Genomic DNA, 56,301 nt, shown 5'->3' on the forward strand with positions numbered 1-56,301 from the left:
GCCGCGTTCAACGGCCGTTGCTGTTTGTTGACGTTTTGCTGTTCAGTTTTCAAGGTTCAGTTTGTTGCCGCCGTTTCATTTATGTTGTTCGTTGTTGCTTGGCGACTTTTACTATATTAAAGCATGTTTATATTCCTGTCAACACTTTCTCGAAAGTTTTTCTTGAAACTCTTCTTTTCCTTCTGTATTCCTCATTTCTAAATCTTTTCCAGCCACGTTCTTCCTTACAGCCACCTGCATTCTCTAGCCACCTAGCTGTTTTTCTCACAAACATAAAAACCATTCATCCGCTGGAATGAAATCAGCGGATGAATGGTTTTATTTTTTGGAAGCTGTCTGCGCTTGCGCTTTTCTTGCAGTGCGCCGCTCTTCCAATTTCTGTCGGTCAACATCTGATTGGGCATTGTATTTCGGCAACACCAATAGCTGATAAGCATTCACTGCCAGGAATGGGAACAGCAATAAAGTAACCCAACTGTCGATATTCCCTTCTTCCACCATCAATGCAGGCAGCCATTCCACCGTCGTGATAACAATCATGAAGAACAACGCGGATATAAATGTCTCCTTATTGGTCCACTTCGCTTTGAAGTAAGCTGTTACAACTGCTGTAACGATCAGAATTGCCAAGAGTATTCCGTATAACCAAACCTGCTCGGTCGTTTCTGCATTTGGCGCAAATCGGAATAAAACCAAATCGGTAATGACCACCAAGATAATCAATAGTTGAACCCAGTTCCACAGGCGCAATGTACGGAAAATATTCATCCCTATTTGGTGTACTGTCAAATACGCAAAGAAACACAATTGGCTGATGATACTCATCGTCAGACCGATAATGACCAGCCATATAAATCCTGCCAGAAACTCGCCCCACTCGCCCGCATGAAACGGTTGTGAAAATACATCATCCCAGCGAACGAATAAACCGAGCACTCCGGTTACCGCTCCACCAAGTAAAAGTGCTTTCAAAAAAAACTTAACCCAATTTCTTATTGTCAATTGAATGCCTCCGTTATTTAAAGTCCTTCTAAGATTGTACCAACCGGCTATTGAAAAATCCATTCACCACGTGTAACAGATTGTGAACAAACCTTGAAAGTCGGATCTTTGTTACGGAATCGCCATATCCCATTGCCCATCTAACAAAATAAAAGCCCGAAAACCAGTTAAGGCTTCCAGGCAACTTGCGCTTTTATTTTTTATCGGCGAATTGCTTTAATACTTGCTTCGCGATGTCTTCGTAGATTTTTCCTGTTGGATGATCCTCCAGGTAGACAGACGGCGCGAAGTCTTCTTCGTTCCAGTCCGGCTGGCCCAGTGGAATCTGTCCAAGCAACGGAGTTTGCAGTTCTTCTGCAAGCTTCGGTCCGCCGCCTTGTCCGAACAAGTATTCTTTCTTGCCGGTCTCTTTACTTTCGAACCAGGACATGTTTTCGATGACACCCAATACTTCGTGGTCGGTTTGAAGTGCCATGGCTCCTGCCCGCGCCGCGACAAATGCTGCCGTCGGGTGAGGTGTCGTGATGACGATTTCCTTGGAAGCCGGAAGCATTTGATGGATGTCGAGTGCGACGTCCCCTGTGCCAGGCGGCAGATCCAATAGAAGGTAATCCAAATCTCCCCATTCTACATCGCGGAAGAATTGGTCAAGCACTTTGCCCAGCATAGGGCCGCGCCAAACGACTGGCATATTGTCTTCAACGAAAAAGCCCATGGAGATGACTTTCACGCCGAACCGCTCAACTGGAATGATCGTTTGGCCGCGAACGACCGGCGATTTGTCGATGCCCATCATATCCGGTACGCTAAATCCGTAAATATCCGCATCGATCAGGCCTACTTTTTTGCCAAGACGCGCCAATGCAATCGCCAGGTTGACAGACACTGTCGATTTTCCGACGCCGCCTTTACCGCTGGCGATTGAAATAAATTCAACTTTGTTCAATGGCGACAATAGATCCTGTGCTTCTGATTCGTTTGCCGTTCCACGGAACTGGGCCAACGCTTCTGGCGGAAGCTCTTCAAAACGGATGCCGACAGATCCCGCTCCCGCTCCTTTCAATACATCGACAACTTTCATCTGAAGCTGCATTTGTTCAGGCGTGTTGGTTTTAGCAATCGCCAATTTGACGCTGACATGTTTTTTTTCTTCTTTGATCGTTACGGACGTGATGCCGTTCGTTTCAGTAAACGATCTATGTAAAAACGGATCTTCTAACGCTCCGAGTAATTCGCGCACTTGTACTTCAGTTAACATATCGATACACTCCCCATCAATTTTGCTCACCATAAAGTATAGCACAGCAAATCTTATTTTTAATCTATTCGCTCTTACAAGAAAAATGAAAAAAACCACTTAGCTCCAGCAGGGATGAAAGAAACGGTAAAGCGGCTTTTCTTCAATAGAATAGTCGGAGTGACGAAGAATACCATTTACGAATTCAGTTTCAGCATATCGTTTTCATCGTACGCAAAATTCGGCCCCCACGCCACTTCCCAGTAGTAACCGTCGGGATCTGTGAAGTAACCTGAGTAGCCACCCCAGAAAACATCTCTCGGTTCTTTGACGACCTCTCCCCCAGCTGCCTTCGCTGAGGCTATTACCTGGTCCACTTCTTCTTTAGACTTCGCGTTGAATGCCAAAGTAATGCCAGAAAATCCGCTGCCGCTTGGCGGATTCTTTTCATCAATATCTTTTGCTAATTCGTTTAATGGATACAACTCCAGTTTTGTACCAGAAGAGTTAAAAAACACAATTTCAGGATTTTCTCTTTTTTCCTCTGTTTCAAAGCCGAGCCCCTCTCTGTAAAACTTCACCGATGTTTTCATGTCTTTGACACCCAAGCAAATTAAATTGATCCGGTTCATCTTACCTCGCCTCCTCTAGTTTCTTCTATTTTACTTGTTCAAGCTTCTAATTGAACATAAAAAAGCACTCTCCGAATTTCTTCGGAAAGTGCTTTGTAAACGAAAATCGAAATTAACGTTTTGAGAACTGAGGTGCACGACGTGCTGATTTAAGACCTGGTTTCTTACGTTCTTTCATACGTGGGTCACGTGTTAACAACCCAGCAGATTTCAACGCAGGACGGAATGCAGGGTCTACAGTAAGTAGAGCGCGAGCGATACCGTGACGGATTGCTCCGGCTTGGCCTGTGAATCCACCGCCGTTTACGTTTACAAGGATGTCATAGCTTCCTAGAGTATCCGTAGCAACTAGTGGCTGTTTGATGATTTGTTGTAATGTTTCGTAAGGAACGTAGTCTGCTACGTCACGTTTGTTGATAGTAATTGTGCCGTCACCCGGTACTAACCGTACGCGAGCTGTTGAGTTTTTACGACGACCTGTTCCAATATATTGAACTTGTGCCAAAGGTGTATCCTCCTCTTATTTACTAAATTATTATCCGCGAAGCTGGTAGATTTCTGGTGTTTGTGCTTGGTGGTTATGTTCTGGGCCAGCATAGACATGCAGCTTTCTGAACGTTTGACGACCTAAAGAGTTTTTTGGAAGCATCCCTTTGATAGCCAATTCAAGCATCTTAGTTGGGTATTTTGTGCGCATTTCAAGTGCAGTACGCTGTTTCAATCCACCGCTGTATTGTGTGTGGCGGTAGTAGATTTTGTCCGTAAGCTTTTTACCAGTAAGGTGAATCTTTTCAGCGTTGATGATGATCACGTGATCACCAGTGTCAACGTTTGGTGTGAATGTTGGTTTATATTTCCCACGTAAGATTGAAGCGACTTCAGAAGCTAAACGTCCAAGAGTTTGCCCTTCTGCATCGACAACTAACCATTTACGCTCTACTTCGTGACCCTTAGCCATGAATGTTGTACGCATGTATATTGTCCTCCTAATAAATCGTTTGTTTTTAAATTCTTTTACAGTGTTCCGCTGTTCCGTTTTTTCGTTATCCCTAAACACAAATAACCTTCCGGGGCATATCGTGGGGGTAATGAAAATACCATCCATTATGTTATAACGGAAACGCTAAAAAGTCAAGAGTATTTCTGAAAACACCAGGAAAAGTTGCTTCAGCTCCTGTAGATCACGCTTTCCAGATAGAGACCATGCGCCGCCGCTGTTTTTCCTGCAGCATCCCGATCAGCCAAAGTCACAATTCGGCCAAGCTCTTCAGCTTTTCTTTTGCCGATGCCGACTTCCGTTAAAGTCCCTGCAATGATGCGGACCATGTTATATAAAAATCCGGATCCTTCGATGACCATATGCAATTCATTGCCATGCTCTTCAAAATCCACGCGCCAAATCGTACGTACTTTGTCGACCACCGTTGTATTCGCTGCACAAAAGCTGGAGAAATCGTGAGTGCCGATCAAGGCCCGCGCAGCTGTTCTCATGGCTTCTACATCAAGTGGCTGCTTGACATGAACCATATAATTTCGCGTGAACGGGCTGATGATCGGACTGAGGTCCCATTTGTAGCGATAGGTCTTGCCTGACGTATGGTAGCGCGCATGAAAAGATGCATCCACCTCTTCGATCGAACTGACTCGGATGTCTTCCGGCAACAGCACGTTCAGGGCCTTTAGCCAGCCGCTCACAGGAATGGAAAATTCCGTATCAAAATGGATGACCTGCCCTGTGGCATGAACTTTGGCATCTGTTCGCCCGCTTGCCACTACTTGGATCACTTTTCCTTTATGGATGGTTTTCAGCACTTTCATTAATTCAAGCTGGACCGTACGGGAATCCGGCTGCACCTGATAACCTGCAAAACCGGAGCCGTCGTAGGCAATTGTCGCTTTTAATCGTTTCATAATTTCTCTCCTTATATCCGGAAATACCAAAGCATTCCCGCAAGCCCTGCCAGCACCAGCAGACTCAGGCTATCCACAAAACGCCAGTCCAACTGGCGGTAACGCGTTCTGCCTTCGCCTCCCCGGTAGCCTCTTACTTCCATCGCTGTAGCCAAATCCTCAGCCCGTTTAAAAGCGCTGACGAACAATGGAATGAGCAAGGGCACAACGGCCTTAATGCGCTCTTTTATCGGCCCTGAGCCGATATCCGAGCCTCTGGCCATCTGCGCTTTGAGGATCTTGCCTGTCTCGTCCATCAATGTCGGGATAAACCGCAGGGAAATGGACATCATCAATGCCAATTCGTGAACCGGCAGCTTGACGCGCTTGAATGGCCCGAGCAGCACTTCAATGCCATCAGTAATGGAAATTGGTGAAGTCGTCAACGTCAAGATGCTGGTGATGAACACCAGTACCAGAAAGCGGATGGAAATGAATATCCCTTGCCGCAATCCTTCTTCATAAATCTCAATAAAGCCGATATCCAACAGCAAATCGCCTTCCCGCGTAAAGAAAATATGCAGCAAAAAGGTGAAAATCAATAGAATAAAGACCGGTTTCAATCCGTTTATCAAAAAATACAACCGAATTTTAGACAGGAATACCACTGCTAAGGTAAACCCCAGAATAATCCCATAAGTCACGGCACTATTGGCAATAAAAACGATGGCAATAAAAACAAAAACAAATGAAATCTTCGCTCGCGGATCCATTCGGTGGATAATGGAATCCCCAGGAATAAAACGGCCAAATATCATTTTCTCCATCATTCGGAACCACGTCCTTCCGATAAAGCCAATGCGATGTTCTTGGCCAACGCTTCTTCCGTCAATGAAATAGCATCGAGTTTAATGCCTGCTTTATCTTCAAATTTCCGCTGCAGGCGGATGGTCCGCGGCGGCTCCAAGCGATAATCCCTCAGCTGCTCCTCATTCGAAAAGATCTCTTCAGGCTCTCCTGTGACTACACAACGCCCATTATGCATAATCGCAACACTGTCTGCGTAGCGCGCGGCATCTTCCATGCTGTGGGTCACCAGCACGGTCGTCAGGCCTTTTTGAATGTGCAGCTGATGGAACAGGTCCATAATCTCACGGCGGCCACGCGGATCGAGTCCGGCTGTAGGCTCATCCAGAACCAGCACATCCGGCTCCATTGCCAGCACACCAGCGATGGCCACACGGCGCATTTGGCCGCCGGACAAATCAAATGGCGACTTAGTCAACACCTCAGGAGGCAAACCAAGCTGTTCAACCAACTCATGCGCCCGTCGACTCGCTTCTTCTTCCGGAACACCATAATTGAGAGGACCAAACATAATATCCTTCAAGACCGTCTCATCAAACAGCTGCTGTTCGGGAAATTGAAAGACAATGCCGACCTGACGGCGGACATCGCGTAAATTCTTCGCTTTTACTCCCGCTTCGATTTTGCGCGCGCCAATCAAGACAGACCCTTCTGTCGGCTTCAACAAGGCATTGAGATGCTGAAGAACCGTCGATTTGCCGGATCCGGTATGTCCAATGATTGCCGTATAGGAACCGGAAGGAATATGCAGTGATACATCCGTCAACGCCCGCTTTTCAAATGGCGTGTCCTTTGCATAACTATATCCTACTTCCTGGAGTAAAATGTCCATAATTCATCCACCAATTCATCTTCTGTCATATGTTCCCCTTGCAACTCTACTCCGGCTTCCCGCAGCAAATGCGTCATGCGCATCGCAAACGGCAAGTCCAAGCCTAAAGTCATCAGTTCGTTTCCGGAAAGAAAAACAGCTTCCGGCGTGCCTTCTAATTGTTTATGCCCCGCATTCATCACAAGAATGCGGTCAGCCATCGCTGCTTCTTCCAGATCATGCGTAATCGATATGACCGTAAGGCCTGTCGCTTCCCTCAGTTCACGAATGGTTTCGATGACTTCCATGCGCCCTTGCGGATCGAGCATCGATGTCGCTTCATCCAGTATCAACAGACGTGGGCGGAGTGCAAGAGCACCAGCTATCGCCACACGCTGCTTTTGGCCACCGGACAAATGATGGGGTTCGTGGTCAAAATAAGCTTCCATCTTCACTTGATGCAGCGCTTCTTTTACACGTATCACCATTTCGTCATGCGGCACACCGTTGTTTTCCAATGCAAAAGCTACATCGTCCTGGACCGTCGCTCCAACAAACTGATTATCCGGGTTCTGGAACACCATACCCATCTGCGAACGGATGTCCCAGAGGGTTTCTTCCGCCATCAATTTGTCCATGGCATAAACTTTTCCGGTTTGTGGAAACAATAAGCCGTTCATCAATTTGGCGATGGTCGATTTTCCTGAGCCGTTATGGCCGACCAAGGCAATCCATTCCCCGTTCTGAATCGAGAATGACAAATCCTGTACGGCCGGTTTCACCGTCTCATCTTCTGGTGCATATGTAAATGTCACATTTTCAAATGACAATATGTTCGAATTCATCTCAGCTGACCTCCTCTAACACTTGCTTTTCTTCGCTCTGCTCTTCTCTACTCTACTGGGTTTCGACAGCTTTTGTAAAACGGTAAATAAATAAAAAAAGCGCGCACCTCATTCAGAGAAATGCGCTTTTCTGTCTCTATGGCTTCCCCGGTTGCTTAAGCCAGGGTTGAATGAGGTGCGTAGAGCTAGACGAGACGCCGCCTTTCGGCTCGCTCATCATAACACTCAGCTTTTCATATTGTCGTATAAATCATAATGCTAAAAGAAGAGGGCTATTAACCCCCTTCGATTGATTAAACCAGTTCGATAATAACGATAGGTGCTCCATCTCCGCGACGAGGCCCCATTTTCATAATACGAGTGTAACCGCCTTGACGGTCAGCGTAACGTGGTGCAACATCATCAAACAATTTCTGCAAAGCATAAGTTGTTGTTTCGTTGCCTTCAGCGTCTGCAGTTGTTACCAACTCACGGCGCATCCATGCTGCTGCTTTACGGCGAGCGTGAAGATCTCCACGTTTACCAAGCGTAATCATTTTTTCTACAGTCGAACGCACTTCTTTCGCACGAGCTTCAGTCGTTTGAATGCGTTCATGTACGATTAAGTCTGTTGTAAGGTCACGTAATAGTGCTTTACGTTGAGAACTTGTACGTTGAAGCTTTCTCATTGAAGTTTCCCTCCTTTGTTGAATAGTTCGGATCCGATCTCAACACTCAGTCTTCTTTACGAAGGCCAAGCCCTAAATCTTCCAACTTCACTTTAACTTCTTCAAGTGATTTGCGTCCGAGGTTGCGTACTTTCATCATGTCGTCTTCCGACTTGCTTGCCAATTCGTGTACCGTGTTGATACCCGCACGTTTTAAGCAGTTGTAAGAACGGACCGAAAGATCAAGTTCTTCGATAGTCATCTCTAATACTTTTTCTTTTTGGTCTTCTTCTTTTTCAACCATGATTTCAGCCGTTTGTGCCTCATCTGTTAATCCCACGAAGATATTTAAATGCTCAGTAAAAATCTTTGCGCCAAGCGCAATTGCCTCTTTAGGACCAATGCTGCCATCTGTCCAGACATCAAGAGATAATTTATCGAAATGAGCCAGTTGACCCACACGAGTGTTTTCCACTTGGAAATTAACGCGTGAAACTGGAGTGTAAATAGAGTCAATCGGGATAACGCCGATCGGAAGATCTTCACGTTTGTTCTGATCTGCACGGGCATATCCACGGCCTCTGTTCGCATACATGCGCATACGCAGGTGACCATTTTTAGCGATTGTTGCAATATATAGATCCGGATTCAGAATTTCCACGTCACTGTCGTGCGTGATATCTGCAGCCGTAACCGTTCCATCACCTTTTACATCAATTTCAATGACTTTTTCTTCGTCAGAGTAAATTTTCAAAGCCAGCTTTTTGATATTCAAAATAATAGTTGCTACATCTTCTTCTACACCTTCGACAGTGGAGAATTCGTGCAGAACGCCATCAATTTGAATTGAAGTAACAGCTGCGCCAGGTAAAGATGAAAGTAAGATTCGACGTAAGGAGTTTCCTAAAGTGGTTCCATATCCACGCTCAAGAGGTTCAACAACAAATTTACCAAACTTGGCATTGCTGTCGATCTCAACCGTTTCAATCTTTGGTTTTTCTATTTCGAGCATTCATTTTACCCTCCTTCAAAACGTCGGTTTTTTTCGCTTCATCAAGAATTCGATAGTCACAGACTTTCGCTACGATTCAGAACCCATTCAGTAAGTCGTGATGTTCAAAAATCCCATTCAGATTAACGATTATACGCGACGGCGTTTTGGCGGACGGCAACCGTTATGAGGTACTGGAGTTACATCTTTGATAGCTGTAACTTCGAGTCCGGCAGCTTGAAGTGCACGGATTGCAGCTTCACGACCTGAACCAGGACCTTTAACTGTAACTTCTAGAGTTTTAAGGCCATGTTCGATTGATGTTTTTGCAGCAGTTTCAGCAGCCATTTGAGCAGCGAAAGGAGTAGATTTACGTGAACCTCTAAATCCTAGAGCCCCTGCACTTGACCATGAAACAGCGTTACCCTGCATATCCGTGATAGTAACGATTGTGTTATTGAATGTTGAGCGGATGTGAGCAATACCAGATTCGATATTCTTTTTCACACGACGCTTACGAGTTTGTTGTTTACGTGCCATGTTAAGAAGAAACCTCCTTTACTGATTATTTTTTCTTGTTAGCTACAGTTTTACGAGGACCTTTACGCGTACGCGCATTGTTCTTCGTATTTTGACCGCGAACAGGTAGTCCACGACGATGGCGGATCCCTCGGAAGCTAGCAATTTCCATCAAGCGTTTGATGTTCATTGAAACTTCACGGCGAAGGTCACCTTCGATTTTGTACTTATCTAATTGTTCACGGATATTGTTCAACTCATCTTCTGTAAGATCACGAACTCGTGTCTCTTCAGAGATACCAGCAGCAGAAAGAACTTTCTGTGCAGTTGTTTTACCAACACCGAAAATGTATGTTAATGAAATAACAACGCGTTTGTCGCGCGGAATGTCAACACCAGCAATACGTGCCATGTGTGCGATGCACCTCCTTCAGAATTAGCCTTGTCTTTGTTTGTGTTTCGGATTTTCACAGATTACCATTACTTTACCGTTTCTGCGAATAACTTTACATTTTTCACAGATCGGTTTTACAGATGGTCTCACTTTCATCTAACCCAACCTCCTTATAGTCCGGAGTGCAAAAGATTATTTAAAACGGTATGTGATACGACCGCGTGTTAAATCATAAGGAGAAAGTTCAACTGTTACTTTATCTCCTGGCAGAATGCGGATGAAATGCATACGAATCTTGCCTGATACGTGCGCAAGAATCGTATGGCCGTTTTCCAATTCCACTTTAAACATCGCGTTAGGCAAAGTCTCAACGACAGTTCCTTCGATTTCAATTACATCGTCTTTCGCCATCGACCCAGTCTCCCTTCTGTATACAAATCAGGTTCTCATCTTCAAACAGTATTTGCTGATTGAATAGTAATAGTACATTCATTCACAAGAAATGCATGAGTGACATTCGAAAGACATTCTCCAAGTCCGCCAAACAGCGGGCCGTGGTTAATCCGGCAAAGCCAGTCTGTCTCATGTATCCTCGACTGCCCGGACTGCTTTGGATGAGTTCCAAACCCGTTACACAGATGCTTCCACGAAACTCATTATACTAGTTTCAATGCGCAATTGCACTATAGTGCATTTTGCATCAACTTTCATATCCTAAGTCTTGTTTGCTTTTGCAGCTCTCGAAAATTCATATCTTCGGTGCTCCTTAAAGCCACATGGAGGCAACTAGCTTCGCCCGGCGCCGGGGATTAGCCTCGGTCGCCCTTTAGAAGAGCATCAATGTCAGCAAATACTTTTTGGATGTCCTGCTGTCCATCTATATTTTGCAGCACGTTTTTGCTTTCGTAGAAATCAAGAAGCGGCTGCGTTTGTTGCATATTTACTTCTAAACGTTTAGTGACGGTTTCAGGCTTGTCATCCTCACGCTGGTAGAGTTCTCCGCCATCTTTGTCGCACACTCCGGCTTTTGCCGGCGGGTTAAACACAGTATGGTAAGCAGTTCCACAAACTTTACAGATCCATCGGCCTGTCAAACGTGCAATTAACTCGTCTTGTTCAACTTGGATATTTACGACATGCTCGATTCGCTTATCAAGATCGGCCAAAAGAGATTCCAACGCTTCCGCTTGAGGGACTGTTCGTGGAAAGCCATCTAATAAGAAGCCCTCTTCACAATCCTTTTCGCTTAGTCGTTCTCGGACAATGCCGATTGTCACTTCATCAGGCACTAGAGCACCTTGATCCATGAATGACTTTGCTTTCAAGCCCAGTTCCGTTCCACCTTTTATAGCGGCTCGGAACATATCACCTGTAGAAATATGAGGGATGTCGTACTTCTTAACAATTTCGTCTGCTTGAGTACCTTTTCCGGCACCCGGTAGACCCATTAATACGATATTCATACGTTTTCCCCCTCAGACAATTGGATAAGAGACGCTTTCACGCCCCCCTAGATCCTACTGATTATTTCATAAAGCCTTTATAATGACGTTTTACAAGCTGAGATTCCAATTGTTTCATCGTTTCAAGTGCTACCCCAACAACAATCAGAAGACTCGTCCCACCGATTTGCGCCGATTGCGGCAAATTCGCAATGTTGATGAAGAAAATCGGTAGAACTGCAATGACTGCCAGGAAGATGGCACCGACGAATGTCAATCGGTATAACACACTTGTTAAATAATCCTGCGTATTTTTACCCGGACGGATTCCCGGAATATATGCGCCTTGCTTTTTAAGGTTATCCGACACGTTCTCAGGATTGACCTGAATAAATGCGTAGAAGTACGTGAATGCTACGATCAAAGCGACATAAATGATCATGCCGACAGGGCGCGTATAATCGAACGTATTCTGAATCGCTTCTGTAAACGCGTTGGCACCAAAGAAAGAAGCAATGGTTTGTGGCGTAATGATAAACGCTACTGCAAAGATTACCGGGATAACTCCGGCCGCGTTCACTTTCAAAGGTAAATGCGTTTGCTGCCCACTTGTTGTCTGGCCACGGCCAGCAACTCGTTTTGCATACTGAATCGGTATTTTACGCAACGCTTGTTGAACGTAAATGACCAAGACCGTAATGGCAACAACAGCCAATGCAAGCAATGCCATGATGGCAATATTGATCGGAAGCTGATCTCCAGCTCCTTGGATCTGCTGTGCATATAATTGATTTACAGCGCCTGGTACTGCAGCGACAATCCCTGCGAAGATGATAATCGAAATACCGTTCCCCACACCTTTTGCCGTAATCTGCTCACCAAGCCACAGTAGAAACGCCGTACCAGCAGTCAATACAATGGCGATTACAACATAGGTTGAGATCGTGTCGTTCTGGATTAAAGAACCTCCGTACATTTGGTTAAATCCATAAGACATACCGATTGCTTGAATAAAGGCAAGAACGATTGTGAAGTAGCGAGTGAATTGAGCAAGTTTCCGTCTTCCGACTTCACCTTGTTTCGCCCACTCTGCAAATTTCGGTACAACATCCATCTGCAATAACTGCACGATAATTGATGCTGTAATGTATGGCATAATTCCCATCGCTAAAATCGAAAAGTTAGCAAGGGCACCTCCACCGAAAGTATTTAAGAATCCAACCAGACCCATCTGGTCAGTAGCTTGCAAAACCGAAGCATCAACATTCGGTACTGGAACAAAAGTTCCAATACGGAAAATGATGAGCATCAGTAATGTAAAGAATATTTTATTTCGAATATCAGTCACGCGCATAAAATTAGAGATTGTCTGAAACATTAAACCACCTCGGTTTGTCCGCCAGCAGCTTCGATCGCTTTTTTAGCTGATCCAGAGAATTTGTGAGCTTTTACTGTCAATTTCTTTTCTAAGCTACCATTGCCGAGAATTTTGATTCCAGAACGTTCATTGCTCACAACACCTGCTTCAATCAACAATGCAGGTGTTACTTCTGTGCCTTCGTCGAAACGATTTAACACTTCAATGTTCACGACTGCATAGTCTTTACGGTTAATGTTGGTAAATCCACGTTTTGGCAAACGACGGAACAAAGGGTTTTGACCGCCTTCGAATCCAGGACGAACACCGCCGCCTGAACGTGCGTTTTGACCTTTATGACCTTTACCTGCTGTTTTACCAGTACCTGAACCGATACCGCGTCCGACACGCTTTCTTGAGCTGCGTGAACCTTCTGCTGGTTTTAATTCATGAAGTTTCATTTGGTTGGCACCTCCTTCTATAGAAATCCGTAATTAAACTTCTTTGATAGTTACTAAGTGAGCGACTTTATCAAGCATTCCGCGAACGGCTGCATTGTCTTGGTGCTCAACAGTTTGATGCATTTTGCGCAATCCTAATGATTGAACAGTTTTACGTTGTGGCGGCTTAGCACCGATCACAGATTTTGTGAGGGTAATTTCCAATTTAGTTGCCATGTGATTTTCCCTCCTTATCCTAACAGTTCTGCAACTGATTTACCGCGAAGTTTTGCGACTTCTTCGGCACTCTTCAATTGAGTTAAACCGTTAATAGTTGCACGTACCATGTTGATTGGTGTGCTTGAACCTAGAGATTTAGATAAAATATCTTGTACCCCAGCTAATTCAAGTACCGCACGAACAGGTCCGCCAGCAATTACACCAGTACCTGGAGAAGCAGGTTTGATAAGAATTTGGCCTGCGCCAAAACGACCAGTTACTAAGTGTGGAGTTGTACCCTTAACCATTGGTACTTCAATAAGGTTTTTCTTCGCATCTTCGATGGCTTTGCGGATAGCATCTGGAACTTCTTGAGCTTTACCAGTACCAAAACCAACATTACCATTTCTGTCGCCTACAACAACTAAAGCGGAGAAACGGAAACGACGTCCACCTTTTACAACTTTAGCTACGCGATTGATTGTAACTACGCGTTCTTCAAGTTCAAGTTTGTTTGGATCAATACGACTCATGAAATGTGTCCCTCCTTCTTTTTAAAATTGTAAACCATTTTCACGGGCAGCTTCTGCTAATGCTTTTACGCGTCCATGATATAAATAACCACCGCGGTCGAAAACAACCGATTTTAAGCCGTTTTCAGTAGCGCGTTTTGCGATTGTTTCGCCGACTTTAGCTGCCGCTTCCACGTTGCCAGTTGATTCTACTGAGAAATCTTTCTCCATAGATGATGCACTTGCAAGTGTAACGCCATTTGTATCGTCGATCAATTGAGCATAAATGTATTTATTTGAACGGAATACGTTTAAACGCGGGCGTTGTGCTGTACCCGTAATTTTAGAACGTACGCGTGCATGACGTTTTTTACGAGATGCGTTTTTATCGAGTTTCGTAATCACTGAGGTCACTCCTTTCAGCCTGCCTAAGCAGCATTATTTACCTGTTTTACCTTCTTTGCGGCGAACTGCTTCTCCTTCGTAACGAATACCTTTACCTTTATATGGCTCTGGTGGACGTACTTGGCGGATGTTCGAAGCAAGAGCTCCAACACGTTCTTTATCGATGCCTTTAACAATGACTTTTGTGTTAGCTGGAACTTCAACTGTGATTCCTTCTTCCGGTGTGAATTCAACCGGGTGAGAGTAACCTACGTTAAGAACCAATTTTTGTCCTTGCAATTGAGCACGGTAACCAACACCAACTAGTTCAAGTGAACGTTGGAATCCTTCTGAAACTCCAGTGACCATGTTCGCAAGCAAAGCACGAGTTGTACCGTGGTTTGTGCGGTGATCTTTAGAATCTGAAGGACGTGTCAATGTTAGCACGTTATCTTCTTGTGTGATTGTAATATCTTGGTTAAATGTGCGAGTCAACTCGCCTTTAGGTCCTTTAACAGTTACGGCATTCTTGTCTCCAAAAGTTACAGTAACGCTAGCAGGTACCTCGATTGGTTTTTTACCTACACGTGACATTCTTTTGCACCTCCATTCGCTTGTTGCTTATTACCAAACGTATGCTATGATTTCTCCGCCGATTTGTTTCGCGCGGGCTTCTTTATCAGTTACTAAACCTTGTGATGTTGAGACTAAAGCGATTCCAAGACCGTTTAGTACACGTGGCACCTCATTAGTTTTAGCGTAAACACGTAGTCCTGGTTTTGAAATACGTTTCAATCCAGTAATAACGCGTTCGTTGTTTGATCCGTATTTAAGGAAAATCCGGATCATGCCTTGTTTATCATCTTCAACATATTCTACGTCACGAACGAAACCTTCACGCTTAAGGATTTCAGCGATGTCTTTTTTCACATTAGAAGCCGGAAGCTCTAATTTCTCGTGACGAACCATGTTTGCGTTACGAATGCGTGTCAGCATATCTGCAATCGGATCTGTCATTGTCATTACTTTTACCTCCTTCCCAAATTAGGGGATTACCAGCTGGCTTTTTTGACGCCAGGAATTTGTCCCACATATGCAAGTTCACGGAAACAAATACGGCAAAGTTTAAATTTGCGTAATACTGAATGCGGACGTCCGCATCGTTCACAGCGTGTGTACTCTTGTACTTTAAACTTTGGCGTGCGTTTTTGTTTTGCGATCATAGATTTTTTAGCCACGTTTACGCCTCCCTCACGTTTACTTTTGGAACGGCATTCCGAATTGTGTTAATAACTCACGAGCTTCTTCATCAGAGTTCGCAGTTGTTACAATTACGATGTCCATACCGCGTACTTTGTTAACTTTATCGTAGTCGATTTCAGGGAAGATCAATTGTTCTTTCACACCAAGTGTGTAGTTACCGCGTCCGTCGAACGATTTGTTCGATACGCCACGGAAGTCACGTACACGTGGAAGTGAGATAGCAATCAATTTATCCAGGAAGTCATACATACGCTCTCCGCGTAGTGTAACTTTACATCCGATTGGCATACCTTCACGTAGACGGAAGCCAGCGATAGATTTCTTAGCTTTAGTAACGACTGGTTTTTGGCCAGTGATAGTTTGTAATTCTTCAACAGCAGAGTCAAGTGACTTAGTGTTTTGAACAGCTTCGCCTACACCCATGTTGATGACGATTTTGTTTACTTCAGGTGCCTGCATTACCGATTTATATTCAAACTTGCTCACTAGAGCAGGAGTGATTTCATTGACATATTTTTCTTTTAGGCGGTTCATGTGTGTACCTCCCTTCATTCAGGAATTTTATTTATCTAATTTTTCGCCGGATTTTTTTGCAACACGAACTTTTTTACCATCTTCAACCTTATATCCTACACGAGTCGGCTCGCCGGATTTAGGGTCAAGTAACATTACGTTAGAAACATGAATTGCTGCTTCTTGGCTGACAATCCCACCCTGTGGATTTGCCTGGTTCGGTTTTGTGTGCTTTTTCACGATGTTTACACCTTCTACAAGCACACGGTCTTTCTTAGGTAAAGCAGTCAAAACAACACCTGTTTTGCCTTTGTCTTTGCCTGAGATTACCTTAACTGTATCGCCTTTTTTAACATGCATTCTGTCGCACCTCCTTGGTATGGCACATTGATTTATTAAAGAACTTCAGGAGCAAGTGATACGATTTTCATGAAGCTGTTATCGCGAAGTTCGCGGGCAACAGGTCCGAAAATACGAGTTCCGCGTGGACCTTTGTCGTCACGGATGATGACACATGCATTTTCATCAAATTTGATATAAGTACCGTCTTTACGGCGAGCTCCGCTTTTCGTGCGAACGATGACAGCCTTAACGACTTCACCCTTCTTAACAACGCCACCTGGTGTTGCTTTTTTCACGGTACAAACGATTACGTCTCCGATGTTTGCAGTCTTGCGACCAGAACCACCAAGTACTTTAATCGTTAGTACTTCACGAGCACCCGAGTTGTCTGCAACTTTTAAACGACTTTCCTGTTGGATCACTTAGGTAACCTCCCTCCGGAATTTCTTAGGTTCCGAAATTATTTAAATTAAATGATAACCGCTTTTTCTACAATTTCCAATACGCGGAAACGTTTTGTAGATGATAACGGACGAGTTTCCATGATGCGAACTACGTCGCCCATTTTCACTTCGTTTAGCTCATCATGAGCTTTATATTTCTTAGAGTATTTTACACGTTTGCCATAGAATGCGTGCTTCTTTTGAGTTTCAACCATTACTGTAACGGTTTTGTCCATTTTGTCAGACACAACACGGCCTGTGTATACTTTGCGTTGGTTACGCTCAGTCATACTTGCAAACCTCCTCTCGATTTATCAGTTAGTGCCACTGAGTACTCTTTCGTGAATCACAGTTTTCATACGGGCAATCGCTTTACGTACTTCGCGGATGCGAGCAGTATTTTCTAATTGACCAGTAGCCAATTGGAAGCGAAGGTTGAAAAGCTCTTCTTTCAGTGATTTCACTTTTTGTTCAATCTCAGCAGTGGTTAGGTCACGGATTTCATTAGCTTTCATTCGATTCACCACCAATTTCTTCGCGTTTTACGAACTTCGTTTTGATTGGAAGTTTGTGAGATGCAAGGCGCAATGCTTCGCGTGCCACTTCTTCAGTTACTCCACCAAGTTCGAACATGATTTTACCAGTTTTGACAACGGCTACCCAGCCTTCAGGTGAACCTTTACCAGATCCCATACGAACCTCTAGAGGCTTTTTCGTATATGGTTTATGAGGGAAAATTTTAATCCAGACTTTACCGCCACGTTTCATGTAACGAGTCATGGAAATACGTGCAGCTTCGATTTGACGGTTAGTGATCCAAGATGATTCTAGTGCTTGGAGACCAAATTCGCCGAATGCGATTTCTTTACCGCCTTTAGCTTCTCCGCGCATCTTGCCTCGGTGCTCTCTACGATATTTAACGCGTTTAGGCATTAACATATTATTTGCCTCCTTCCTCAGATTTCTTCTTAGTTGGAAGGACTTCACCGCGGTAGATCCATACTTTCACGCCAAGCTTACCATAAGTTGTGTCTGCTTCAGCATGCGCATAATCAATGTCAGCGCGGAGCGTATGGAGCGGAACAGTACCTTCACTGTAGTGTTCGGCACGCGCAATGTCAGCGCCGCCTAGACGTCCAGATACTTGAGTTTTGATTCCTTTAGCGCCAGAACGCATAGTGCGTTGGATCGCTTGTTTTTGTGCACGGCGGAAAGATACTCGGTTTTCCAATTGACGTGCAACACTTTCAGCAACCAATCTTGCATCAAGGTCAGCTCTTTTGATTTCAATGATGTTGATGTGTACACGCTTGCCAGTCATAGAGTTAAGCTGATTGCGAAGTACTTCTACTTCAGATCCACCTTTACCTATTACCATACCTGGTTTCGCAGTGTGAATAGTTACGTTGACACGGTTTGCAGCGCGTTCAATTTCGATTTTAGAAACTGAAGCTTCTTTCAAACGTGCTTCAACGTATTCACGGATTTTAATATCTTCGTGAAGAAGCGTCGCATAATCTTTCTCAGCGTACCATTTAGATTCCCAATCACGAATGATTCCGATACGCATCCCAATTGGATGTATTTTTTGTCCCACGAATTACCCCTCCTTCTGGTCAGATACCACTAGTGTAATGTGGCTTGTGCGTTTATTAATTGCGCTTGCGCGTCCCATTGCACGTGGACGGAAACGTTTAAGTGTTGGTCCTTCGTCAACGAATACTTCACTGATGACCAAGTCATTCAGATCCATTTCGTAGTTGTGTTCAGCGTTAGCAGCTGCAGATTTCAATAACTTCTCAACAACAATAGATGCTGCTTTTGGAGTGTGGTTCAAAATCGCAACAGCTTCGCCGATTTGCTTGCCTCGGATTAAATCTACTACTAAACGGACTTTACGAGGAGCAATACGTACTGTTCTAGCGACAGCTTTTGCTTGCATGGGGAAATCCTCCTCTCAATTAACGTCTTGTTTTCTTATCGTCTGCACCATGACTAGCGTATTTGCGTGTTGGAGCGAATTCGCCTAGTTTATGGCCCACCATATCTTCAGTCACATATACAGGGATGTGTTTACGACCATCGTATACTGCGATTGTTTGTCCGATGAATGTCGGGAAAATTGTAGAACGGCGAGACCAAGTTTTGATCACTTGTTTTTTCTCAGAGTCCTTTTGTGCTTCAACTTTTTTCATAAGATGATCATCAGCAAAAGGTCCTTTTTTCAAGCTGCGGCCCATGTGGGATCCTCCCTTCGTGATTGCACCACGGTTCTTTTGACGAACCGTAGCGGAATCAAATTATTTTTTACGACGACGCACGATAAATTTATCTGACTTGTTCGTTTTCTTACGTGTCTTGTATCCAAGAGTTGGTTTACCCCAAGGAGACATTGGTGATTTACGTCCGATTGGCGAACGTCCTTCACCACCACCGTGTGGGTGATCGTTAGGGTTCATTACAGATCCACGTACTGTTGGGCGATTGCCTTTCCAGCGGTTACGTCCTGCTTTACCAATGTTGATCAATTCGTGTTGCTCATTTCCTACTGCGCCGATAGTTGCGCGGCAAGTAGCAAGAATCATGCGAACTTCGCCTGATTGCAAACGAACTGTTACGTATTTTCCTTCTTTACCCAATACCTGAGCTGAAGTTCCTGCAGAACGAACTAGTTGTCCGCCGCCGCCTGGCTTCAATTCGATGTTATGGATTGTAGAACCCATTGGGATGTTTGACAACGGCAAAGCGTTACCCGCCTTGATGTCCGCTTCAATACCTGACATAAGTTGAGTTCCAACTTCGACTCCTTTAGGAGCGAGGATGTAACGTTTTTCACCATCAGCGTAATTAATCAATGCGATGTTTGCAGAACGGTTTGGATCGTACTCAATTGTAGCAACGCGTCCTGGAATGCCATCTTTGTTACGTTTGAAATCGATAACACGGTATTGACGTTTATGTCCTCCGCCGTGATGGCGAACAGTTATTTTACCTTGGTTGTTACGGCCGCCCTTGCGCTTTACAGGTCGTAAAAGCGATTTTTCAGGTTTGTTCGTAGTGATTTCAGCGAAATCTGAACTCGTCATGTTACGACGACCGTTAGTGGTAGGTTTATATTTTCTTATCCCCACGTTGTTTCCCTCCTTCTTTAATAGTTCTTTAAGAACTTACGGAAATTAAATTTCGAATAACTCGATGTCTTTAGATTCCGCAGTCAATTTAACAATCGCTTTACGGCGTTTGTTCGTATATCCTGCGTGTTTGCCCATGCGCTTGAATTTACCTTTGTAGTTCATGATGTTGACTTTCTCAACTTTCACGCCAAAGATCTCCTGCACAGCTTGTTTAACTTGTGTTTTATTTGCGCGAGTGTCCACTTCAAAAGTGTACTTTTTCTCTGCCATTACTTCAGATGATTGCTCAGTAATGACTGGACGTTTAATTACATCACGTGCTTCCATTAACTAAGCACCTCCTCAATTTTCTCAATCGCTGCTTTTGTCATAACAATTTTGTCATGTCCAAGCAAGTCTAGTACGTTAATGCCATCTGCTGCTACTACTGTCATACCGTGTAGGTTACGTGCAGATTTTGCAACGTTCTCATCAAGGTCAGCAGTTACGAACAATGCTTTTTTGCCAATTGAAAGATCTTGGATCAACTGGTTGAAAGATTTTGTTTTCGGTGCATCAAATGTCAATCCTTCAAGTATCATCAGGTTTTCTCCGATTACTGCAGATGAAAGTGCAGAACGTAGAGCTAAACGACGTACTTTTTTAGGAAGTTTGTAGCTATAGCTACGTGGAGTTGGTCCGAATACGACACCGCCTCCGCGCCATTGTGGTGAACGGATCGACCCTTGACGAGCACGTCCAGTTCCTTTTTGACGCCATGGCTTTTTACCACCACCAGCTACTTCAGAACGGTTTTTTACTTTATGGTTACCTTGACGAAGTGAAGCGCGTTGAGACACTACTGCGTCAAATAACACTGATTCATTTGGCTCGATACCGAATACATAGTCGTTCAATTCGATGTCGCCCACTTGTGAACCTGTTTGATTTAATAAAGCTACTTTAGGCATTCTTGTTTCCTCCTTTCTCTAAAAAATTATTATTTCGCTTTAATTGCCGATTTAACACGGATCAATGCTTTGCGAGAACCAGGAACATTACCTTTAACAAGTAGCAGGTTACGTTCAAGATCAACTTTCACGATGGAAAGGTTTTGAATCGTAATTGTCGTGCCACCCATTTGACCAGGTAATTTTTTCTGTTTGAATACGCGGTTAGGAGCAACCGGACCCATTGAACCAGGACGACGGTGATAACGAGAACCGTGAGTCATTGGTCCGCGAGATTGTCCGTGGCGTTTAATAACACCTTGGAAACCTTTACCTTTTGTTGTTCCTGTGACATCTACTACATCGCCTTCTGCGAATACATTTACTTTAACTTCTTGACCAATCTCGTAATCAGCTAAGTTTACATTGCGAAGTTCGCGAATGAAGCGCTTAGGAGTAGTGTTTGCTTTTGCTACGTGTCCTTTAGAAGGTTTGTTTGAAAGCTTTTCGCGCTTGTCTTCAAAACCTAATTGGATTGCTTCGTAGCCGTCGACCTCGACTGTCTTCTTTTGAAGTACTACGTTTGGAGCAGCTTCAATAACAGTTACAGGGATTAAATCACCGTTCTCAGCAAAAACTTGCGTCATACCGATTTTTCTACCTAAGATTCCTTTGGTCATGTTGTCACACCTCCTGTGGTTATTTATGTTTTTCTATTTCGTTCACCGATTAAAGTTTAATTTCAATGTCAACGCCTGACGGTAAATCAAGTTTCATCAACGCATCGACAGTTTGTGGTGTCGGGTTAACGATATCGATTAGACGTTTGTGTGTACGCATTTCAAACTGCTCACGAGCATCTTTGTACTTATGGACAGCACGCAAGATTGTGTAGACCGATCTTTCAGTCGGCAACGGTATCGGACCCGATACGCTTGCACCTGAACGTTTTGCGGTTTCTACAATTTTCTCGGCAGACTGATCAAGAATTCTGTGATCATATGCTTTTAAACGGATACGAATTTTTTGTTTTGCCATTATTTTCCCTCCTTTTCGCCTATTTTTGATAGACATTCTCCACGAAAATTTTCCAATCACTCGCCATGGCAAAGCGGCCGGGTGTATCGGTAACCTCTCGCTTCATCGCAGTCAAAGACCAACATTCACCATTATACAAAAGAAAAAAGAATTCCGCAAGTACTTCCACGAAATTCTTTTCAATTCGCTTTTATTAGTATAACAGGATATTTTAGAACTTCAAGCCAGATCGTAATAGTCCGAACATTTCGAGCTTATCCCAGCAACATGGCAGCAACCCATCCGAAAATTACCAAGGGAATATTGTAATGAAGGAAAGTCGGAACGCACGTGTCCCAGATGTGATTGTGCTGCCCGTCGACATTCAGTCCGGCAGTTGGACCAAGCGTCGAGTCAGAAGCTGGTGATCCAGCGTCGCCCAATGCCCCTGCAGTGCCGATCAAGGCGATGATCGCCATTGTCGAGAATTCGAACTCAAGGCTCAGTGGTACGAAGATGGCAGCAATGATCGGAATCGTCGCAAACGATGAGCCGATGCCCATCGTCACAAACAAGCCTACGATAAGCATCGCCAGTGCCGCAATGCCTTTATTTCCGGCAAACAGTTCGGAGACGCTTTCAACTAGTGGCTCAATAGCTCCTGTCGCCTGTATGACTGATGCAAAGCCGTTTGCTGTAATCATGACAAAGCCGATGAACGCCATCATGCGCATGCCTTCTGTAAGGACATCGTCAGCTTCGCGCCATTTCATTGCACCAAAGACGTACAGCACGAGAATACCGGCAAGTGCACCGATGATCATTGAGTCCGTCTGTATTTGGGCAACCAGGGCCGCAATCAATGCCAGGATCGTCACGATGACATCTTTTCTAGATGCCGTCTTTTTCAAAGTTCCTTCTATAGTAGAAGTAGTTTTATGATAATCACGCGGCTTACGGTAAGAGATGAACACCGCAATGATTAATCCTACCAATAAGCCCGCTACCGGAATTGCCATCGCTTTCGGAATATCCGCCATGTCGATGGTCAAGCCCGCAAGTTCCATCTGCGTAAAGACAATCTCGTGGAAAATCAAACCAAAGCCATACGGCAATAGAATATAGGGAGCCGTTAGACCGAACGTCAGGACCGCCGCAATCAAGCGGCGGTCGATCCGCAGTTCATTTAGAATATGCAAAATCGGTGGTACCAATAAAGGAATAAAAGCAATGTGGATCGGAATCAAATTTTGCGAGAAGATAGCCATTGCCAGCAAGGCAATAATGATAAGGGCTTTCGCCAGGTTTTCCCGTGTCGCCTCCCCATCTTTATTGACCAGCTTCAAGACGCCTGACACAAGTAGTTCCGGTATTCCAGTACGTGAAATTGCTACGGCAAATCCACCGAGCATCGCGTAGCTGAGCGCAATGGTTGCACCCGCCCCTAAACCGTCTGTAAATGATGTTAATGTATCCATAAACGATAATCCACCGCTTAATCCCCCTGCAAGCGCGCCAATCAATAAAGCAAAGACGACGTTCACACGCAATAAGCTCAATACGAGCATGACTAAGACAGCGACAACAACTGCATTCATAAGTAAACTCTCCTTTAGTTTGCTAAAGCGTTAAAGTACACACTTTAAATTACCAAACCGCGAAATGCTTGTCAACAGCCTATTTCTGTTTTTCTTATAGACAAAAAAATCTAAAAATAAAGACCCTTTACGGTTTAGGTAAAGGGTCTCCTTATGAAAACAAGCTATTCTGACACCAATGGCCTGTTCTCCTCTATTCCTTTAAATCTGCTGCTGTTTTTCTTCGTAAGCCGCGATATAAGAATCGTACTGAATTGTCAATGCGATTTCATCCCAGCCTTTCAGCAGCATTTCTTTCCAGTATGGATCAATATCAAATTCATAGTGTGTGCCATCCTGGCTCGTGACAGTCTGGTCCTCCAAATTGATGTCCAACTTGAATTCCTGACGTTGTCCCTTGTCAATCAACTCATTGACTTCCTGACCCTTTAAGCGAATTGGCAAAATGCCATTCTTTACACAGTTATTATAGAAGATGTCTGCATAGCTGGGAGCGATGACTACGCGGAATCCGTAATCTAAAATCGCCCAAGGAGCATGTTCACGAGAAGAACCGCAGCCGAAATTTTCTTGTGCGACCAAAATTTCGGAGTCTTTGAATCGGGGGTCATTCAGAACAAAGTCTTCTATTGGTGTCCCATCAGCATGAAAGCGCCAATGATAAAATAAATACTTGCCGAATCCCGTCCGTTCAATACGCTTTAGAAACTCTTTTGAGATGATCTGGTCAGTATCTACGTTTTTGCGTTCGAGCGGAGTCAAAACGCTTGAGATTTTATTGATCGGTTTCATCGTTTGGCCTCCTCATTTCTGCCTGTCATGCTGATGGTAAGGGCTCTTTCATATAATTGCGGACATCAGTTAGATGGCCTTCAATCGCAGCCGCTGCTGCCATTACAGGGCTCACCAGATGCGTCATCGATCCCGCTCCTTGACGCCCTTCGAAATTCCGATTGGAAGTTGAAGCACAGCGTTCACCGGCAGGCACCGAATCTTCATTCATCGCCAGGCACATGCTGCATCCTGTTTCGCGCCATTCGAATCCAGCTTCAAGAAATACCTTATCCAATCCTTCCTGTTCTGCTGCACGTTTTACCGTTTCAGATCCAGGTACGACAATGGCCGTTACGGACGGATGCACTTTTTTACCTTTGATGATTTCACTGGCCGCACGCAAATCGCCAAGACGGGCATTTGTACAGGAGCCGATAAAGACATGCTGAATATCAATCGAAGAAAGTGGTGTTCCTTCTTCCAGGTGCATATAAGTTAAAGCTTGCTGCAAAGCGTCTTTATCCGACTGTTTATCATAATCGACTGCAGATGGAACGCGTTCTGCAATGCCTGAACCCATCGAAGGGTTGGTGCCCCATGTGACGAATGGAGAAATTTCATCTGCGTGAATCGTCACTGACGCATCATACTGTGCGCCTTCGTCTGTTGCAAGAGCCAACCAACGGGCAGCTTCTTTTTCAAACGCTTCGCCTTCAGGTACATTTCTGCGCCCTCTCAAGTATTCCACCGTCGTTCTATCAGGACTGATCAGCCCTGCGCGTGCACCGGCTTCAATCGACATATTGCATATGGTCATGCGTTCTTCCATCGATAACCCACGGATGGCTTCACCTGTATACTCCATAATATGCCCAGTTCCCATATCGATGCCGAATTTCGAAATAATGGCCAGGATGGCATCTTTGGAAGAAACGCCAAAGCCCAGCTTGCCGTCAATTCGCACTTCCATGGTTTTCGGCTTTGACTGCCACAACGTTTGTGTAGAAAGAACGTGCTCCACTTCACTGGTACCAATACCGAAAGCCAAAGCGCCGAAAGCACCGTGCGTTGAAGTATGGCTGTCGCCGCAGACAATGGTCTTGCCGGGTTGCGTCAAGCCCAGTTCCGGTCCAATGACATGGACAATTCCTTGGTCTGGATGGTTGATTCCCGCAAGCGGAACACCAAACTCATCACAGTTATCCTGCAAGGTTTTAATTTGTTTCCGCGAAATGGGATCTGTAATCGTTTCACGGTTTCGTGTCGGAACGTTGTGATCCATGGTTGCAAAACAAAGATCCGGCCGGCGAACTTTGCGTCCGTTCAACCGAAGCCCTTCAAAAGCTTGTGGGGATGTCACCTCATGCAATAAATGAAGGTCGATATATAGCAGATCCGGCTTGCCTTGCTCTTCAAAGACGATATGTTGTTCCCAAATTTTCTCTATAATTGTTTTTGCCATGCGAACTGCTCCTTTCACTTACACATAAGAATACATGATATGTTCTGATACAAATTCTCTTTCCAACTCTTCCACAACTTTCGTTACGAATCGATCGGTTGAAACTACGCGTTTCCCTTCTCCGGCCAGATCTCCTGTGCAATAGCCATCTTCCAGGACGCCCATTACAGCTTTTTCAATAGCTGCAGCTTCCGTATGAAGACCGAATGAATGCTTAAGCATCATAGCAGCTGACAAGATGGCAGCAGATGGATTCGCTTTGTTTTGTCCTGCGATATCCGGGGCTGAGCCGTGTACGGGTTCGTAAAGGCCAAAGCCGTCTGAACGGATGCTTGCAGATGGCAGCATGCCAAGTGAACCGGTGATGACTGAAGCTTCGTCGCTCAGGATGTCACCGAACATATTTTCCGTTACTATAACATCGAAAGAACGTGGATCGGTAATTAGCTTCATTGCCGCTGAATCAACCAGCATATGCTCCACTTCGATATCCGGATACGCTTTTCTGCGTTCTTCCACAACTTCACGCCATAGTTTGCTAGTTTCCAATACATTGGCTTTATCGACCGAAGTCACCTTGCCTTTACGTGTACGGGCGATTTCAAACGCTTGATTGACGATGCGCTCGATTTCCTCTCTCGTATAAACCAAGGTATCTACTGCCGATTTTTCCGACCGGCGTTTCGGCTCTCCGAAATACAACCCGCTCGTTAATTCGCGGACAATGACCATATCCACTTCTTTCGCCACTTCTTCTTTTAAAGGAGAAGATCCCAGCAATGCTGGCACCGCTTTGACCGGACGGATATTGGCGAACAAATCGAAATGTTTCCGGATGTTTAAAAGCCCTTTCTCCGGACGCAAGTGAGCAGGGTTACTATCCCATTTCGTTCCCCCGACCGCACCGAGGAGAATCGCGTCGCTCGCGTCGCAAACATCAATGGTTTGCTGAGGCAGCGGGTTGTCAAATTGATCAACCGCCGTGCCCCCGATTGCCGCGTGCTTTAAATGAAAAGTATGTCCATAACGCATTGCGATGGATTGAAGTACTTTTACCGCTGCATCTGTTACTTCTGGTCCGATTCCGTCTCCTGGCAATACCGCTATTGTTTTTTTCATTTTGAATTCCTCCTCTTTCGATCTGTTCTTTCTTACACTGCAGACATTCTGACTTTCTTTCCTACTTGGACAATTTGGCGATTGACTGCATTCAAATATGCTTTTGCTGTTGCTTCCAGGACATCCTGTGCAACATCGCGGCCGGTAACCGTCTCTCCGTTATAACTCATATTGATGACCGCTTCGCCCAAGGCATCGCGTCCTTTACCGATGGATGTTACACGGTAATCTAAAATATGGACTTTGCCTTCAACAATCCGCTCCAATGTGTTGAAGATTGCTTCAACCGATCCGGCTCCAGTAGCGGCTTCGCTGATCAGTTCACCATTTGGGTGATAGGCAGAAGCGGTAGCTGTTGGAATATTTGCCGTACCATATTGCACTTGAACACTTTCCAGCTTATAAACGGGTGTTTCAGTATCATGGATTTGCTGGTCCGTCAGCAATACGTATAGATCATCTTCTATAATTTCTTTCTTGCGGTCAGCTAATTTCTTAAACTCGACAAATGCGTTATTGAGCTTCTCATCAGTTAAATCAAAGCCCATTTTGATTGCACGGTCTTTAAAGGCATGGCGCCCAGAATGTTTGCCAAGCACCAATTCGGTCGCGGCATCGCCGATTAATTCCGGTGTGATGATTTCATAAGTCAATGGGTTCTTCAGCATACCGTCCTGATGTATGCCAGATTCATGGGCAAAAGCATTTTTGCCGACGACGGCTTTATTCGGCTGAATCAAGCTGCCTGTCAACTGGCTGACCAATTGGCTTGTGCGCTTGATTTCATGAAGATTGATACCCGTTTCGATATTGAAGATCTGTTTGCGTATATGCAAAGCGACTGCAATTTCTTCGAGTGCGACGTTGCCGGCACGTTCGCCGATACCGTTAATGGTTCCTTCAATTTGAGTGGCTCCATTTTCAATCGCGGCCAAAGTATTGGCTGTTGCCATGCCCAAATCATTATGGCAGTGTGCGGAGAGCTTCACTTTCTCAATTCCCTCTACGTTTTCTTTCATGTATTTAAACATTGCACCATACTCATGAGGCGTCGCATAACCGACTGTATCCGGCAGGTTGATGGTCGTTGCCCCTGCTTCGATGACTTTGCGGATAATATGGGCCAGAAATTCCGGATCTGAACGGGAAGCGTCTTCCGCTGACCATTGGACCAACGGGAAGAACTTACGCGCGTATTTCACCGATTCCACTGCCAATTCTACAACCTGCTCCGGTGTTTTAAATAATTTTGTTTCCATATGGATGGGTGAAGTCGCTAAAAAGATATGAATATGCGGCTGTTCCGCTCCTTTTAACGCTTCCCATGTCCGGTCAATATCACTTTGGATCGAACGGGCCAGACCCGTTACGATGGAATTCTTTACTGTGCCTGCGATTCGCTGCACAGCGTCAAAGTCTCCTGGAGATGAAGCAGGAAACCCTGATTCGATAATCGTCACTCCCAGACGTTCAAGCTGGCGGGCGATTTCTATTTTCTCTGCTGTATTCAAGTTGATCCCGGCCGACTGTTCCCCGTCTCGTAATGTCGTATCGAAAATATCAATTTGTGACATTAGCAACCACCTCTTTTTGTTTAGCTTTTTTGCCTTCATTGACGAATGGCATCATCGCACGCAATTCACGTCCAACTTGTTCGATTTGATGAGATTCTTCTGCTTTTTCAATTGCTGTAAATTCCGGACGGTTTAATTGATTTTCAAGCAACCAGCCTTTGGCGAATTTCCCTGTTTGGATATCCGTAAGAACATCTTTCATGCGGGCTTTCGTATCTGCATCAACAATGCGTGGTCCTGAAACAAAATCTCCCCATTGAGCAGTGTCGGAAATTGAGTAGCGCATTCCTGACAAGCCACCTTCGTACATTAAGTCGACGATTAGTTTTAATTCGTGCATACATTCGAAATACGCAAGTTCCGGTTGGTATCCAGCTTCGACAAGTGTTTCGAACCCAGCTTTCACCAGTGAAGTTACACCGCCGCAAAGAACTGCCTGTTCTCCGAATAGATCCGTTTCTGTTTCTTCTTTGAATGTCGTTTCCAAAACTCCTGCACGAGTAGCTCCGATTCCTTTCGCATAAGCAAGCGCAACTTCCTTAGCTTGCCCTGAAACATTCTGATGGATGGCAATCAATCCAGGAACTCCAGCACCGGCCTCATACGTACGGCGTACAAGATGTCCCGGCCCTTTTGGAGCCACCAGGAATACATCCACATCTTCAGGGGCGACAATCTGGTTAAAGTGAATATTAAAGCCGTGTGCGAAAACAAGTGATTTTCCAGCTGTTAATGAAGGTTTGATTTCTGCGTTATAGATTTGCGTCTGTTTTTCATCCGGTACTAAGATCATGATTACGTCTGCTGCTTCAGCTGCTTCTTTTACTGTAGCCACTTTCATGCCGTCATTTTTAGCTTGGTCGAATGATTTGCCTGGACGTACTCCAACAACTACATCAAAGCCTGATTCCTTTAAGTTTTGAGCATGTGCATGACCCTGAGAACCATAGCCGATCACCGCGATTGTCTTTCCTTTAAGTACCTGTTCGTTTACGTCTTGGTTATAATACATTTTTGCCATTTTTAATTTCCTCCTCGGGTTTGGGTTGTTATAGGATATTCAATTGCGGTGTTTGTGCTTTTTGCGTTTCTCTGACAAAAGCGGATACCCCGGTTCGGGTCAGCTCTTTTACACCATAAGGCCTCATCAGATCAATAAACGCTTCGATTTTTTCCGGGTCGCCTGTCACTTGGAATGTTGTTACATTCTTGCTCATATCGACGACTGTCGCCCGAAACGGCTCAACAATGCTGAGAATTTCGTTTCTCAGTGCTGGAGGGACGACTACTTTGACCAGCGCCAGCTCTCTCATCACCATCGCCTTATCGGTAATATCATTTACTTTGATTACATCAATTTGCTTTTGCAGTTGCTTTAACAATTGTTCCAGTTTTCCTTTATCTTCCACGTTGACCACGAAAGTCATTTTCGACATGCCTGGCTGCTCAGTGTGACCAACCGAAATGCTTTCGATGTTGAACTGCCGTTTCATCAGCAATCCTGTCACACGATTCAATACTCCGCTTTGATTGATCACAGTTGTTGTAATGACTCGTTTCATTCGCCTTTCACTCCGATCATTTCATTCAAGCCCTTGCCAGGCGCAACCATCGGATAAACAGATTCTAGCTGTACCACTCGGCAATCTATCAAGACTGGCTCGTCTGAATTAAGTGCTTCCGCAAAAACCGCTTCTGCTTCTTCCATCGTTTCTACTTTATAGCCTTTGATGTCATAAGCTCCAGCCAACTTCACAAAATCAGGTTGAACAGGAATCAACGACTGGGAATAACGCCCTTCGTAAAATGTTTCCTGCCACTGCCTTACCATTCCTAAACTTTGATTGTTTAAGATGACAACCTTCACCGGAAGCCGCAGCTCCTGGAGCAAAGACAATTCCTGCAAGGTCATTTGAAAACCAGCATCCCCAACAATGGAGATGACCAGCTCATCGGGTTTTGCCAGTTGCGCACCGATAGCTGCAGGGAAACCAAAGCCCATTGTCCCGAGGCCGCCTGATGTTACCCAACTATGCGGATTATTAAAGCGGTAATATTGAGCCGCCCACATCTGATGCTGGCCCACATCAGTCGTCACCACTGCATTTCCTTCCGTCAAACGATGAATCAATTCAACCGCCTGCTGCGGAAGAATACCTTCACGGCCCTTTAGATGATACTGAAGTGGATATTCAGTCTTATCACCCGTTAACTTCGCTAGCCATTCAGTGGTATCCGGGCTTTCAAACGATTGATTCAGCAATTGAAGCAGCGCTTCTTTGGCATCTGCTACAATCGGGATTGCCGTCGGAACGTTTTTGCCGATTTCTGCTGGATCGATGTCGATATGGATCACTTGTGCATTTGGTGCAAAGTGAGCGAGATTTCCAGTCAATCGGTCATCGAAGCGGGCACCGATGTTCAGGAGCACGTCACAATCACAAATTGCGGTATTGGCTGTATAGGTCCCGTGCATCCCGGCCATTCCAAGGAACAGTTCATGCTCGCCAGCAATGCTGCCTAATCCCAACAGTGTATTGGTGATCGGAATTTGGTGTTGTTCCGAAAAAGCTTTCAGCTCATCTGTCGCTTTAGCAGCAAGTATTCCGGCTCCCGCTAAGATCAATGGCTTTTTCGCCTGTGATAACAGTTGAGCAGCTTTTTGAATCTGTAGGAAATTCGGATTTGTTGTTGGCTGATAACCTGGCAAATGAACTGCCTCTTCTTCTTTATTGGATAAGAATAATTCAGTTGCAATGTTTTTCGGTATGTCGACCAGAACCGGTCCCGGACGTCCAGTAGAGGCGATATAGAATGCCTCTTTTATGATTCTTGGCAAATCTGCCACTTTTTTCACTTGATAATTATGTTTCGTAATCGGTTGTGTAATGCCGATGATATCCGCTTCTTGGAAAGCATCAGTTCCGATTACCGAAGTTGCTACCTGACCTGTAAAGATGACCAGCGGCAAGGAATCCAGCATGGCATCTGCTATTCCTGTCACTAAGTTTGTCGCACCAGGACCGGATGTAGCAAGCACAACCCCGGGTTTACCGGATACTCTTGCATATCCCTCTGCTGCATGGATAGCACCTTGCTCATGTCTGGCCAATATATGGCGTATTGGATTTTTGTGCAAGGCATCATAAATTGGCAGCACCGCGCCTCCTGGATATCCAAAAATGATTTCTACACCTTGGCTTTTCAAAGATTGAATCAGTACGTCTGCACCACTGCCTGTTAGCTGCTGTTTAACTTCTTCTCTAACCTGTACGTTTACTCCCAATCCTTCCGCCTCCTTTTCTCAGTCTCTGGTGGAATAAAAACAAAAAAGCTTTTCCATCCCTACACAAAGAAACATGTTCTTCGCATAGGGATGAAAAAGCTTCATGGTACCACCCTAGTTCACTGCGCAACCGCAGCCTCATGGACAAGCAATGCTTATCCGTTGTTAACGATGCCTTCTAACTTGCAAGTCACCGGGACTACCTAAACAGCCGTAGCTTTTCAGCAATCCACTCAGAGGGGATGTCGCAAATGGTTGTATTACCGGCTTCCACCTATACCGACTCTCTGTGAATACAGTGTCCATTTACTTTAACCTCGTCATTGAGTTGAACTAATATTTGATTGAGATGATTCTTTTTTATACTACATTTAAATGATCGGTATAGACTTTCACGCCATCATTCTGGACAAGTTCTCTGAATGATTCAAGTAGGTCGTTCGTAACCGGTCCTGGTTTTCCTTCACCAATCACTCGGCCATCCACTTTTACTACTGCAATTACTTCTGCTGCCGTTCCTGTCAAGAATACTTCATCTGCTACATAAACATCGTGTCTTGTGAAAACAGCTTCCTGGATGTCATAGCCTTTTTCAGCAGCCACATCCATGATTGCATTCCGTGTAATTCCTTCAAGTGCTCCTACGTAACCTGGAGGTGTCAGCAACTTATTTTTACGGACAATGAAAATGTTGTCCGCAGACCCTTCAGCTACGTACCCTTGATCATTCAGCATAAGCGCTTCAGAAACACCTGCCAGATGAGCTTCAAGCTTTACTAAGATATTGTTCATATAGTTCAATGATTTAACTTTTGGGCTTAGCACGTCCGAACGGCTTCTTCGTGTAGCAACCGAGACAATTTCAATTCCCGTTTCATACATCGCTTTAGGGAAGAGAGATAGAGGTTCGGCTATTACAATCACGCTCGGACTAGAACAGCTGTAAGGATCTAATCCTAAGTTTCCGACCCCTCGTGAAACGATGAGGCGAATATAGGCATCCTTAAACTTATTTTCTCTCAAGGTTTGGACAACAATTTGAGTCATCTCATCAAAAGTGTGTGGTATCTCGAGCATCACAGATTTTGCTGAATCGTAAAGCCGCTCTAAATGTTCTTCCAGCCGAAAGACGTTTCCATTATAAGAACGGATTCCTTCGAATACACCATCACCGTATAAAAAACCGTGATCGTAAACTGAAATTTTAGCGTCTTCTTTTTTAACGAATTCACCATTTAAATAAATTACTTGTTCGCTCATGATGTCCACTTCTTTCTCAAAAGTTTTATAATATGCAATATATCGAATTTCGTTTGTGTCTTGTAAATTGTTGCTATCATATCGTCTATTTTGAAGCGTGTCAATCAACTTCTTAGTGATTTTTCATAAATTTCGAATATTCATAAACTATGTATCCGTTTTCATTGTTGCTGGCACTGGTTTTGAAAGATTTTTTAAAAAGTTTGAATATTTTATGAACGAAGATAAAATTAATGGTAATCAGGTGCTTTTCTCTTTGCTACTATGCAAAAAAAGACCCTGTCTCATTTAATGAGACAGGGTCTTAAATCAACAACTCAGCAGTTATTACTTAGTGATTGTAGCAACAACGCCAGCGCCTACAGTACGTCCACCCTCACGGATAGAGAACTTAGTTCCTTCTTCAAGTGCGATAGGAGAGATTAGAGAAACGATCATTTCGATGTTATCTCCAGGCATAACCATTTCTACACCTTCAGGAAGGTTACAAACACCAGTTACATCAGTTGTACGGAAGTAGAACTGCGGACGGTAGTTTGTGAAGAATGGAGTGTGACGTCCACCCTCTTCTTTTGAAAGAACGTAAACTTCAGCTTTGAACTCAGTGTGTGGAGTAATTGTGCCTGGTTTAGCCAATACTTGTCCACGTTGTACGTCATCACGAGAAACCCCACGAAGAAGTGCACCGATGTTGTCGCCAGCTTCAGCATAGTCAAGCAATTTACGGAACATTTCTACACCTGTTACAGTTGTAGATTTTGGCTCTTCAGTAAGACCGATGATATCAACGTTATCACCGATTTTGATTTTGCCGCGTTCAACACGTCCAGTAGCAACCGTACCACGGCCAGTGATTGAGAATACATCCTCAACAGGCATCATGAATGGCTTATCAGTGTCACGTGGTGGAGTAGGGATATACTCATCAACCGCGTTCATCAATTCAACGATTTTATCTTCCCATTCTGCTTCTCCTTCAAGAGCTTTAAGAGCAGAACCTTTGATGACAGGAATGTCATCGCCAGGGAAGTCATATTCAGAAAGAAGGTCACGGACTTCCATTTCAACTAGTTCAAGAAGTTCTTCGTCATCTACCATGTCGCATTTGTTCATGAATACAACTAGGTAAGGAACGCCAACTTGACGTGAAAGAAGAATGTGCTCACGAGTTTGTGGCATTGGGCCATCAGCAGCAGATACTACTAGGATCCCGCCGTCCATTTGAGCAGCACCAGTGATCATGTTTTTAACATAATCGGCGTGTCCAGGGCAGTCAACGTGTGCATAGTGGCGAGTTTCAGTTTCATACTCAACGTGTGAAGTATTGATAGTGATACCGCGCTCTTTTTCTTCAGGTGCGTTATCAATTTGAGCGTAAGAACGAGCTTCCCCGCCTGATTTTTTAGCAAGTACTGTAGCAATTGCTGCAGTCAAAGTTGTTTTACCATGGTCAACGTGACCAATTGTACCAATATTCGCGTGCGTTTTAGAACGATCAAATTTAGCTTTTCCCATTAAAAAATCCTCCTCAAAATGTAAGTGAATGTTTGTTTGAAGTGCTGAAATAATAGGGCCCTATTATTCCAGACATACAAACTATTTATACTTTATTAAAGATCAAAATTCAATTATTGACCTTTATTTTTTTTGATGATTTCTTCAGAAATTGATTTCGGCACTTCTTCATAGTGATCGAAGTGCATTGAGAATACACCACGGCCTTGCGTATTTGAACGCAATGAAGTTGCATAACCGAACATTTCTGCAAGAGGTACCATAGAACGGACAACTTGTGCGTTTCCGCGTGCGTCCATACCTTCTACACGGCCTCGGCGTGACGTAATGTCACCCATGATATCTCCAAGGTATTCCTCAGGGATAACAACCTCAACACGCATAATTGGCTCAAGAAGAACCGGCCTAACTTTAGAAATTGCATTTTTAAGCGCCATAGAAGCAGCGACTTTAAATGCCATCTCATTCGAGTCAACATCATGGTAAGATCCGTCGAACAAACGAGCTTTGATATCAATCAAAGGATATCCGGCAATAACACCGTTGTCTAGAGAGTCGCGAAGACCCGCTTCAACTGCTGGGATGTATTCACGTGGAACAACACCACCAACTATACCATTTTCAAATTCAAAACCTGCTCCTTCTTCGTTTGGAGAGAATTCAATCCAAACGTGTCCGAATTGTCCACGTCCACCAGATTGGCGTACGAATTTACCTTCAACTTTAGCAGACTCACGGAATGTCTCACGGTAAGATACCTGAGGTGCACCCACGTTAGCTTCTACGTTGAATTCACGGCGCATACGGTCAACTAGGATATCAAGGTGAAGTTCACCCATACCCGCGATGATTGTTTGGCCAGTTTCCTGGTCAGTGTGCGCACGGAAAGTTGGATCTTCTTCTTGCAGTTTTGCAAGGGCTTGACCCATTTTATCTTGATCCGCTTTTGACTTAGGTTCCACAGAAAGTGAGATAACAGGTTCTGGGAATACCATACGCTCAAGAATAACCTGTTGTTTCTCGTCACTCAAAGTATCACCAGTTGATGTATCTTTAAGTCCGATAGCAGCAGCAATATCTCCACAATATACTTCAGCGATTTCTTCACGGGAGTTTGCGTGCATTTGAAGGATACGTCCTACGCGCTCACGCTTGCCTTTAGAAGAGTTCTGAACATATGAACCAGATTTAAGAGAACCTGAATATACACGGAAGAAAGTCAATTTCCCAACGTATGGATCCGTCATTACTTTAAACGCCAACGCAGAAAACGGTTCATCTTCGCTAGGTTTACGCAATACCTCTTCGTCTGAATCCGGAAGAACGCCAGTCATTGGAGGTACATCCAATGGAGATGGCAGGTAATCAATTACTGCATCAAGCATTAATTGAACCCCTTTATTTTTGAAAGCAGATCCACAAACTACTGGGTAAAACTCAACGTCTAGCGTTCCTTTACGGATAGCAGCTTTAAGTTCTTCTTTTGTAATTTCTTCCCCGCCAAGATATTTTTCCATCAAGTCTTCATCAAGTTCAGCAACAGCTTCCACTAATTTAGTGTGCCATTCTTCTGCAAGCTCTTTATGAGATTCCGGAATTTCACCTTCTGTGATTTCAGTTCCCAAATCGTTTGCATAGAAGCGCGCGTTCATTTCAACAAGGTCGATAATTGCTGAAAATTCGTCTTCTGCGCCGATTGGCAACTGGATTGGGTGAGCATTAGCTTGTAGGCGATCGTGCAATGTACCTACAGAGTAAAGGAAATCAGCACCGATTTTATCCATTTTGTTGATAAATACGATACGTGGAACTCCGTATGTTGTAGCTTGGCGCCAAACTGTTTCAGTCTGAGGCTCAACACCTGATTGAGCATCAAGAACAGTAACAGCACCATCAAGTACGCGCAATGAACGTTCTACTTCAACAGTGAAGTCTACGTGTCCAGGAGTATCGATGATGTTAACACGGTGGTTTTTCCATGAAGCAGTTGTAGCAGCTGACGTAATCGTGATTCCGCGTTCCTGCTCCTGCTCCATCCAGTCCATTTGAGAAGCACCTTCATGCGTTTCCCCAATTTTGTGGATTCTACCAGTATAATATAAAATACGCTCCGTAGTAGTCGTTTTACCAGCATCAATGTGTGCCATGATCCCGATATTACGTGTTTTGTCTAAGGAGAACTCTCTAGCCATGTTGTTTTTCTCCTTCCGTTTCTGATTAAGATGTTAAAAACATCTCGAAAGAAATTACCAGCGATAGTGAGCGAATGCTTTGTTGGCTTCTGCCATTTTATGCAAATCTTCACGTTTCTTAACTGATGAACCAGTATTGTTGGCTGCATCCATGATTTCATTAGCCAAACGCTCTTCCATTGTTTTCTCTCCACGAAGACGTGAATAGTTCACAAGGAAGCGAAGACCTAAAGTTGTACGGCGTTCAGGACGAACTTCAACCGGCACTTGATAGTTAGCTCCACCAACACGGCGAGAGCGAACTTCAAGAACTGGCATAATGTTAGTCAATGCTTGTTCGTATACTTCAATCGGATCTTTACCGCTGCGTTCTTTCACTAACTCAAACGCTCCGTATAGGATCTTTTGTGAAGTACCTCTTTTTCCGTCAACCATCATTTTATTAATTAAGCGTGTCACCAATTTTGAATTATAAATTGGATCTGGCAACACGTCACGTTTAGCTACAGGACCTTTACGAGGCATGTATGTTCCTCCTTTCAACGAAATCTCTTCGTTAATTTAACTTATTATTTTTTTGCTTTAGGACGTTTAGTACCGTATTTAGAACGGCTTTGCATACGGCCGCTTACTCCAGCTGTATCAAGTGCTCCACGTACAATATGGTAACGTACACCTGGTAAATCTTTTACGCGTCCGCCGCGAAGAAGAACTACACTGTGCTCTTGAAGGTTGTGACCTTCTCCAGGGATGTAAGCATTAACCTCGATTTGGTTAGTCAACCGTACACGAGCATATTTACGCAATGCCGAGTTTGGTTTTTTTGGTGTCATCGTACCAACACGAGTACATACTCCACGTTTTTGTGGTGATGTCACGTCAGTTTGAGACTTTTTAAAGCTGTTGTACCCTTTGTTTAGCGCTGGTGAACCTGATTTCGTAGTCTTTGGTTTACGAGGCTTGTTAACTAATTGGTTAATTGTAGGCATCGATTTTTTCCTCCTCTCAAAAGGTGTTCTAATACCACATATCCAGGTGGTTCATTTTTGGGTAAAAAACAAAGTCTTTGTGTTTTTACACAAAAACTGTTATCCAGTAATAGCCACAGCAGCTGCACCGACATTAATGCCATATGCTTTGCCAAGCTTCAATCGTGAATCTGCAAATTCGATCCGAATACCTTTTTCTAAGGCTAGTTGGATAATCTGTTCGGTCATTCGATCGTCCGCGTCTTTTGCCACTATTATCTCTTGGACAATGCCGCTTTTCAATGCTTTTACTGTCTGCTTTGTACCGATGATTATTTTACTTGCCTGTTTTACTTTTTCATTAGACATTTGCATATCCTCCAAAGTGTCAGACCGTTAACCATCAACCCTCAACATATTATCATTCTATGACAATACTGTCAACTGAATTCTTAAAAAATCCCGGGGAGGCTATCAGTAGCTCCCCGGAATCCAAAAATCTATTTTATGACTCTGTACCGACAATTTCCTGCTTCGCTGCTTTTTCGCTTTGAGCAATCTTGATTTGGCGGTAACGCTGCATTCCTGTTCCAGCTGGAACAAGTTTACCGATGATGACATTCTCTTTCAATCCTAGAAGCTCATCACGTTTTCCTTTAATCGCTGCATCCGTTAAGACGCGAGTCGTTTCCTGGAATGATGCGGCTGATAGGAATGATTCTGTTTCAAGTGAAGCTTTCGTGATCCCTAAAATTACAGGACGGCTTGTCGCTGGCAAGTTGCCTTCTAGAACCGCTTTGACGTTGGCTTCAGTAAACTGGTGAATATCCAAAAGTGAACCTGGCAGCAATTCAGTATCGCCAGCTTCAATAACGCGAACTTTACGGAACATTTGACGAACCATAACTTCAACGTGCTTATCGCCGATTTCTACCCCTTGCATACGGTATACTTTTTGAACTTCTTTCAATAGGTATACTTGAACAGCTTGAACATCTTTTACTTGAAGCAATTGTTTCGGGTCGATTGAACCATCCGTCAATACTTCGCCACGGAAAATGGCATCATCAACTTGAACCTTGATGCGCGCATTGTATGGAGCTAAGTATTTACGAGTTTCAACGTCACCTTGAATTGTTACTTCTTTCTGACCTTCGCGAATTTCATCAATCTCAGTAACTGTACCTGTAATTTCTGAAATAACTGCCTGGCCTTTCGGATTACGCGATTCAAATATTTCCTGGATACGCGGAAGACCTTGTGTAATATCGTCTCCTGCAACCCCGCCTGTATGGAATGTACGCATCGTAAGCTGAGTTCCTGGTTCACCGATTGATTGAGCTGCAATAATACCTACTGCTTCTCCCACTTCAACTTCGTCGCCAGTTGCCAAGTTTGTGCCATAGCATTTCTTACAAATGCCGTGTTTCGTATTACATGTAAACGCAGAACGGATTGTTACTTCTTTGAGGCCCGCTTCGAGAATAAGACGGGTCAAATCTTGTGTGATCAATTCATCTTTCGCTACAATTATTTCTTTTGTTTCCGGATGGCGAATTGTTTTCTTAGCATGACGGCCAACGATACGCTCATCAAGCTCTTCAATCACTTCTGTACCTTCCATCAACGCACCTACCAACAGGCCTCGGTCAGTGCCACAGTCATTTTCGCGGACAATTGCATCTTGTGCAACGTCTACCAGACGACGTGTCAAATAACCAGAATCGGCTGTTTTAAGTGCTGTATCAGCAAGACCTTTACGAGCACCGTGAGTAGAGATGAAATATTCAAGTACGGTCAACCCTTCACGGAAGGATGATTTAATCGGAAGTTCGATGATGCGTCCAGCCGGGTTGGCCATCAATCCGCGCATACCAGCAAGCTGTGTAAAGTTGGATGCATTACCACGCGCTCCGGAATCACTCATCATAAAGATTGGATTCAAGTTATCAAGAGATGCCATCAGTTTGCTCTGAATGATATCTTTTGCATTGCTCCAATATGAAATGACGCGTGCATATCGCTCTTCTTCTGTAATCAATCCGCGACGGAATTGTTTCATTACTTTATCTACGTTTTCTTGTGCATCGACCAGAATTTCTCCCTTGTCCGGAAGAACTACGATATCCGCCACACCAACAGTGATGCCGGCTTGTGTCGAATACTTGAATCCAAGACTCTTCATACGGTCAAGCATTTTAGAAGTTTCCGTAATGTGGAAACGTTTGAATACTTCCGCGATGATTTCCCCAAGAATTTTCTTCTTGAACGGTGTCACAAGTTCCGCTTCCTCAATATGCTTACGAATATCAGTCGTTGTAGCGACGAAATATTTCGCTGGTGTTTCCACCTGCAGATTGTAATCAGTCGGTTCATTGATGTACGGGAATGACTTCGGCAGAATTTCATTGAAAATGATTTTACCGACAGTTGTCAATAAAAGCATTTTGTTTTGTTCTTCTGTGAACGTCGGGTTGTTGACGGCTCCACCTTGGATTGCAATACGCGTATGCAGATGTACGTGGCCTGTTTGATAAGCGATCATTACTTCTTCAGGTCCTGAGAAAGTAGCGCCTTCTCCTGTAGCACCTTTGCGCTCAAGCGTTAAGTAATAGTTTCCTAGTACCATATCCTGAGATGGTGTTACAACAGGTTTTCCGTCTTTTGGATTCAAAATGTTTTGAGCTGCAAGCATCAACAGTCTTGCTTCTGCCTGTGCTTCGGATGATAAAGGTACGTGAACAGCCATTTGGTCACCGTCGAAATCGGCATTGTATGCAGTACATACAAGCGGATGAAGACGGATTGCTTTACCTTCAACTAATGTCGGCTCAAATGCCTGGATACCCAGTCTGTGAAGAGTCGGTGCTCGGTTCAATAGAACCGGGTGCTCCTTGATGACATCTTCCAATACATCCCAGACTTCAGAATGAAGACGTTCGATTTTGCGTTTTGCACTCTTGATATTATGGGCCAATCCACGTTCAACCAATTCTTTCATAACGAATGGCTTGAACAATTCGATTGCCATTCCTTTCGGCAAACCACATTGATACATTTTCAGGTTAGGTCCAACAACGATAACGGAACGGCCTGAGTAATCAACTCGTTTACCAAGAAGGTTCTGACGGAAACGCCCTTGTTTCCCTTTCAGCATATGAGAAAGAGATTTCAATGGACGGTTACCAGGTCCTGTGACCGGACGACCGCGACGGCCGTTATCGATCAACGCATCAACAGCTTCTTGAAGCATACGTTTTTCGTTCTGTACGATAATGCTCGGTGCGCCAAGGTCCAAAAGACGTTTCAAACGGTTATTCCGGTTGATTACGCGGCGATAAAGGTCATTTAAATCAGAAGTCGCAAAGCGGCCGCCGTCTAATTGAACCATCGGGCGAAGTTCAGGTGGAATAACAGGAAGAACATCAAGGATCATCCAATCAGGATTGTTTCCTGAATTACGGAATGACTCAACCACTTCAAGGCGTTTGATCGCACGGGTGCGGCGTTGGCCTTGAGCTGTTTTTAATTCTTCTTTTAAAGAATCCGTTTCGCGCTCAAGGTCGATTTCCTGCAATAGACGTTTGATTGCTTCAGCTCCCATGGCAGCTTGGAATTTCTTTCCAAATTTATCACGGTAAGCACGGTATTCTTTTTCAGAAAGAAGCTGTTTCTTTTCAAGCGGTGTATCCGCAGGATCGATTACTACATAAGAAGCAAAATAAATAACTTCTTCAAGTGAACGTGGAGACATATCCAGGATAAGTCCCATGCGGCTAGGAATTCCTTTGAAATACCAGATGTGCGAAACAGGAGCTGCTAATTCAATATGCCCCATGCGTTCACGGCGAACTTTAGATCGTGTGACTTCAACGCCACAGCGATCGCAGACAACACCTTTGTAACGGACACGTTTGTATTTACCGCAATGGCATTCCCAGTCTTTTGTAGGACCGAAAATACGTTCACAGAACAAACCATCTTTTTCAGGTTTCAGTGTACGGTAATTGATTGTTTCTGGCTTTTTGACTTCTCCATAAGACCATGAGCGAATTTTATCGGGTGACGCTAATCCGATCTTCATATACTCAAAATTATTAACATCTATCAAGGAGCCTACCTCCCTTTTGTCTCGAGTTTCTGTACGGCTCTTCCTCGGTAATGGCTAAGTGAATAAATGGAGAACGACCGGTTAAAGCCGTTCGAATCCAGTGGGTATTAATCAATTGTTCCAACCGGTGCTTCTGTATCTGCAATCGGGAGGATGTTCAATGAATCCGCTGGCTGAAGATCTTCCTCTTCATCCAAATCGCGCAACTCAATTTCTTCATCATCAATCGTCAACATCTTAACGTCCATACCTAAACTCTGAAGCTCTTTGATCAAAACTTTAAATGATTCCGGCACACTTGGTTCCGGTACACTTTCACCTTTGACGATTGCTTCATAGGTTTTCACGCGGCCTACGACATCATCCGACTTCACCGTTAGGATTTCTTGTAATGTATGAGCAGCACCATACGCTTCAAGTGCCCATACTTCCATCTCACCAAAACGCTGTCCGCCGAATTGCGCTTTACCACCCAATGGCTGTTGTGTAACCAATGAGTAAGGCCCCGTTGAACGGGCGTGCAATTTATCATCGACCATGTGGGCAAGTTTAATCATGTACATGATTCCTACAGACACACGGTTATCGAATGCTTCACCAGAACGGCCATCATAAAGAATTGTTTTGCCATCGCGCGGCATACCTGATTCTTCCATTGTTTCCAGTACATCTTCTTCATTCGCTCCATCAAATACAGACGAAGCCATATGAATTCCAAGTGAACGGGAAGCCATTCCAAGGTGCAACTCAAGCACCTGACCGATATTCATACGGGATGGTACACCAAGTGGGTTCAACATGATGTCGACCGGAGTACCGTCTGGCATGAATGGCATATCTTCTTCAGGCAGAATCCTTGAAATAACACCTTTGTTTCCGTGGCGTCCAGCCATTTTATCGCCAACAGAGATTTTACGTTTTTGAACGATATATGCACGAACCAGCTGGTTAACACCCGGTGGCAGTTCGTCTCCATCTTCACGATTGAAGATCTTAACATCCAGTACAATACCGCCGGCACCGTGAGGCACCCGCAATGAAGTATCACGCACTTCACGTGCTTTTTCACCAAAAATGGCATGAAGAAGACGTTCTTCAGCAGTCAATTCAGTAACCCCTTTAGGTGTTACTTTACCAACTAGAATATCTCCATCTTTCACTTCAGCACCAACACGGATAATTCCTCGGTCATCCAAGTTACGCAATGCGTCTTCCCCAATGTTTGGGATGTCACGCGTAATTTCTTCTGGCCCGAGTTTTGTATCACGTGAATCGGATTCATACTCTTCGATATGAACAGATGTGTAAACATCGTCTTTCACTAAGCGCTCACTCATGATGATCGCATCTTCGTAGTTAAACCCATCCCAAGTCATGAAGGCAACCAGTACGTTTCTTCCTAATGCCATCTCTCCACGTTCCATTGAAGGTCCATCAGCCAGGATGTCACGTCTCGAAACACGGTCTCCAACTTTGACGATTGGGCGCTGATTATAACTTGTTCCTTGGTTGGAACGAACGAATTTTTGCAATTTGTATGTGTCAAGGTCGCCTCTGACTTCATTGCCTTCCACGACTTCAATGCGGCGGACAGAAATTTCTTTAGCTTCCACAACTTCTACAATACCATCATTTTTTGATACTACAGCTGCACCGGAATCACGTGCTGCCAAGTGTTCCATCCCAGTTCCTACAAAAGGAGCTTCCGGGTTTAGTAATGGAACTGCTTGACGTTGCATGTTCGCTCCCATTAATGCTCGGTTGGAGTCATCGTTTTCAAGGAACGGAATACATGCTGTAGCTACAGAAACGACTTGTTTTGGAGAAACGTCCATGTAGTCTATGCTACCGCGTTTGTAGACGGTGTTCTCACCGCGGAAACGTGCAACAATGCCTTCTTCAACAAATGAACCATCGTCATTCAGCTTTGAATTGGCCTGAGCCACTACATAATTATCCTCTTCATCAGCAGTCAAATAATCAATATTTTCCGTGACAATGCCGGATTCAGCATCTACGCGGCGATAAGGAGTTTCAATAAAACCAAACTTATTCACTTTCGCAAATGTTGAAAGCGTGTTGATCAGTCCAATGTTTGGACCCTCAGGCGTTTCAATCGGACACATACGGCCATAATGGGAATAGTGAACGTCACGCACTTCAAAGCCTGCGCGTTCACGTGTTAAACCACCGGGCCCAAGCGCCGATAGACGGCGTTTGTGCGTCAATTCAGCTAATGGATTGGTTTGATCCATAAACTGGGAAAGCTGAGAGCTGCCGAAGAACTCTTTAATCGATGCAATAACCGGACGGATATTGATCAATTGCTGAGGAACGATTGCCTGTGTATCATTAATGGACATCCGTTCACGAACAACGCGCTCCATACGGGATAAACCGATACGGAATTGGTTTTGTAGCAATTCACCTACTGAACGTAGACGACGGTTACCAAGATGATCAATATCATCCGTGTTTCCAACACCATAAAGAAGGTTAAAGAAGTAACTAATAGAAGAAATAATATCAGCCGGTGTTACATGTTTGATTTTATCTTCTATATAAGCGTTGCTGATGACAGTAATCTCTTTTTGATCCTCATTGTTTGGCGCGTAGATTTTGATCGACTGCAAGGTAACTTCACCTTCCAGGACACCACCCACTTGGGAAACGGTATGGAAACCAACTCCATTTTCCAAGTTTGGAATCAAGCGATCAAGTACACGGCGATCAATTAATGTGCCGGCTTCAACTAGAATCTCACCTGTTTCAGGATCCGCCAGGGTTTCAGCGATAGTCTGATTGAAAAGACGGTTTTTAATGTGTAGCTTTTTGTTCATTTTGTAACGGCCGACATTTGCCAGGTCATAGCGCTTTGGATCGAAGAAGCGTGAATACAATAAGCTCTTCGCGCTTTCAACTGTTGGCGGCTCACCAGGGCGCAAGCGTTCATAGATTTCAAGAAGCGCTTTTTCTGTGCTCTCTGTGTTATCTTTTTCAAGCGTGTTTTGAAGGAATTCGTTATCTCCAAGCAAATCGATGATTTCCTGGTCAGACCCGAAACCAAGAGCTCTCAAAAGAACCGTTACCGGCAATTTACGTGTGCGATCAATTCTAACGTACACGACATCTTTCGCATCTGTTTCATATTCCAGCCATGCTCCACGGTTTGGAATAACAGTGGCTCCGAAGCCTTTTTTACCATTTTTATCTGTCTTATCATGAAAATAAACACTTGGCGAACGAACCAATTGGGAAACGATGACGCGTTCTGCGCCATTGATGACGAAAGTGCCCGTTTCTGTCATTAATGGGAAATCTCCCATGAAGACATCCTGTTCTTTCACTTCATCTGTTTCTTTGTTGTGCAGACGTACTTTAACACGCAAAGGTGCTGCATAAGTAACGTCACGCTCTTTCGATTCATCGACTGGATACTTCGGTTCCGCGAGACTGTAATCAACAAACTCGAGTGATAGATTTCCTGTGAAATCTTCAATCGGTGAGATGTCCCGGAACATTTCACGAAGCCCTTCTTCGAGGAACCATTCGTAAGATGATGATTGAATTTCAATCAAGTTCGGAAGATCCAGCACTTCACTGATTCTCGAAAAACTTCTGCGTTGACGATGTTGACCGTACTGAACTAGTTGACCTACCAACTTATTCACCCCTCAATAAAACGATTATAGGTCTTTGCGATTTCTACAAAATAGTGTATGATATCGAAAAGACAAAAAGAAAACGAGACTAAAATCAGCTCATTTTCGGTTTACACGTGATTAGCTCTGTCGCCATGCCAAGCCCAAAAAAGGGCAAACGACCTCAAAATAATAAATTTTGCATTTCATTATAATAACACAGCCGTTTTGTCAAGTCAAACTTTTTTGGCCTCAAAAATAAAGTAACCTTTCTTCTTGTCGACTATTCTGACTTCTCCGAAAAGCTCTTCTAGTTTCGCTTGTGTAGAAGGAGCGCCCTGCTTTTTCTGTATAACCACCCACAACGATCCGCCATCCACCAACTTTTCAGCAGCTTCTTCATAAAAACGAAAAATGGTTTCTTTACCTGCCCTAATCGGCGGGTTTGTTAAAATCGCAGAGAAATCAACAGCTTCAACAGCGCCCAAGCCGTCACTTTCGTAAATCTGGACATTGGAGATACTGTTCTTTTCAACGTTTATTTTTGCCAGTTCGATGGCCCGTGTGTTGACATCCACCATATGCACATGTTTATGAGGAAGTACTTTGGCAACCACCATTCCGATGGGTCCGTACCCGCAGCCAACATCCAGCACCGGACCAACTATCTCAGCTTCTTCGAATGTCTCGATCAACAAACGCGAACCAAAATCGACTTCACTTTTGCTGAAAACACCCGTGTCGGTCTGGAAACGGAATTTTTCCCCGCGCAATACGTCTGTCCACTCTCGGGGATTACTTTTTGTTTGAGGATTTTCGGAATAATAATGTTGAGACATATAAAGTCCTCCTTGCGTTCACCTTATTACGGGCAGCTGCCCGCTATACAAATGAATTTAAAAAGAAGAAAAGCCCGTCGGTATACACTGACGAGCTTTCCTTTCATTTTTATAGATTCATGAAATTACTTAACTTCTACTGATGCGCCAACTTCTTCAAGTTTACCTTTGACTTCTTCAGCTTCTTCTTTAGTAACGCCTTCTTTGATTGCTTTAGGAGCTTCGTCTACAAGAGCTTTCGCTTCTTTAAGACCAAGACCAGTTACTTCACGTACTGCTTTGATTACTTTGATTTTTGAATCGCCAGCAGAATTAAGAACTACGTCGAATTCCGTTTGTTCTTCTTCAGCAGCAGCACCGCCAGCAGCAGCAGCGACTGGAGCAGCAGCAGTTACGCCGAACTCTTCTTCGATTGCTTTTACTAGGTCGTTAAGTTGAAGAACTGTCATTTCTTTGATTGCGTCTAAGATTTGTTCTTGTGTCATTATAGTTTCCTCCTATTGATAGGTAATATTTTTTGTCGTGCTTAGCCGGCTAACTTATTAAGCGCCTTGTTCTTCTTTTTGATCTGCAACTGCTTTCGTCGTAGCTGCAAAGTTGCGGATTGGAGCTTGTAGTACGCTGAGTAGCATAGATAGCAAACCATCGCGTGATGGAAGTTCTGCCAATGCTTTCATATCTTCAGCAGATGCGATTGCACCTTCGATGATACCCGCTTTAATTTCAAGCGCGTCGTTTGTTTTAGCGAAAGTATTGATGATTCTCGCTGGCGCTACTACATCTTCGTTAGAAAATGCAATTGCGTTTGGTCCTGTAAAGTGTTCGTTGATCGCTTCAAGTCCGTGCATTTCTGTCGCACGGCGAGTCATTGAGTTTTTGTAAACTTTAAACTCAACGCCTGCTTCACGAAGCTGTTTACGAAGTTCTGTTAATTGTGCAACGTTCAATCCACGGTAATCAACAACTACAACCGAAGCTGCAGCGTTGAATTTATCAGCGATTGTTTGCACGACAACTTTTTTCGTTTCAACTGCTTTGCTCATTTTGGCACCTCCTATAGATTTTTCATTTATACCGTCCATAAGAAAAGCCTCTGGTCCATTACAGACACAGAGGCATAAAATCAGCATCAAAAAGATGTTATCTGAATTCATCATGTCCTCGGCAGGGATAAATTAAGCGGCTTGCGCCCCTGCTGTCTGCGGTACAAATGGGTATTTCACAACTCCGCTAGTATAGCAGAGCAAAAATACGATGTCAATATCTTATTTAGCAACCACTTTTGATGGATCTACTTTAACAGCAGGCCCCATTGTAGTAGTGACGTTCAACGATTTGATGTAAGTACCTTTAGCAGAAGATGGCTTCGCTTTTTGTACTACATCATAGATTGCTTCCAAGTTTTCAGCAAGTTTGCTGTCATCAAAAGAAACTTTCCCAATTGGCGCATGGATGATACCCGTTTTATCTGCACGATATTCCACTTTACCAGCCTTGATTTCCTGAACAGCTTTTGTTACATCAAATGTAACTGTGCCTGTTTTAGGGTTTGGCATTAAGCCTTTAGGTCCCAAAACGCGCCCAAGTTTACCAACTTCACCCATCATGTCAGGAGTTGCAACGATCACGTCGAAGTCAAACCATCCTTGTTGGATTTTTTCGATATATTCAGCGTCGCCTACGAAATCTGCGCCAGCTGCTTCAGCTTCTTTCAGTTTTTCGCCTTTAGCGAAAACCAATACGCTTTGAGTTTTACCAGTTCCGTTCGGAAGTACTACTGCCCCACGGATTTGCTGGTCGTTCTTACGCGTGTCAATTCCTAGACGGAAAGCCACTTCTACTGTAGCGTCAAAGTTCACTGTGCTTGCTTTTTTCGCAAGTTCGATTGCTTCTTTAGCTTCGTATAGTTTTGAACGGTCGATCAATTTTGCTGCATCTTGCAGCTTTTTGCCTGTTTTAGCCATTTTAAATGTCCTCCTTGTTGTGGTATAACGGAATGAACCTCCCACGATTAAAGGCTGCGCGGCTCATGATGAACTGCGCAACCCATCCAAAAACAACTACTAGAATTAGTCTTCGATTGTAATGCCCATACTGCGAGCAGTACCTTCAACCATCAACATTGCAGCTTCTACTGAAGCAGCATTTAGATCTGGCATTTTAGTTTCTGCAATTTCGCGAACTTTGTCGCGTTTCACAGTCGCTACTTTATTGCGGTTCGGTTCGCCTGAACCTGATTCAATACCGGCTGCTACTTTTAATAGAACAGCTGCGGGTGGAGTTTTAGTAATGAATGTAAATGAACGATCTTCAAATACTGAAATCTCAACTGGAATGATCAGTCCTGCTTGATCTGCCGTACGCGCGTTGAACTCTTTACAGAAGCCCATGATGTTAACACCTGCTTGACCCAATGCTGGACCAACTGGTGGCGCTGGATTAGCTTTTGCTGCAGGTATCTGCAATTTTACAACTTTTACAACTTTTTTAGCCACGAAACACACCTCCTTAAGTCCGTGATGTGGTAATAGGGTTTCCCCTCCCACTCAATATCTGTCTGTCAACGATGTTGATAGAATTAGCTAAATTGTACAGATTGTCCTATGACAGTCTGACCTATGAAATAATACCATTAATAATTCAGAATAGCAAGGGGGGTTTATACTTTTTGAACCTGCTCGAAATCCAGTTCCATTTTGGTTTCGCGGCCGAAGATATCAATCGACACTTTAACTTTGCCTTTTGTATCATCAATTTCTTCCACTTTCCCTTGGAAGTTGGCGAATGGCCCTTCCATCACTTCAACTGTATCGGCAACTGCAAAGTCGATATCCATCTTGCGTTCTGTCATTCCCATTTGTTTCAGGATGAAATCAACTTCTTCATCTAGTAAAGGCGTCGGTTTTGCTCCCCCGCCCGATGAACCGATAAATCCTGTAACACCTGGTGTATTTCGGACTACATACCAAGACTCATCTGTCATGATCAACTCAACTAGGACATATCCCGGGAATGTTTTGCGCATGACTGTGCGCTTCTTGCCATCTTTAAAATCCGTTTCTTCTTCTTCTGGAATGATGACGCGGAAGATAAGATCTTCCATACCCATTGTTTCAACACGCTTTTCCAGGTTTGCCTTCACTTTATTCTCATATCCGGAATACGTGTGGACTACATACCAATTTTTCTCCATAATCGTGCGGACTGAACGTCCATCCCTCCTTTTTTACCAAATGAAAAAACCCGTTCTCATAGAATGACGGGCTATTTTTTATGCGTTATTCTTGTCGAATGACTTATAGTGCTAAGAACCAACGGAATAATTCCGAGATGCCTGCATCGACTACTGAGAAGAAGAGAGCCATGAAAATACAAGTAGAAAGAACAACGATTGTATACCGTGTTAATTCTTTTCGTTTCGGCCAGCTAACTTTCCGCATTTCCGAAACGACATTTTTAAAGAAACCGCCAATGTTACCCATTGTTTAAAAAACCTCCGAATTTCAAAATCACTCTATATCGTCCGGCATTCAGTTAAAATTCATATCGTTTGTTTATGCACGGTATGCCCATTGCAATGAGCACAGAATTTTTTGAGTTCCAAACGTGTGCTGGATTCCGCTTTTTCAGGAACCGTATAATTGCGTGATGCACATTTCGAGCAGCTTAAAACAATTTTTTTAGCCATGTTATCACCTTATTCAAGTTTACAGCTTTTTCAAGGTTATCACCTTAAAACAGACCTGTCAACCGCGCATCAGGAGCTCGGCATCTCATTGATCTGCAAGTGGCGTTCCAGTTTTCGCTTGACCCGCTGCAACGCGTTATCAATCGATTTCACATGGCGCTCAAGCTTTTCTGAAATTTCCTGATAGGATTGGCCGTCTAAATAGAGGGCCAGCACCTCACGCTCAAGTTCACTTAATACTTCGCCCATCTTCTCTTCCATGTACTGAAATTCTTCATTATGGATGATCAGGTCCTCCGGATCGTCTGCTCCATTTCCGGTCAGTACATCCATTAAGGTCCGGTCAGACTCTTCATCGTAAATCGGCTTGTCAAGAGATACATATGAATTCAATGGTATATGCTTTTGGCGTGTAGCCGTTTTAATGGCTGTGATAATTTGCCGTATAATGCATAATTCTGCAAATGCCCGGAAAGAAGACAATTTATCACTGCGGAAATCACGGATCGCCTTGTATAAGCCAATCATTCCTTCTTGAATGATATCTTCCTTATCGGCACCGATCAGAAAATACGACCGGGCTTTCATTCGAACAAAAGGCCTGAACTTTGTAATCAAAAAATCCAATGCTTCCGTGTTGCCACTGTGGACTAAACTGACAAGTTCCTCATCTGTCAGGTCGGTGAATCGTTGGGGCTGAACTTGCTCATGATTTTCCACGGGTGATCCCTCCGATTGCGTGAGCCTCGATATGTTCAGTATACAGGAAGAAAAAAATGAGCGTCAACCGTTCATTTCAAGCCTCTTCGCCATTTTTCGAAAATTTCCGCTACTTCGCCGGACAGCGGTATTTTTGAAATCCCGCGCTGCTCTTGGATTTCTTTTACTTTTTTAGTGATGTTCTCCTGTATTTCAATCATTTCAACTTCCAGTTCGCGCGCCGAAATTCGCAAAGCTCCTTTGCCGAAAATAACCCATTGCTCCGTTAAATCCGAAGTAGCTACATAAACCTGGTCGCGGCGATTGTTTAAAATAGCCACCAGTTTTTCAATACGTTCATCTGCCGTTTCGCTTTCTTTTGTGAAAATGACTTCAACATCGTGGTGCAGATTCTTGGCTTCGATACCCGGAACAAGATGGGCATCAAATACAATGATGACACGCCACCCCTTATAACTCCGGTATTCAGCCATCCGCTCTATAAGACGGTCCCTGGCATTTGCCAACTTATCTTTTTTCAATCCCTGCAGTTCCACCCAGTCACCAATGATATTGTATCCATCAACCAGCAGAATATTCATGTCATTAAACCATTGGATGGCGCTTTCTGTAAACTTCGTACATCAATAGGCTCGCTGCCACTGAAGCATTTAGAGAAGTGACATGGCCGACCATCGGCAATTGATACAGAAAATCACATTTGTCACGCAAAATCCGGCTCATTCCTTTGCCTTCGCTGCCGATGATGACAGCCAGCGGCAGCGCGGCATCCATTCTGCGATAATCGACCGACTCTTTGGCATCTGTACCAGCAATCCAAAGACCACGTTTTTTCAACTCGTCCACGGTCTGCGACAAATTATTGATGCGCACGACGGGTACGTGCTCAATCGCACCTGTCGAAGCCTTTGCCACCACACCAGTCAGACCAACAGCACGGCGCTTTGGAATAATCAAACCATGAACACCGATTGCGTCGGCCGTTCGCATGATCGAGCCCAGATTGTGCGGATCTTCCAACTCATCTAAGATCAGGAAAAAAGGATCTTCATTTTTTGCTGCGGCCGCCTCAAACAAATCATCCAGGTTTGCGTAATTATAGGCGGCTACTGCCGCTGCGATGCCTTGGTGATTGGTATCCGTCAGCCCGTCAATTTTCTTTTTTGGTACCGACTGAACAATGACGCCTTTGTCTTTTGCCAGTTGCAGCAATTCGGTGATGCCTTTTTTCTGGACGCCTTCTGCAATCCAGATTTTATTGATGTCCCGGTCTGCACGCAGCGCTTCCAGTACAGGGTTCTTGCCTCCGATTATCTCCGGTGCCAACTCTTCTTCAGTCATTTCAATACGCCTCCCAGCTCTTCAACAATCTCAATCGCATAGGAAATGATTTCGTCCACACGCGCTTGTTCTTCTTTTAAATATAGCCAGCCCAACACCGCTTCAAAGGCGGTACTAAAATTATAGGTCTGTACATCAGTATTTTTTGGAACAGATCCGGACTTGGCGTTGCGTCCCCGTCTCATAATCGCCAATTCTGCTTCTGTCAGAAAATTTTCTTCTGTCAGCCGTTTCAGAACCATCGCCTGCGCTTTCGCAGAAACAAAAGTAGTTGACTGGCGGTGGAGGATGTTCGGTTTGGCGCGGCCTGAACGCAATAAATGCTCGCGGATGGACTGCTCGTAAACGGCATCCCCCATATAGGCAAGAGCCAATGCGTTCAGTTGGTCTACATCATTTTTTCGTAAAACGTTCAATATATTACCCTCGCTTCCAGCGTGTACCTTGTGCCGTATCTTCTAAGATGATATTTTTCTCTTTGAATAAATCACGAATTTCATCAGCACGTGCAAAATCGCGGTTTTTGCGAGCTTCAATACGCTCCGCCATCAAAGCTTCGACTTCATCGTCCAGCAGCTCTTCTTGCTGGCTGAATGGCACGCCTAAAACACCAGCTAATTCATCGAACACGGCAATAAAAGTCTCCAACACCGTTGTCGCAGTTTGTTTTTCCAATAAATACATATTGGACAGACGCGATAAGTCAAACAAGCTTGAAATCGCATTCGCTGTATTGAAGTCATCATCCATTGTTTCAATAAATGCTGTTTTAATGACTTCGATTTTATTGATCCAAATATCGGAATGATCGCCCAGATCTGCTGAAGTCCCTAAACGGTGCTTCAAGTTGCCATAAGCCGTACGCAAGCGCTCCAGTCCGGCGACGGCATCTTCCACCAATTGCTGCGAATAGTTAATCGGGTGGCGATAATGGACAGACAGCATGAAGAAACGCAGCACCTGCGGGTCCATTTCCTTCAATATGTCGTGCACCAGCACAAAGTTATTCAGAGACTTCGACATTTTTTCGTTATCGATATTAATATACCCATTATGCATCCAATAACGCGCAAAAGGTTTGCCAGTTAATGCTTCGGATTGGGCAATTTCGTTTTCGTGATGTGGGAAAGTCAAGTCCTGTCCACCTGCGTGGATATCAATGGTATCGCCCAAATGCTCGCGTGCCATAACTGAGCATTCAATATGCCAGCCCGGACGCCCTTTGCCCCATGGGCTATCCCACGAAATTTCTTTCGGCTTCGCTGTTTTCCACAAAACGAAATCCAGCTCATCTTCTTTCTTATAGCCAGTTTCAATGCGTGCTCCAATTTTCAATTCATCAACCGACTGATGAGACAGCTTGCCGTAGCCTTCAAATTTACGGGTTCGGTAATAGACATCTCCTTGAGATTCATAGGCATAGCCTTTTTCAATCAACGCTACGATAAACTCGATGATTTGTGCCATATGATCTGTAACGCGTGGATGGACATCCGCTTCTGCGCAGCCCAGCGCTTTCGTATCTTCAAAATAAGCAGCGATAAAACGCTCTGCAATTTCCGGAACTTCCTGGCCCAGTTCATTGGCCGCTTTGATTAATTTATCGTCGACATCCGTAAAGTTCGATACATACTTCACATCATAACCCCGGTATTCCAAGTGGCGGCGCACTGTATCGTAGACGATCACAGGGCGCGCGTTGCCGATGTGGATGTAATTATAGACGGTCGGTCCGCAGACGTACATTTTCACTTTTCCTTCTTCTAAAGGAATAAATGCTTCTTTTTGCCGTGACAATGAATTAAAAATCTGGATACTCATAAACGTTGCCCTTCTTCCTGCCTGGCTTTTTTTAATTCGTCAATTTCATTTTGCAATCTGGCAATCTTCATTTCCATGCCATCGCATTTATCCATAACGGGATCCGGCATATTCTGATGATTTAAATCCGGTTTTACCTTCACGCCATTTTGAATAACCACTTTCCCTGGAATTCCGACTACCGTTGAATTCATCGGTACGTTCTTCAAGACAACCGATCCCGCTCCAACTTTGGAGTTGGCTCCGATCACGATAGAACCTAAAACTTTAGCGCCAGTCGCAACCAAAACATTATCTTCCAATGTTGGATGGCGTTTTCCCCGTTCTTTCCCGGTGCCACCCAATGTTACACCTTGATACAACGTGACGTTGTCGCCAATTTCACAGGTCTCCCCAATAACAACACCCATTCCATGGTCAATAAAGAAGCGGCGGCCAATGACAGCCCCTGGATGAATTTCGATTCCCGTAAAAAAGCGGCTGATCTGTGAAATGACCCGGGCAATGAAAAATAATTTGTTCTTAAAAAAGAAATGTGCCAAACGATGTGCCCAGATGGCATGCAGACCGGAATAGGTTAAGATTACTTCTAAATAATTACGTGCTGCCGGATCCTGTTCGAAAATGACATCAACATCATCTTTCAATAATTTAAACATCTCTCTCGCTCCCTTTCTGCTCCAAAATAAAAAGCGCCCCTGTCATGTAAATGACAGAGACGCATAGTTGCGCGGTTCCACTCTGATTAAAAGGACAATATACTTCCTTTTCTCTCGAAGGCCCGTAACGCAGGCAAGACGTCTGGTCTACTTGATTCGACTCAGCACTCGGAGAGGCATTTCGATGCAACAGCGGCCCGGATCCCTTTCAGCCGGTGGGGACCTTCTCTAAAGAGCGTGCTGCATGTACTTCTTCCCGTCAACGTTTTTATTAATGGTAAATTCATTCTACACCGTTAGCGCAATAAGTCAATGTTACGCACTCGCATACTTGGAAACGCGGGCAATGGCTTTGTCTTTCCCTAATAAAGAAATAGAGTCCGGCAATTCAGGTCCGTGCATTTGTCCGGTAATGACTACACGGATTGGCATGAACAGATTTTTGCCTTTATGGCCCGTTGATTTCTGGACTGCTTTGATTGCTGCTTTGATTTCAGCCGGCTCAAAGTTCTCTAAGGCAGCCAACTGTTCTTTAAATGCCGTCATCACTTCTGGAACTTGCTCAGCAGCCAAAATCTCTTTCTCAGCTTCTCCATAAGTCAAATCCTCAGTGAAGAACTGCTCGGAAAGTTCGGTGATTTCTGCACCATAGCTCATTTGATCGTGATACAAAGCAACCAGCTTATTTGCCCATTCCGCTTGATCAGGCGTCATTTCTTCTGGCAATCTGCCTGCTTTTTGCAGATGGGGAAGAGACAGCTTCACCACTTCTTCAAGCGGCAATTGCTTGATATACTGGTTGTTCATCCACATTAATTTCTGCTTATCAAACATCGATGGCGATTTAGACAGGCGCTCGACATCGAAAATGCGGATAAATTCTTCTTTCGAGAAGATTTCTTCTTCACCTTCCGGAGACCAGCCCAGAAGCGCAAAGAAATTAAACAAAGCTTCCGGAATATAGCCCAGATCCTTGTACTGTGAAATAAACTGCAGAATCGACTCATCACGCTTCGATAATTTCTTTCGGTCTTCATTTATGATCAACGTCATATGGCCATAGCCTGGATATTCCCAGCCAAACGCATCGTAGATCATCATTTGTCTTGGTGTGTTTGATAGATGTTCTTCCCCCCGGAACACGTGAGAAATCTTCATCAAATGATCATCGATGACAACAGCAAAATTATAAGTCGGGATGCCATTGGTCTTGACCATTACCCAATCGCCGACATCTTTTGATTCGAATGAAATCGGACCGCGCACTAAATCATTGAACTCATAAGTAACGCCAGCAGGAACTTTCGCACGAATGGTGAACGGTTTGTCTGCAGCTTCTTTTTCAGCGACTTCTTCAACCGTTAAATTGCGGCAAGTGCCACTGTACTGAGGAGCTGCGATACCGGATGCCTTTTGGGCATCACGTTCTGTTTCCAGATCTTCAGCTGTACAAAAACATTTATAGGCCATTCCTTTTTCAAGCATTTTCTCAGAGTGCTCTTTATAGGTGTCCAAACGCTCCATTTGACGGTAAGGACCGTAATCTCCGCCGATATCCACCGATTCGTCGTGCTCGATGCCCAGCCATTTCAAATTATCCAACTGGGACATGACGCCAGTCTCAATATTACGGGCCGTGTCTGTATCTTCAATGCGAACGATGAATTTCCCGTTATTGTGGCGAGCATATAAATAATTGAATAATGCTGTACGGGCGCCGCCAATGTGCAGATGGCCTGTCGGGCTTGGCGCATAACGTACGCGTACTTCTTGTGTCATTTAATTTCCTCCTAAATTTTCGTATATCCTTCTTTTATTCTATCACTCTGGGACATCGAGCGAAACCGGACGCTTGTTCAGTAAAATCACCGCTAATGCAGCAATTCCCTCTTCACGCCCCGTA

General features: G+C 44.2%; 71 protein-coding genes and 2 other annotated features (1 of these 73 only partly in view). Of the genes, 1 reads left to right on the forward strand and 70 read right to left on the reverse strand.

Annotated elements, in window-relative coordinates:
• Positions 1 to 299 (forward strand): hypothetical protein (locus J7I83_RS16280; RefSeq protein WP_215102459.1); only part of this gene is annotated, 299 nt, incomplete at its 5' end.
• A 19-nt stretch (positions 300 to 318) separates the two neighbouring features.
• Here the strand turns inward: J7I83_RS16280 and J7I83_RS16285 are convergent.
• From J7I83_RS16285 to ispF, 70 genes are all read right to left on the reverse strand, one after another.
• Positions 319 to 1,002 (reverse strand): KinB-signaling pathway activation protein, encoded by a 684-nt coding sequence (locus J7I83_RS16285; RefSeq protein WP_215102461.1) that lies wholly within the window; start codon positions 1,000 to 1,002, stop codon positions 319 to 321.
• 193 nt (positions 1,003 to 1,195) lie between these two features.
• Positions 1,196 to 2,260, reverse strand: coding sequence for an Mrp/NBP35 family ATP-binding protein (locus J7I83_RS16290; protein WP_215102463.1), 1,065 nt, complete (start codon positions 2,258 to 2,260; stop codon positions 1,196 to 1,198).
• Positions 2,261 to 2,436: 176 nt separating this feature from the next.
• Positions 2,437 to 2,871 (reverse strand): VOC family protein, encoded by a 435-nt coding sequence (locus J7I83_RS16295; RefSeq protein ID WP_215102465.1) that lies wholly within the window; start codon positions 2,869 to 2,871, stop codon positions 2,437 to 2,439.
• A gap of 112 nt (positions 2,872 to 2,983) precedes the next feature.
• The gene (rpsI, locus tag J7I83_RS16300; RefSeq protein ID WP_058386707.1) at positions 2,984 to 3,376 is read right to left on the reverse strand and encodes a 30S ribosomal protein S9; all 393 of its coding nucleotides are present in this window, start codon (positions 3,374 to 3,376) and stop codon (positions 2,984 to 2,986) included.
• A 30-nt stretch (positions 3,377 to 3,406) separates the two neighbouring features.
• The gene (gene rplM, locus J7I83_RS16305) at positions 3,407 to 3,844 is read right to left on the reverse strand and encodes a 50S ribosomal protein L13 (protein WP_215102467.1); all 438 of its coding nucleotides are present in this window, start codon (positions 3,842 to 3,844) and stop codon (positions 3,407 to 3,409) included.
• A gap of 194 nt (positions 3,845 to 4,038) precedes the next feature.
• Complete coding sequence (truA, locus tag J7I83_RS16310) at positions 4,039 to 4,782, reverse strand: tRNA pseudouridine(38-40) synthase TruA (RefSeq protein ID WP_215102469.1); 744 nt, start codon at positions 4,780 to 4,782, stop codon at positions 4,039 to 4,041.
• Between the two features lie 11 nt (positions 4,783 to 4,793).
• Positions 4,794 to 5,591, reverse strand: coding sequence for an energy-coupling factor transporter transmembrane component T family protein (locus J7I83_RS16315; protein ID WP_215102471.1), 798 nt, complete (start codon positions 5,589 to 5,591; stop codon positions 4,794 to 4,796).
• Positions 5,588 to 6,460 carry an energy-coupling factor ABC transporter ATP-binding protein gene (locus J7I83_RS16320; protein WP_215102472.1) on the reverse strand — a complete coding sequence of 291 codons (873 nt, stop codon included), beginning with the start codon at positions 6,458 to 6,460 and terminating at the stop codon, positions 5,588 to 5,590. Before J7I83_RS16320 ends, J7I83_RS16315 begins: the two co-directional genes overlap by 4 nt.
• Positions 6,436 to 7,284, reverse strand: a complete 849-nt coding sequence (locus tag J7I83_RS16325) for an energy-coupling factor ABC transporter ATP-binding protein (RefSeq protein ID WP_215102474.1) — start codon at positions 7,282 to 7,284, stop codon at positions 6,436 to 6,438. The genes J7I83_RS16320 and J7I83_RS16325 overlap by 25 nt, the downstream gene beginning before the upstream one ends.
• 293 nt (positions 7,285 to 7,577) lie before the next feature.
• Positions 7,578 to 7,952, reverse strand: coding sequence for a 50S ribosomal protein L17 (gene rplQ, locus J7I83_RS16330; protein ID WP_008432531.1), 375 nt, complete (start codon positions 7,950 to 7,952; stop codon positions 7,578 to 7,580).
• A 46-nt stretch (positions 7,953 to 7,998) separates the two neighbouring features.
• Complete coding sequence (locus J7I83_RS16335; protein ID WP_142830567.1) at positions 7,999 to 8,943, reverse strand: DNA-directed RNA polymerase subunit alpha; 945 nt, start codon at positions 8,941 to 8,943, stop codon at positions 7,999 to 8,001.
• 129 nt (positions 8,944 to 9,072) lie between these two features.
• The gene (rpsK, locus tag J7I83_RS16340) at positions 9,073 to 9,462 is read right to left on the reverse strand and encodes a 30S ribosomal protein S11 (RefSeq protein WP_006828953.1); all 390 of its coding nucleotides are present in this window, start codon (positions 9,460 to 9,462) and stop codon (positions 9,073 to 9,075) included.
• A gap of 25 nt (positions 9,463 to 9,487) precedes the next feature.
• Entirely contained in the window at positions 9,488 to 9,853 is a 366-nt protein-coding gene (gene rpsM / locus J7I83_RS16345; RefSeq protein WP_215102476.1) for a 30S ribosomal protein S13, read from the reverse strand.
• Between the two features lie 24 nt (positions 9,854 to 9,877).
• Positions 9,878 to 9,991 (reverse strand): 50S ribosomal protein L36, encoded by a 114-nt coding sequence (gene rpmJ / locus J7I83_RS16350; protein ID WP_006828951.1) that lies wholly within the window; start codon positions 9,989 to 9,991, stop codon positions 9,878 to 9,880.
• Between the two features lie 36 nt (positions 9,992 to 10,027).
• Positions 10,028 to 10,246 carry a translation initiation factor IF-1 gene (infA, locus tag J7I83_RS16355; protein WP_006828950.1) on the reverse strand — a complete coding sequence of 73 codons (219 nt, stop codon included), beginning with the start codon at positions 10,244 to 10,246 and terminating at the stop codon, positions 10,028 to 10,030.
• 398 nt (positions 10,247 to 10,644) lie between these two features.
• Complete coding sequence (locus J7I83_RS16360; RefSeq protein ID WP_215102478.1) at positions 10,645 to 11,298, reverse strand: adenylate kinase; 654 nt, start codon at positions 11,296 to 11,298, stop codon at positions 10,645 to 10,647.
• Between the two features lie 61 nt (positions 11,299 to 11,359).
• A complete protein-coding gene (gene secY / locus J7I83_RS16365) occupies positions 11,360 to 12,655 on the reverse strand; it encodes a preprotein translocase subunit SecY (RefSeq protein WP_215102480.1) in 1,296 nt (431 codons plus the stop codon).
• Positions 12,655 to 13,095, reverse strand: a complete 441-nt coding sequence (gene rplO, locus J7I83_RS16370; protein WP_215102482.1) for a 50S ribosomal protein L15 — start codon at positions 13,093 to 13,095, stop codon at positions 12,655 to 12,657. The genes secY and rplO overlap by 1 nt, the downstream gene beginning before the upstream one ends.
• 33 nt (positions 13,096 to 13,128) lie before the next feature.
• On the reverse strand, positions 13,129 to 13,311 hold the full coding sequence (gene rpmD / locus J7I83_RS16375; protein ID WP_006828946.1) for a 50S ribosomal protein L30: 183 nt from the start codon (positions 13,309 to 13,311) through the stop codon (positions 13,129 to 13,131).
• Between the two features lie 14 nt (positions 13,312 to 13,325).
• Entirely contained in the window at positions 13,326 to 13,826 is a 501-nt protein-coding gene (gene rpsE, locus J7I83_RS16380) for a 30S ribosomal protein S5 (protein ID WP_215102484.1), read from the reverse strand.
• Between the two features lie 21 nt (positions 13,827 to 13,847).
• Positions 13,848 to 14,210 (reverse strand): 50S ribosomal protein L18, encoded by a 363-nt coding sequence (gene rplR / locus J7I83_RS16385; RefSeq protein WP_142830558.1) that lies wholly within the window; start codon positions 14,208 to 14,210, stop codon positions 13,848 to 13,850.
• Between the two features lie 33 nt (positions 14,211 to 14,243).
• Complete coding sequence (gene rplF / locus J7I83_RS16390; RefSeq protein WP_215102485.1) at positions 14,244 to 14,783, reverse strand: 50S ribosomal protein L6; 540 nt, start codon at positions 14,781 to 14,783, stop codon at positions 14,244 to 14,246.
• A 30-nt stretch (positions 14,784 to 14,813) separates the two neighbouring features.
• The gene (gene rpsH, locus J7I83_RS16395; protein ID WP_215102487.1) at positions 14,814 to 15,212 is read right to left on the reverse strand and encodes a 30S ribosomal protein S8; all 399 of its coding nucleotides are present in this window, start codon (positions 15,210 to 15,212) and stop codon (positions 14,814 to 14,816) included.
• A 29-nt stretch (positions 15,213 to 15,241) separates the two neighbouring features.
• Positions 15,242 to 15,427: a 30S ribosomal protein S14 gene (rpsN, locus tag J7I83_RS16400; RefSeq protein WP_006828941.1), complete on the reverse strand. Its 186-nt coding sequence runs from the start codon at positions 15,425 to 15,427 to the stop codon at positions 15,242 to 15,244.
• Between the two features lie 19 nt (positions 15,428 to 15,446).
• Complete coding sequence (rplE, locus tag J7I83_RS16405; protein WP_215102489.1) at positions 15,447 to 15,986, reverse strand: 50S ribosomal protein L5; 540 nt, start codon at positions 15,984 to 15,986, stop codon at positions 15,447 to 15,449.
• A gap of 27 nt (positions 15,987 to 16,013) precedes the next feature.
• On the reverse strand, positions 16,014 to 16,325 hold the full coding sequence (rplX, locus tag J7I83_RS16410; protein ID WP_008432514.1) for a 50S ribosomal protein L24: 312 nt from the start codon (positions 16,323 to 16,325) through the stop codon (positions 16,014 to 16,016).
• Between the two features lie 35 nt (positions 16,326 to 16,360).
• Positions 16,361 to 16,729 carry a 50S ribosomal protein L14 gene (rplN, locus tag J7I83_RS16415; protein ID WP_006828938.1) on the reverse strand — a complete coding sequence of 123 codons (369 nt, stop codon included), beginning with the start codon at positions 16,727 to 16,729 and terminating at the stop codon, positions 16,361 to 16,363.
• A gap of 47 nt (positions 16,730 to 16,776) precedes the next feature.
• The gene (rpsQ, locus tag J7I83_RS16420; RefSeq protein WP_215102491.1) at positions 16,777 to 17,040 is read right to left on the reverse strand and encodes a 30S ribosomal protein S17; all 264 of its coding nucleotides are present in this window, start codon (positions 17,038 to 17,040) and stop codon (positions 16,777 to 16,779) included.
• A gap of 24 nt (positions 17,041 to 17,064) precedes the next feature.
• Entirely contained in the window at positions 17,065 to 17,265 is a 201-nt protein-coding gene (gene rpmC / locus J7I83_RS16425) for a 50S ribosomal protein L29 (RefSeq protein WP_215102493.1), read from the reverse strand.
• Entirely contained in the window at positions 17,255 to 17,689 is a 435-nt protein-coding gene (gene rplP, locus J7I83_RS16430; protein WP_006828935.1) for a 50S ribosomal protein L16, read from the reverse strand. The genes rpmC and rplP overlap by 11 nt, the downstream gene beginning before the upstream one ends.
• A 1-nt stretch (position 17,690) precedes the next feature.
• Positions 17,691 to 18,347, reverse strand: coding sequence for a 30S ribosomal protein S3 (rpsC, locus tag J7I83_RS16435; RefSeq protein WP_049694551.1), 657 nt, complete (start codon positions 18,345 to 18,347; stop codon positions 17,691 to 17,693).
• A 3-nt stretch (positions 18,348 to 18,350) separates the two neighbouring features.
• Positions 18,351 to 18,692: a 50S ribosomal protein L22 gene (rplV, locus tag J7I83_RS16440; protein WP_215102495.1), complete on the reverse strand. Its 342-nt coding sequence runs from the start codon at positions 18,690 to 18,692 to the stop codon at positions 18,351 to 18,353.
• Positions 18,693 to 18,711: 19 nt separating this feature from the next.
• On the reverse strand, positions 18,712 to 18,990 hold the full coding sequence (gene rpsS, locus J7I83_RS16445; RefSeq protein WP_071152059.1) for a 30S ribosomal protein S19: 279 nt from the start codon (positions 18,988 to 18,990) through the stop codon (positions 18,712 to 18,714).
• 60 nt (positions 18,991 to 19,050) lie between these two features.
• Positions 19,051 to 19,881, reverse strand: a complete 831-nt coding sequence (rplB, locus tag J7I83_RS16450; protein WP_215102497.1) for a 50S ribosomal protein L2 — start codon at positions 19,879 to 19,881, stop codon at positions 19,051 to 19,053.
• 45 nt (positions 19,882 to 19,926) lie between these two features.
• Positions 19,927 to 20,211: a 50S ribosomal protein L23 gene (rplW, locus tag J7I83_RS16455; protein WP_006828930.1), complete on the reverse strand. Its 285-nt coding sequence runs from the start codon at positions 20,209 to 20,211 to the stop codon at positions 19,927 to 19,929.
• Positions 20,211 to 20,834, reverse strand: a complete 624-nt coding sequence (gene rplD / locus J7I83_RS16460) for a 50S ribosomal protein L4 (protein ID WP_215102498.1) — start codon at positions 20,832 to 20,834, stop codon at positions 20,211 to 20,213. Before rplD ends, rplW begins: the two co-directional genes overlap by 1 nt.
• A gap of 29 nt (positions 20,835 to 20,863) precedes the next feature.
• On the reverse strand, positions 20,864 to 21,493 hold the full coding sequence (gene rplC / locus J7I83_RS16465; protein WP_215102500.1) for a 50S ribosomal protein L3: 630 nt from the start codon (positions 21,491 to 21,493) through the stop codon (positions 20,864 to 20,866).
• 49 nt (positions 21,494 to 21,542) lie between these two features.
• Positions 21,543 to 21,851, reverse strand: a complete 309-nt coding sequence (rpsJ, locus tag J7I83_RS16470) for a 30S ribosomal protein S10 (RefSeq protein ID WP_006828927.1) — start codon at positions 21,849 to 21,851, stop codon at positions 21,543 to 21,545.
• A gap of 254 nt (positions 21,852 to 22,105) precedes the next feature.
• Entirely contained in the window at positions 22,106 to 23,428 is a 1,323-nt protein-coding gene (locus J7I83_RS16475; RefSeq protein ID WP_215102502.1) for a Na+/H+ antiporter family protein, read from the reverse strand.
• Positions 23,429 to 23,629: 201 nt separating this feature from the next.
• The gene (gene leuD / locus J7I83_RS16480) at positions 23,630 to 24,220 is read right to left on the reverse strand and encodes a 3-isopropylmalate dehydratase small subunit (protein ID WP_215102504.1); all 591 of its coding nucleotides are present in this window, start codon (positions 24,218 to 24,220) and stop codon (positions 23,630 to 23,632) included.
• 25 nt (positions 24,221 to 24,245) lie between these two features.
• Positions 24,246 to 25,664: a 3-isopropylmalate dehydratase large subunit gene (leuC, locus tag J7I83_RS16485; RefSeq protein ID WP_215102506.1), complete on the reverse strand. Its 1,419-nt coding sequence runs from the start codon at positions 25,662 to 25,664 to the stop codon at positions 24,246 to 24,248.
• An 18-nt stretch (positions 25,665 to 25,682) separates the two neighbouring features.
• Positions 25,683 to 26,783 carry a 3-isopropylmalate dehydrogenase gene (leuB, locus tag J7I83_RS16490; protein ID WP_215102508.1) on the reverse strand — a complete coding sequence of 367 codons (1,101 nt, stop codon included), beginning with the start codon at positions 26,781 to 26,783 and terminating at the stop codon, positions 25,683 to 25,685.
• 32 nt (positions 26,784 to 26,815) lie between these two features.
• Positions 26,816 to 28,357, reverse strand: a complete 1,542-nt coding sequence (locus tag J7I83_RS16495) for a 2-isopropylmalate synthase (RefSeq protein ID WP_215102510.1) — start codon at positions 28,355 to 28,357, stop codon at positions 26,816 to 26,818.
• Positions 28,344 to 29,378: a ketol-acid reductoisomerase gene (gene ilvC / locus J7I83_RS16500; protein WP_215102512.1), complete on the reverse strand. Its 1,035-nt coding sequence runs from the start codon at positions 29,376 to 29,378 to the stop codon at positions 28,344 to 28,346. Before ilvC ends, J7I83_RS16495 begins: the two co-directional genes overlap by 14 nt.
• Positions 29,379 to 29,406: 28 nt before the next feature.
• Complete coding sequence (gene ilvN, locus J7I83_RS16505; RefSeq protein WP_215102515.1) at positions 29,407 to 29,919, reverse strand: acetolactate synthase small subunit; 513 nt, start codon at positions 29,917 to 29,919, stop codon at positions 29,407 to 29,409.
• Positions 29,916 to 31,643, reverse strand: coding sequence for an acetolactate synthase large subunit (ilvB, locus tag J7I83_RS16510; protein WP_215102516.1), 1,728 nt, complete (start codon positions 31,641 to 31,643; stop codon positions 29,916 to 29,918). The genes ilvN and ilvB overlap by 4 nt, the downstream gene beginning before the upstream one ends.
• 360 nt (positions 31,644 to 32,003) lie before the next feature.
• On the reverse strand, positions 32,004 to 32,903 hold the full coding sequence (gene ilvE / locus J7I83_RS16515) for a branched-chain-amino-acid transaminase (protein WP_215102517.1): 900 nt from the start codon (positions 32,901 to 32,903) through the stop codon (positions 32,004 to 32,006).
• A 327-nt stretch (positions 32,904 to 33,230) separates the two neighbouring features.
• Positions 33,231 to 34,418 (reverse strand): elongation factor Tu, encoded by a 1,188-nt coding sequence (gene tuf, locus J7I83_RS16520; protein ID WP_215102518.1) that lies wholly within the window; start codon positions 34,416 to 34,418, stop codon positions 33,231 to 33,233.
• Between the two features lie 113 nt (positions 34,419 to 34,531).
• Positions 34,532 to 36,610 (reverse strand): elongation factor G, encoded by a 2,079-nt coding sequence (gene fusA / locus J7I83_RS16525; RefSeq protein WP_215102519.1) that lies wholly within the window; start codon positions 36,608 to 36,610, stop codon positions 34,532 to 34,534.
• A 54-nt stretch (positions 36,611 to 36,664) separates the two neighbouring features.
• Complete coding sequence (gene rpsG, locus J7I83_RS16530; RefSeq protein ID WP_215102521.1) at positions 36,665 to 37,135, reverse strand: 30S ribosomal protein S7; 471 nt, start codon at positions 37,133 to 37,135, stop codon at positions 36,665 to 36,667.
• Between the two features lie 44 nt (positions 37,136 to 37,179).
• Positions 37,180 to 37,599 carry a 30S ribosomal protein S12 gene (rpsL, locus tag J7I83_RS16535; RefSeq protein WP_215102524.1) on the reverse strand — a complete coding sequence of 140 codons (420 nt, stop codon included), beginning with the start codon at positions 37,597 to 37,599 and terminating at the stop codon, positions 37,180 to 37,182.
• A gap of 99 nt (positions 37,600 to 37,698) precedes the next feature.
• Complete coding sequence (locus J7I83_RS16540) at positions 37,699 to 37,947, reverse strand: ribosomal L7Ae/L30e/S12e/Gadd45 family protein (protein WP_215102526.1); 249 nt, start codon at positions 37,945 to 37,947, stop codon at positions 37,699 to 37,701.
• A 136-nt stretch (positions 37,948 to 38,083) separates the two neighbouring features.
• The gene (gene rpoC / locus J7I83_RS16545; protein ID WP_215102528.1) at positions 38,084 to 41,689 is read right to left on the reverse strand and encodes a DNA-directed RNA polymerase subunit beta'; all 3,606 of its coding nucleotides are present in this window, start codon (positions 41,687 to 41,689) and stop codon (positions 38,084 to 38,086) included.
• A gap of 107 nt (positions 41,690 to 41,796) precedes the next feature.
• A complete protein-coding gene (gene rpoB / locus J7I83_RS16550) occupies positions 41,797 to 45,351 on the reverse strand; it encodes a DNA-directed RNA polymerase subunit beta (protein WP_215102530.1) in 3,555 nt (1,184 codons plus the stop codon).
• A gap of 215 nt (positions 45,352 to 45,566) precedes the next feature.
• The gene (locus J7I83_RS16555; protein WP_215102532.1) at positions 45,567 to 46,169 is read right to left on the reverse strand and encodes a class I SAM-dependent methyltransferase; all 603 of its coding nucleotides are present in this window, start codon (positions 46,167 to 46,169) and stop codon (positions 45,567 to 45,569) included.
• 125 nt (positions 46,170 to 46,294) lie between these two features.
• Positions 46,295 to 46,654, reverse strand: a complete 360-nt coding sequence (rplL, locus tag J7I83_RS16560; RefSeq protein WP_215102534.1) for a 50S ribosomal protein L7/L12 — start codon at positions 46,652 to 46,654, stop codon at positions 46,295 to 46,297.
• A 57-nt stretch (positions 46,655 to 46,711) separates the two neighbouring features.
• Positions 46,712 to 47,212, reverse strand: a complete 501-nt coding sequence (gene rplJ, locus J7I83_RS16565; protein ID WP_215102536.1) for a 50S ribosomal protein L10 — start codon at positions 47,210 to 47,212, stop codon at positions 46,712 to 46,714.
• Between the two features lie 31 nt (positions 47,213 to 47,243).
• Positions 47,244 to 47,392: a sequence feature (ribosomal protein L10 leader region), on the reverse strand.
• A gap of 42 nt (positions 47,393 to 47,434) precedes the next feature.
• On the reverse strand, positions 47,435 to 48,133 hold the full coding sequence (gene rplA / locus J7I83_RS16570; protein WP_215102538.1) for a 50S ribosomal protein L1: 699 nt from the start codon (positions 48,131 to 48,133) through the stop codon (positions 47,435 to 47,437).
• 105 nt (positions 48,134 to 48,238) lie between these two features.
• A complete protein-coding gene (gene rplK / locus J7I83_RS16575; RefSeq protein ID WP_006828906.1) occupies positions 48,239 to 48,664 on the reverse strand; it encodes a 50S ribosomal protein L11 in 426 nt (141 codons plus the stop codon).
• Positions 48,665 to 48,828: 164 nt separating this feature from the next.
• Positions 48,829 to 49,362, reverse strand: a complete 534-nt coding sequence (nusG, locus tag J7I83_RS16580; protein WP_215102540.1) for a transcription termination/antitermination protein NusG — start codon at positions 49,360 to 49,362, stop codon at positions 48,829 to 48,831.
• Positions 49,363 to 49,465: 103 nt separating this feature from the next.
• Positions 49,466 to 49,651, reverse strand: a complete 186-nt coding sequence (secE, locus tag J7I83_RS16585) for a preprotein translocase subunit SecE (RefSeq protein WP_215102542.1) — start codon at positions 49,649 to 49,651, stop codon at positions 49,466 to 49,468.
• A 59-nt stretch (positions 49,652 to 49,710) separates the two neighbouring features.
• On the reverse strand, positions 49,711 to 49,857 hold the full coding sequence (gene rpmG, locus J7I83_RS16590; protein ID WP_215102544.1) for a 50S ribosomal protein L33: 147 nt from the start codon (positions 49,855 to 49,857) through the stop codon (positions 49,711 to 49,713).
• Positions 49,858 to 49,926: 69 nt separating this feature from the next.
• The gene (gene sigH / locus J7I83_RS16595) at positions 49,927 to 50,577 is read right to left on the reverse strand and encodes an RNA polymerase sporulation sigma factor SigH (RefSeq protein WP_215102546.1); all 651 of its coding nucleotides are present in this window, start codon (positions 50,575 to 50,577) and stop codon (positions 49,927 to 49,929) included.
• 71 nt (positions 50,578 to 50,648) lie between these two features.
• Positions 50,649 to 51,158, reverse strand: coding sequence for an NYN domain-containing protein (locus tag J7I83_RS16600; RefSeq protein ID WP_215102548.1), 510 nt, complete (start codon positions 51,156 to 51,158; stop codon positions 50,649 to 50,651).
• A gap of 4 nt (positions 51,159 to 51,162) precedes the next feature.
• A complete protein-coding gene (gene rlmB, locus J7I83_RS16605) occupies positions 51,163 to 51,918 on the reverse strand; it encodes a 23S rRNA (guanosine(2251)-2'-O)-methyltransferase RlmB (protein ID WP_215102550.1) in 756 nt (251 codons plus the stop codon).
• Positions 51,915 to 52,334: a Mini-ribonuclease 3 gene (locus J7I83_RS16610; RefSeq protein WP_285228713.1), complete on the reverse strand. Its 420-nt coding sequence runs from the start codon at positions 52,332 to 52,334 to the stop codon at positions 51,915 to 51,917. Before J7I83_RS16610 ends, rlmB begins: the two co-directional genes overlap by 4 nt.
• A 4-nt stretch (positions 52,335 to 52,338) precedes the next feature.
• Positions 52,339 to 53,739: a cysteine--tRNA ligase gene (cysS, locus tag J7I83_RS16615; RefSeq protein ID WP_215102552.1), complete on the reverse strand. Its 1,401-nt coding sequence runs from the start codon at positions 53,737 to 53,739 to the stop codon at positions 52,339 to 52,341.
• Positions 53,736 to 54,398: a serine O-acetyltransferase EpsC gene (gene epsC / locus J7I83_RS16620; protein ID WP_215102554.1), complete on the reverse strand. Its 663-nt coding sequence runs from the start codon at positions 54,396 to 54,398 to the stop codon at positions 53,736 to 53,738. Before epsC ends, cysS begins: the two co-directional genes overlap by 4 nt.
• A 52-nt stretch (positions 54,399 to 54,450) precedes the next feature.
• Positions 54,451 to 54,670: a binding site (T-box leader), on the reverse strand.
• Positions 54,671 to 54,713: 43 nt separating this feature from the next.
• On the reverse strand, positions 54,714 to 56,177 hold the full coding sequence (gene gltX / locus J7I83_RS16625; protein WP_215102556.1) for a glutamate--tRNA ligase: 1,464 nt from the start codon (positions 56,175 to 56,177) through the stop codon (positions 54,714 to 54,716).
• 42 nt (positions 56,178 to 56,219) lie between these two features.
• Positions 56,220 to 56,301, reverse strand: partial view of a 2-C-methyl-D-erythritol 2,4-cyclodiphosphate synthase gene (gene ispF / locus J7I83_RS16630; RefSeq protein WP_215102558.1) — the 3' end only. Its footprint extends 419 nt past the window's final position; 82 of the gene's 501 nt are visible here — the last part of the coding sequence; the start codon falls outside the window, past its right edge; its stop codon occupies positions 56,220 to 56,222.

Source organism: Planococcus sp. ISL-110, from assembly GCF_018613575.1.
GTDB lineage: Bacteria > Bacillota > Bacilli > Bacillales_A > Planococcaceae > Planococcus.

Coding starts and splice junctions, on each gene's coding strand:
- J7I83_RS16540 (WP_215102526.1), bottom strand. CDS start 37,947: ATGTCTAATGAAAAAGTAAAACAGGCAAGTAAAATAATCATCGGTACA.
- J7I83_RS16295 (WP_215102465.1), bottom strand. CDS start 2,871: ATGAACCGGATCAATTTAATTTGCTTGGGTGTCAAAGACATGAAAACA.
- J7I83_RS16495 (WP_215102510.1), bottom strand. CDS start 28,357: ATGTCACAAATTGATATTTTCGATACGACATTACGAGACGGGGAACAG.
- rpmD (WP_006828946.1), bottom strand. CDS start 13,311: ATGGCAACTAAATTGGAAATTACCCTCACAAAATCTGTGATCGGTGCT.
- rplC (WP_215102500.1), bottom strand. CDS start 21,493: ATGACCAAAGGAATCTTAGGTAGAAAAATCGGTATGACGCAAGTTTTT.
- leuD (WP_215102504.1), bottom strand. CDS start 24,220: ATGAAACCGATCAATAAAATCTCAAGCGTTTTGACTCCGCTCGAACGC.
- leuC (WP_215102506.1), bottom strand. CDS start 25,664: ATGGCAAAAACAATTATAGAGAAAATTTGGGAACAACATATCGTCTTT.
- rpsG (WP_215102521.1), bottom strand. CDS start 37,135: ATGCCTCGTAAAGGTCCTGTAGCTAAACGTGACGTGTTGCCAGATCCA.
- rplO (WP_215102482.1), bottom strand. CDS start 13,095: ATGAAACTTCATGAATTAAAACCAGCAGAAGGTTCACGCAGCTCAAGA.
- rplA (WP_215102538.1), bottom strand. CDS start 48,133: ATGGCTAAAACAGGCAAAAAGCTGCAAGATGCAGCAAAATTGATCGAC.
- ilvC (WP_215102512.1), bottom strand. CDS start 29,378: ATGGCAAAAATGTATTATAACCAAGACGTAAACGAACAGGTACTTAAA.
- rplX (WP_008432514.1), bottom strand. CDS start 16,325: ATGCATGTTAAAAAAGGCGATACAGTTAAGGTAATCTCAGGCAAAGAC.
- rplL (WP_215102534.1), bottom strand. CDS start 46,654: ATGACACAAGAACAAATCTTAGACGCAATCAAAGAAATGACAGTTCTT.
- rpsS (WP_071152059.1), bottom strand. CDS start 18,990: ATGGGCCGCAGCTTGAAAAAAGGACCTTTTGCTGATGATCATCTTATG.
- infA (WP_006828950.1), bottom strand. CDS start 10,246: ATGGCGAAAGACGATGTAATTGAAATCGAAGGAACTGTCGTTGAGACT.
- rpmG (WP_215102544.1), bottom strand. CDS start 49,857: ATGGCTAAAAAAATTGTTTTAAGCTGCTCGAAATGTGCATCACGCAAT.
- secY (WP_215102480.1), bottom strand. CDS start 12,655: ATGTTTCAGACAATCTCTAATTTTATGCGCGTGACTGATATTCGAAAT.
- truA (WP_215102469.1), bottom strand. CDS start 4,782: ATGAAACGATTAAAAGCGACAATTGCCTACGACGGCTCCGGTTTTGCA.
- rplW (WP_006828930.1), bottom strand. CDS start 20,211: ATGGAAGCACGTGATGTAATTAAACGTCCAGTCATTACTGAGCAATCA.
- rpsJ (WP_006828927.1), bottom strand. CDS start 21,851: ATGGCAAAACAAAAAATTCGTATCCGTTTAAAAGCATATGATCACAGA.
- J7I83_RS16325 (WP_215102474.1), bottom strand. CDS start 7,284: ATGAATTCGAACATATTGTCATTTGAAAATGTGACATTTACATATGCA.
- rpsK (WP_006828953.1), bottom strand. CDS start 9,462: ATGGCACGTAAACAACAAACTCGTAAGCGTCGTGTGAAAAAGAATATC.
- rpmC (WP_215102493.1), bottom strand. CDS start 17,265: ATGAAAGCTAATGAAATCCGTGACCTAACCACTGCTGAGATTGAACAA.
- rplJ (WP_215102536.1), bottom strand. CDS start 47,212: ATGAGCAAAGCAGTTGAAACGAAAAAAGTTGTCGTGCAAACAATCGCT.
- rpsH (WP_215102487.1), bottom strand. CDS start 15,212: ATGACAATGACAGATCCGATTGCAGATATGCTGACACGCATTCGTAAC.
- rplQ (WP_008432531.1), bottom strand. CDS start 7,952: ATGAGAAAGCTTCAACGTACAAGTTCTCAACGTAAAGCACTATTACGT.
- rplV (WP_215102495.1), bottom strand. CDS start 18,692: ATGCAAGCAAAAGCTGTCGCTAGAACAGTACGTATTGCTCCTCGTAAA.
- rlmB (WP_215102550.1), bottom strand. CDS start 51,918: ATGACTGAAGAAGAGTTGGCACCGGAGATAATCGGAGGCAAGAACCCT.
- J7I83_RS16290 (WP_215102463.1), bottom strand. CDS start 2,260: ATGTTAACTGAAGTACAAGTGCGCGAATTACTCGGAGCGTTAGAAGAT.
- J7I83_RS16555 (WP_215102532.1), bottom strand. CDS start 46,169: ATGTCTCAACATTATTATTCCGAAAATCCTCAAACAAAAAGTAATCCC.
- rpmJ (WP_006828951.1), bottom strand. CDS start 9,991: ATGAAAGTGAGACCATCTGTAAAACCGATCTGTGAAAAATGTAAAGTT.
- J7I83_RS16335 (WP_142830567.1), bottom strand. CDS start 8,943: ATGCTCGAAATAGAAAAACCAAAGATTGAAACGGTTGAGATCGACAGC.
- epsC (WP_215102554.1), bottom strand. CDS start 54,398: ATGTTTAAATTATTGAAAGATGATGTTGATGTCATTTTCGAACAGGAT.
- rpsM (WP_215102476.1), bottom strand. CDS start 9,853: ATGGCACGTATTGCTGGTGTTGACATTCCGCGCGACAAACGCGTTGTT.
- cysS (WP_215102552.1), bottom strand. CDS start 53,739: ATGAGTATCCAGATTTTTAATTCATTGTCACGGCAAAAAGAAGCATTT.
- secE (WP_215102542.1), bottom strand. CDS start 49,651: ATGGGTAACATTGGCGGTTTCTTTAAAAATGTCGTTTCGGAAATGCGG.
- rplM (WP_215102467.1), bottom strand. CDS start 3,844: ATGCGTACAACATTCATGGCTAAGGGTCACGAAGTAGAGCGTAAATGG.
- ilvE (WP_215102517.1), bottom strand. CDS start 32,903: ATGAGCGAACAAGTAATTTATTTAAATGGTGAATTCGTTAAAAAAGAA.
- tuf (WP_215102518.1), bottom strand. CDS start 34,418: ATGGGAAAAGCTAAATTTGATCGTTCTAAAACGCACGCGAATATTGGT.
- rplP (WP_006828935.1), bottom strand. CDS start 17,689: ATGTTAATGCCTAAACGCGTTAAATATCGTAGAGAGCACCGAGGCAAG.
- rplD (WP_215102498.1), bottom strand. CDS start 20,834: ATGCCTAAAGTAGCTTTATTAAATCAAACAGGTTCACAAGTGGGCGAC.
- fusA (WP_215102519.1), bottom strand. CDS start 36,610: ATGGCTAGAGAGTTCTCCTTAGACAAAACACGTAATATCGGGATCATG.
- J7I83_RS16320 (WP_215102472.1), bottom strand. CDS start 6,460: ATGGACATTTTACTCCAGGAAGTAGGATATAGTTATGCAAAGGACACG.
- leuB (WP_215102508.1), bottom strand. CDS start 26,783: ATGAAAAAAACAATAGCGGTATTGCCAGGAGACGGAATCGGACCAGAA.
- rplF (WP_215102485.1), bottom strand. CDS start 14,783: ATGTCACGTGTAGGTAAAAAACCAATCGAGGTACCTGCTAGCGTTACT.
- rpsE (WP_215102484.1), bottom strand. CDS start 13,826: ATGAGTCGTATTGATCCAAACAAACTTGAACTTGAAGAACGCGTAGTT.
- J7I83_RS16315 (WP_215102471.1), bottom strand. CDS start 5,591: ATGATGGAGAAAATGATATTTGGCCGTTTTATTCCTGGGGATTCCATT.
- rpsQ (WP_215102491.1), bottom strand. CDS start 17,040: ATGACTGAGCGTAACCAACGCAAAGTATACACAGGCCGTGTTGTGTCT.
- rpsL (WP_215102524.1), bottom strand. CDS start 37,599: ATGCCTACAATTAACCAATTAGTTAACAAGCCTCGTAAACCAAAGACT.
- J7I83_RS16360 (WP_215102478.1), bottom strand. CDS start 11,298: ATGAATATCGTATTAATGGGTCTACCGGGTGCCGGAAAAGGTACTCAA.
- rplE (WP_215102489.1), bottom strand. CDS start 15,986: ATGAACCGCCTAAAAGAAAAATATGTCAATGAAATCACTCCTGCTCTA.
- gltX (WP_215102556.1), bottom strand. CDS start 56,177: ATGACACAAGAAGTACGCGTACGTTATGCGCCAAGCCCGACAGGCCAT.
- J7I83_RS16600 (WP_215102548.1), bottom strand. CDS start 51,158: ATGAATATTCTGCTGGTTGATGGATACAATATCATTGGTGACTGGGTG.
- ilvN (WP_215102515.1), bottom strand. CDS start 29,919: ATGAAACGAGTCATTACAACAACTGTGATCAATCAAAGCGGAGTATTG.
- nusG (WP_215102540.1), bottom strand. CDS start 49,362: ATGGAGAAAAATTGGTATGTAGTCCACACGTATTCCGGATATGAGAAT.
- J7I83_RS16475 (WP_215102502.1), bottom strand. CDS start 23,428: ATGAATGCAGTTGTTGTCGCTGTCTTAGTCATGCTCGTATTGAGCTTA.